General features: G+C 63.6%; 51 protein-coding genes, 4 tRNA genes and 2 pseudogenes. 20 read left to right on the top strand and 37 right to left on the bottom strand.

The window, feature by feature from the left end; translation table 11 throughout:
- Window positions 1–50 precede the first annotated feature (50 nt).
- Entirely contained in the window at window positions 51–899 is an 849-nt protein-coding gene (locus ACQ4N9_RS19840) for a LysR substrate-binding domain-containing protein (RefSeq protein ID WP_347150999.1), read from the bottom strand.
- 134 nt (window positions 900–1033) lie between these two features.
- On the opposite strand from ACQ4N9_RS19840, the gene ACQ4N9_RS19835 reads away from it, so the two are divergent.
- From ACQ4N9_RS19835 to ACQ4N9_RS19820, 4 genes are read left to right on the top strand one after another with little or no spacing between them, the layout of a single operon-like run.
- Window positions 1034–2089 carry an agmatine deiminase family protein gene (locus ACQ4N9_RS19835; RefSeq protein WP_390966928.1) on the top strand — a complete coding sequence of 352 codons (1056 nt, stop codon included), beginning with the start codon at window positions 1034–1036 and terminating at the stop codon, window positions 2087–2089.
- Complete coding sequence (aguB, locus tag ACQ4N9_RS19830) at window positions 2086–2982, top strand: N-carbamoylputrescine amidase (protein WP_258644834.1); 897 nt, start codon at window positions 2086–2088, stop codon at window positions 2980–2982. Before ACQ4N9_RS19835 ends, aguB begins: the two co-directional genes overlap by 4 nt.
- Before the next feature lie 2 nt (window positions 2983–2984).
- Window positions 2985–4079: an extracellular solute-binding protein gene (locus tag ACQ4N9_RS19825; RefSeq protein ID WP_390966926.1), complete on the top strand. Its 1095-nt coding sequence runs from the start codon at window positions 2985–2987 to the stop codon at window positions 4077–4079.
- 4 nt (window positions 4080–4083) lie between these two features.
- The gene (locus ACQ4N9_RS19820) at window positions 4084–5202 is read left to right on the top strand and encodes an agmatine deiminase family protein (RefSeq protein ID WP_390966924.1); all 1119 of its coding nucleotides are present in this window, start codon (window positions 4084–4086) and stop codon (window positions 5200–5202) included.
- A gap of 117 nt (window positions 5203–5319) precedes the next feature.
- On the opposite strand, the gene ACQ4N9_RS19815 is transcribed toward ACQ4N9_RS19820, so the two are convergent.
- Both ACQ4N9_RS19815 and ACQ4N9_RS19810 read right to left on the bottom strand, forming a co-directional pair.
- Window positions 5320–5853 (bottom strand): cytochrome b/b6 domain-containing protein, encoded by a 534-nt coding sequence (locus ACQ4N9_RS19815; protein WP_390966922.1) that lies wholly within the window; start codon window positions 5851–5853, stop codon window positions 5320–5322.
- Window positions 5850–6119, bottom strand: a complete 270-nt coding sequence (locus tag ACQ4N9_RS19810) for a PepSY domain-containing protein (RefSeq protein ID WP_125462616.1) — start codon at window positions 6117–6119, stop codon at window positions 5850–5852. Before ACQ4N9_RS19810 ends, ACQ4N9_RS19815 begins: the two co-directional genes overlap by 4 nt.
- Before the next feature lie 198 nt (window positions 6120–6317).
- On the opposite strand from ACQ4N9_RS19810, the gene ACQ4N9_RS19805 reads away from it, so the two are divergent.
- Window positions 6318–7496 carry an acetyl-CoA C-acetyltransferase gene (locus tag ACQ4N9_RS19805; protein WP_390966920.1) on the top strand — a complete coding sequence of 393 codons (1179 nt, stop codon included), beginning with the start codon at window positions 6318–6320 and terminating at the stop codon, window positions 7494–7496.
- 187 nt (window positions 7497–7683) lie between these two features.
- Here ACQ4N9_RS19805 and ACQ4N9_RS19800 read toward each other — a convergent pair whose 3' ends face one another.
- Window positions 7684–8391 (bottom strand): SDR family NAD(P)-dependent oxidoreductase, encoded by a 708-nt coding sequence (locus tag ACQ4N9_RS19800; RefSeq protein WP_390966918.1) that lies wholly within the window; start codon window positions 8389–8391, stop codon window positions 7684–7686.
- Between the two features lie 76 nt (window positions 8392–8467).
- On the opposite strand from ACQ4N9_RS19800, the gene ACQ4N9_RS19795 reads away from it, so the two are divergent.
- On the top strand, window positions 8468–9424 hold the full coding sequence (locus ACQ4N9_RS19795; RefSeq protein WP_390966916.1) for an arsenic resistance protein: 957 nt from the start codon (window positions 8468–8470) through the stop codon (window positions 9422–9424).
- Window positions 9425–9563: 139 nt separating this feature from the next.
- Here the strand turns inward: ACQ4N9_RS19795 and ACQ4N9_RS19790 are convergent, their stop codons facing one another.
- Together ACQ4N9_RS19790 and ACQ4N9_RS19785 are read right to left on the bottom strand one after the other, a co-directional pair.
- Entirely contained in the window at window positions 9564–10088 is a 525-nt protein-coding gene (locus ACQ4N9_RS19790; RefSeq protein ID WP_390966914.1) for a histidine phosphatase family protein, read from the bottom strand.
- Between the two features lie 61 nt (window positions 10089–10149).
- A pseudogene (locus ACQ4N9_RS19785) lies at window positions 10150–11214 on the bottom strand (5-methyltetrahydropteroyltriglutamate--homocysteine S-methyltransferase); the annotation flags it as partial.
- 319 nt (window positions 11215–11533) lie between these two features.
- On the opposite strand from ACQ4N9_RS19785, the gene ACQ4N9_RS19780 reads away from it, so the two are divergent.
- Complete coding sequence (locus tag ACQ4N9_RS19780; RefSeq protein ID WP_390966912.1) at window positions 11534–13021, top strand: methylenetetrahydrofolate reductase C-terminal domain-containing protein; 1488 nt, start codon at window positions 11534–11536, stop codon at window positions 13019–13021.
- Between the two features lie 221 nt (window positions 13022–13242).
- Here ACQ4N9_RS19780 and ACQ4N9_RS19775 read toward each other — a convergent pair whose 3' ends face one another.
- The 3 genes from ACQ4N9_RS19775 to ACQ4N9_RS19765 all read right to left on the bottom strand — a co-directional run bounded on the left by ACQ4N9_RS19775 (window position 13243) and on the right by ACQ4N9_RS19765 (window position 15626).
- Window positions 13243–14016, bottom strand: coding sequence for a carbon-nitrogen hydrolase family protein (locus ACQ4N9_RS19775; RefSeq protein WP_390966910.1), 774 nt, complete (start codon window positions 14014–14016; stop codon window positions 13243–13245).
- Between the two features lie 76 nt (window positions 14017–14092).
- Complete coding sequence (locus ACQ4N9_RS19770; protein WP_390966908.1) at window positions 14093–14578, bottom strand: PIN domain-containing protein; 486 nt, start codon at window positions 14576–14578, stop codon at window positions 14093–14095.
- Entirely contained in the window at window positions 14559–15626 is a 1068-nt protein-coding gene (locus ACQ4N9_RS19765) for a helix-turn-helix domain-containing protein (RefSeq protein ID WP_390966906.1), read from the bottom strand. Before ACQ4N9_RS19765 ends, ACQ4N9_RS19770 begins: the two co-directional genes overlap by 20 nt.
- A gap of 202 nt (window positions 15627–15828) precedes the next feature.
- Between ACQ4N9_RS19765 and ACQ4N9_RS19760 the strand changes: the two genes are divergently transcribed.
- On the top strand, window positions 15829–16422 hold the full coding sequence (locus tag ACQ4N9_RS19760) for a hypothetical protein (protein ID WP_125857460.1): 594 nt from the start codon (window positions 15829–15831) through the stop codon (window positions 16420–16422).
- A gap of 69 nt (window positions 16423–16491) precedes the next feature.
- On the opposite strand, the gene ACQ4N9_RS19755 is transcribed toward ACQ4N9_RS19760, so the two are convergent.
- From ACQ4N9_RS19755 to ACQ4N9_RS19730, 6 genes and pseudogenes are all read right to left on the bottom strand, one after another.
- A complete protein-coding gene (locus ACQ4N9_RS19755; protein ID WP_125462606.1) occupies window positions 16492–16713 on the bottom strand; it encodes a hypothetical protein in 222 nt (73 codons plus the stop codon).
- A 1039-nt stretch (window positions 16714–17752) separates the two neighbouring features.
- Entirely contained in the window at window positions 17753–18481 is a 729-nt protein-coding gene (locus tag ACQ4N9_RS19750) for a hypothetical protein (RefSeq protein ID WP_390966903.1), read from the bottom strand.
- Between the two features lie 350 nt (window positions 18482–18831).
- Window positions 18832–19134 (bottom strand): annotated as a pseudogene (locus tag ACQ4N9_RS19745) (transposase); the annotation flags it as partial.
- Window positions 19135–19385: 251 nt separating this feature from the next.
- Window positions 19386–20540, bottom strand: coding sequence for a Fic family protein (locus ACQ4N9_RS19740; RefSeq protein WP_390967177.1), 1155 nt, complete (start codon window positions 20538–20540; stop codon window positions 19386–19388).
- Window positions 20541–20814: 274 nt separating this feature from the next.
- Window positions 20815–20890 (bottom strand) — tRNA-Thr (locus ACQ4N9_RS19735).
- 58 nt (window positions 20891–20948) lie between these two features.
- Complete coding sequence (locus tag ACQ4N9_RS19730) at window positions 20949–21359, bottom strand: pilin (RefSeq protein WP_110991739.1); 411 nt, start codon at window positions 21357–21359, stop codon at window positions 20949–20951.
- 211 nt (window positions 21360–21570) lie between these two features.
- On the opposite strand from ACQ4N9_RS19730, the gene ACQ4N9_RS19725 reads away from it, so the two are divergent.
- From ACQ4N9_RS19725 to yacG, 4 genes are read left to right on the top strand one after another with little or no spacing between them, the layout of a single operon-like run.
- The gene (locus ACQ4N9_RS19725; RefSeq protein WP_390966901.1) at window positions 21571–22779 is read left to right on the top strand and encodes a type II secretion system F family protein; all 1209 of its coding nucleotides are present in this window, start codon (window positions 21571–21573) and stop codon (window positions 22777–22779) included.
- 2 nt (window positions 22780–22781) lie between these two features.
- Complete coding sequence (locus ACQ4N9_RS19720) at window positions 22782–23648, top strand: prepilin peptidase (protein ID WP_390966899.1); 867 nt, start codon at window positions 22782–22784, stop codon at window positions 23646–23648.
- Window positions 23648–24271 (top strand): dephospho-CoA kinase, encoded by a 624-nt coding sequence (coaE, locus tag ACQ4N9_RS19715; protein ID WP_125857444.1) that lies wholly within the window; start codon window positions 23648–23650, stop codon window positions 24269–24271. The genes ACQ4N9_RS19720 and coaE overlap by 1 nt, the downstream gene beginning before the upstream one ends.
- A complete protein-coding gene (yacG, locus tag ACQ4N9_RS19710; protein ID WP_110991743.1) occupies window positions 24268–24468 on the top strand; it encodes a DNA gyrase inhibitor YacG in 201 nt (66 codons plus the stop codon). The genes coaE and yacG overlap by 4 nt, the downstream gene beginning before the upstream one ends.
- Window positions 24469–24585: 117 nt before the next feature.
- Here the strand turns inward: yacG and ACQ4N9_RS19705 are convergent, their stop codons facing one another.
- Complete coding sequence (locus tag ACQ4N9_RS19705) at window positions 24586–25293, bottom strand: energy-coupling factor ABC transporter permease (protein WP_390966896.1); 708 nt, start codon at window positions 25291–25293, stop codon at window positions 24586–24588.
- A gap of 86 nt (window positions 25294–25379) precedes the next feature.
- On the opposite strand from ACQ4N9_RS19705, the gene ACQ4N9_RS19700 reads away from it, so the two are divergent.
- The 4 genes from ACQ4N9_RS19700 (at window position 25380) to ACQ4N9_RS19685 (ending at window position 28181) form a co-directional block, all read left to right on the top strand.
- Window positions 25380–25811, top strand: a complete 432-nt coding sequence (locus tag ACQ4N9_RS19700) for a hypothetical protein (protein WP_322359484.1) — start codon at window positions 25380–25382, stop codon at window positions 25809–25811.
- Between the two features lie 55 nt (window positions 25812–25866).
- A complete protein-coding gene (locus ACQ4N9_RS19695) occupies window positions 25867–26496 on the top strand; it encodes a DUF1780 domain-containing protein (protein ID WP_125462595.1) in 630 nt (209 codons plus the stop codon).
- 131 nt (window positions 26497–26627) lie between these two features.
- A complete protein-coding gene (locus ACQ4N9_RS19690; RefSeq protein ID WP_110991747.1) occupies window positions 26628–26801 on the top strand; it encodes a DUF3094 family protein in 174 nt (57 codons plus the stop codon).
- Window positions 26802–26885: 84 nt separating this feature from the next.
- Window positions 26886–28181 carry an NAD(P)/FAD-dependent oxidoreductase gene (locus ACQ4N9_RS19685; RefSeq protein WP_390966893.1) on the top strand — a complete coding sequence of 432 codons (1296 nt, stop codon included), beginning with the start codon at window positions 26886–26888 and terminating at the stop codon, window positions 28179–28181.
- 183 nt (window positions 28182–28364) lie between these two features.
- Here ACQ4N9_RS19685 and ACQ4N9_RS19680 read toward each other — a convergent pair whose 3' ends face one another.
- The 7 genes from ACQ4N9_RS19680 to rluD all read right to left on the bottom strand — a co-directional run bounded on the left by ACQ4N9_RS19680 (window position 28365) and on the right by rluD (window position 34232).
- A complete protein-coding gene (locus tag ACQ4N9_RS19680) occupies window positions 28365–28901 on the bottom strand; it encodes a dihydrofolate reductase family protein (RefSeq protein WP_125462594.1) in 537 nt (178 codons plus the stop codon).
- Between the two features lie 102 nt (window positions 28902–29003).
- Window positions 29004–29079: transfer RNA gene (locus tag ACQ4N9_RS19675), tRNA-Lys, on the bottom strand.
- 6 nt (window positions 29080–29085) lie between these two features.
- A tRNA-Pro gene (locus ACQ4N9_RS19670) sits at window positions 29086–29162 on the bottom strand.
- A 4-nt stretch (window positions 29163–29166) separates the two neighbouring features.
- Window positions 29167–29242: transfer RNA gene (locus ACQ4N9_RS19665), tRNA-Asn, on the bottom strand.
- A gap of 459 nt (window positions 29243–29701) precedes the next feature.
- Window positions 29702–32266, bottom strand: a complete 2565-nt coding sequence (gene clpB / locus ACQ4N9_RS19660) for an ATP-dependent chaperone ClpB (RefSeq protein WP_390966891.1) — start codon at window positions 32264–32266, stop codon at window positions 29702–29704.
- Between the two features lie 266 nt (window positions 32267–32532).
- Entirely contained in the window at window positions 32533–33273 is a 741-nt protein-coding gene (pgeF, locus tag ACQ4N9_RS19655) for a peptidoglycan editing factor PgeF (RefSeq protein ID WP_390966890.1), read from the bottom strand.
- On the bottom strand, window positions 33270–34232 hold the full coding sequence (gene rluD, locus ACQ4N9_RS19650) for a 23S rRNA pseudouridine(1911/1915/1917) synthase RluD (RefSeq protein WP_390966888.1): 963 nt from the start codon (window positions 34230–34232) through the stop codon (window positions 33270–33272). The genes pgeF and rluD overlap by 4 nt, the downstream gene beginning before the upstream one ends.
- A 149-nt stretch (window positions 34233–34381) precedes the next feature.
- Here rluD and ACQ4N9_RS19645 point away from each other — a divergent pair, with 149 nt between their 5' ends.
- Complete coding sequence (locus tag ACQ4N9_RS19645) at window positions 34382–35401, top strand: outer membrane protein assembly factor BamD (protein ID WP_390966886.1); 1020 nt, start codon at window positions 34382–34384, stop codon at window positions 35399–35401.
- A 94-nt stretch (window positions 35402–35495) separates the two neighbouring features.
- Window positions 35496–35726 (top strand): PP0621 family protein, encoded by a 231-nt coding sequence (locus ACQ4N9_RS19640; RefSeq protein WP_110991768.1) that lies wholly within the window; start codon window positions 35496–35498, stop codon window positions 35724–35726.
- A 134-nt stretch (window positions 35727–35860) separates the two neighbouring features.
- On the opposite strand, the gene thiO is transcribed toward ACQ4N9_RS19640, so the two are convergent.
- Genes thiO through ACQ4N9_RS19615 form a run of 5 tightly spaced genes read right to left on the bottom strand, consistent with a single transcriptional unit; the run spans window position 35861 to window position 38858 of the window.
- Window positions 35861–36958 (bottom strand): glycine oxidase ThiO, encoded by a 1098-nt coding sequence (gene thiO, locus ACQ4N9_RS19635; protein WP_390966883.1) that lies wholly within the window; start codon window positions 36956–36958, stop codon window positions 35861–35863.
- Between the two features lie 53 nt (window positions 36959–37011).
- Complete coding sequence (locus ACQ4N9_RS19630; RefSeq protein WP_390966881.1) at window positions 37012–37410, bottom strand: type IV pilin protein; 399 nt, start codon at window positions 37408–37410, stop codon at window positions 37012–37014.
- 1 nt (window position 37411) lies between these two features.
- Window positions 37412–37882: a hypothetical protein gene (locus ACQ4N9_RS19625; protein WP_390966879.1), complete on the bottom strand. Its 471-nt coding sequence runs from the start codon at window positions 37880–37882 to the stop codon at window positions 37412–37414.
- Entirely contained in the window at window positions 37882–38526 is a 645-nt protein-coding gene (locus tag ACQ4N9_RS19620) for a PilW family protein (protein ID WP_390966877.1), read from the bottom strand. The genes ACQ4N9_RS19625 and ACQ4N9_RS19620 overlap by 1 nt, the downstream gene beginning before the upstream one ends.
- Window positions 38523–38858: a type IV pilus modification PilV family protein gene (locus ACQ4N9_RS19615; protein WP_390966875.1), complete on the bottom strand. Its 336-nt coding sequence runs from the start codon at window positions 38856–38858 to the stop codon at window positions 38523–38525. The genes ACQ4N9_RS19620 and ACQ4N9_RS19615 overlap by 4 nt, the downstream gene beginning before the upstream one ends.
- A gap of 130 nt (window positions 38859–38988) precedes the next feature.
- Here ACQ4N9_RS19615 and ACQ4N9_RS19610 point away from each other — a divergent pair, with 130 nt between their 5' ends.
- A complete protein-coding gene (locus ACQ4N9_RS19610) occupies window positions 38989–39468 on the top strand; it encodes a GspH/FimT family pseudopilin (RefSeq protein ID WP_390967176.1) in 480 nt (159 codons plus the stop codon).
- On the opposite strand, the gene ispH is transcribed toward ACQ4N9_RS19610, so the two are convergent.
- The 6 genes from ispH to murJ all read right to left on the bottom strand — a co-directional run bounded on the left by ispH (window position 39469) and on the right by murJ (window position 46800).
- Window positions 39469–40416, bottom strand: a complete 948-nt coding sequence (gene ispH, locus ACQ4N9_RS19605) for a 4-hydroxy-3-methylbut-2-enyl diphosphate reductase (protein ID WP_153788172.1) — start codon at window positions 40414–40416, stop codon at window positions 39469–39471.
- 14 nt (window positions 40417–40430) lie between these two features.
- Window positions 40431–40868 (bottom strand): FKBP-type peptidyl-prolyl cis-trans isomerase, encoded by a 438-nt coding sequence (locus tag ACQ4N9_RS19600; protein ID WP_110991776.1) that lies wholly within the window; start codon window positions 40866–40868, stop codon window positions 40431–40433.
- Window positions 40861–41373, bottom strand: coding sequence for a signal peptidase II (gene lspA / locus ACQ4N9_RS19595; RefSeq protein WP_110991777.1), 513 nt, complete (start codon window positions 41371–41373; stop codon window positions 40861–40863). The genes ACQ4N9_RS19600 and lspA overlap by 8 nt, the downstream gene beginning before the upstream one ends.
- A complete protein-coding gene (gene ileS, locus ACQ4N9_RS19590) occupies window positions 41366–44197 on the bottom strand; it encodes an isoleucine--tRNA ligase (RefSeq protein ID WP_390966872.1) in 2832 nt (943 codons plus the stop codon). Before ileS ends, lspA begins: the two co-directional genes overlap by 8 nt.
- Window positions 44194–45144, bottom strand: coding sequence for a bifunctional riboflavin kinase/FAD synthetase (ribF, locus tag ACQ4N9_RS19585; RefSeq protein WP_323830666.1), 951 nt, complete (start codon window positions 45142–45144; stop codon window positions 44194–44196). The genes ileS and ribF overlap by 4 nt, the downstream gene beginning before the upstream one ends.
- Before the next feature lie 117 nt (window positions 45145–45261).
- Window positions 45262–46800, bottom strand: coding sequence for a murein biosynthesis integral membrane protein MurJ (gene murJ, locus ACQ4N9_RS19580; protein ID WP_390966870.1), 1539 nt, complete (start codon window positions 46798–46800; stop codon window positions 45262–45264).
- Window positions 46801–47051: 251 nt separating this feature from the next.
- Here murJ and rpsT point away from each other — a divergent pair, with 251 nt between their 5' ends.
- Window positions 47052–47330, top strand: a complete 279-nt coding sequence (gene rpsT, locus ACQ4N9_RS19575) for a 30S ribosomal protein S20 (protein WP_003247625.1) — start codon at window positions 47052–47054, stop codon at window positions 47328–47330.
- Between the two features lie 159 nt (window positions 47331–47489).
- Here the strand turns inward: rpsT and ACQ4N9_RS19570 are convergent, their stop codons facing one another.
- The 3 genes from ACQ4N9_RS19570 to ACQ4N9_RS19560 are packed head-to-tail and all read right to left on the bottom strand — an operon-like array spanning window position 47490 to window position 51052.
- Window positions 47490–49790 carry a PqiB family protein gene (locus ACQ4N9_RS19570; RefSeq protein WP_390966868.1) on the bottom strand — a complete coding sequence of 767 codons (2301 nt, stop codon included), beginning with the start codon at window positions 49788–49790 and terminating at the stop codon, window positions 47490–47492.
- The gene (locus tag ACQ4N9_RS19565; protein WP_125462576.1) at window positions 49783–50406 is read right to left on the bottom strand and encodes a paraquat-inducible protein A; all 624 of its coding nucleotides are present in this window, start codon (window positions 50404–50406) and stop codon (window positions 49783–49785) included. Before ACQ4N9_RS19565 ends, ACQ4N9_RS19570 begins: the two co-directional genes overlap by 8 nt.
- Window positions 50393–51052 (bottom strand): paraquat-inducible protein A, encoded by a 660-nt coding sequence (locus ACQ4N9_RS19560; RefSeq protein WP_125857431.1) that lies wholly within the window; start codon window positions 51050–51052, stop codon window positions 50393–50395. The genes ACQ4N9_RS19565 and ACQ4N9_RS19560 overlap by 14 nt, the downstream gene beginning before the upstream one ends.
- Window positions 51053–51251 lie beyond the last annotated feature (199 nt).

Here is a 51251-nt window from a genome sequence, read left to right as displayed (position 1 = left end):
AGTGGGGGGGGTGGGTGTACAAGAGGGAGGGCCGCAACAGGTAACCCCGATCAACCTGCCAACGCCACCTTCAACCACTCCAGAAACCGCCGTGCCTGCGGGTCATCCTGGCTGTCGCGATGCACCAGGCAACTCCACGCCGGCCCACGCACGCGCTGGGCAGACAACGCCTGCAACTGCCCCTGCGCCACCAACCGCTGCGCCAGCAGCTGGCTGACCAGGGCAATCCCCAACCCCTCGCCCGCCGCCTCCAGCAGCAACCCCGGGTCGGAAAAATTCAGCCCCTTGCCCTGCTGCCCGACATCCTCGCCGCCTTCGACCTGCCAGTGGCTCCAGTCCATTTCCCGCTCGCCATGCAAGGTGGTGCGCCCCTGCGCGGCCAGGTCCGGGTGGCAGGCCGGGTACAGCAGGTCCTGGTGCAGCACACTGAAGCTGCATTCAGCCTGGGCCCCGATGTCATCGCGGATCGCCAGGTCGATGGTCTCGCTGGCCATGTCCGGCACCTCGAAGCTGGTGAACAGCCACAGGTCCACTTCTGGATAGCGCTGGTGAAAGTCCGCCAGGCGCGGCAGCAGCCAGTGCCGGGCGAACGCCGGGGTGGTGTTGACCACCAGCTGGTTGGGCTTGCGGTACTGGTCCAGCCGGCGGATGCCCACCGCCAGTTGCTGCAGCAAGGTCTGGGTGGTGCTGAGCAGATCATGCCCGGCATCGGTAAGGCTGACGCTGCGCCCGGTGCGGTGGAACAGTGGTTGCTCCAGGTAGCTTTCCAGGCTGCGAATCTGCTGGCTGATCGCCGACTGGGTGAGGTTCAGGGCCTCGGCGGCCTTGTGGAAACTGCCCAGGCGGGCAGCGGCTTCGAAACCGCGCAGGGCATTGAGCGGGGGCCAGTGTTTGAGCATGCTGATAAGCCTGACTGATCAGAAATACGCTAAATCTATCGTTTGTCGCCCCAACTTCCCAGCCATAACATTGGCACCAACACCCGCGACGGCGGGCTTCGTTGATAACAATCCCTAATAGATCGGAGTTCACTATGACCCTGTCCCACGACAGCGGCTGGCGCATGCCTGCCGAATGGGCCCGCCACGCCGCCACCTGGATGATCTGGCCGCACAACCAACCGCTATGGGAATCGGGCTGGGGCGTGACCCTGGCCGACGTGCAGCGCGACTACGCCCGGGTGGCCGCCGCCATCGCCCGCTTCGAGCCGGTGAAAATGGTGGTGGACCCGTCCGCCATGGCCACCGCCCGCGAGCTGTGCGGCGCCGGCATCGAGCTGATCGAACTGGCCGTCGACGACAGCTGGTGCCGCGACAGCGGGCCAAGCTTCCTGCTGCACCCGCAGCAAGGCGTGGCCGGCCTGAGCTGGCGCTTCAACGCCTGGGGCAACAAGTCCGAACACGGCAAGGACCGCAGCCTGGCCCGGCGCATCCTCGACCAGCTCGGCCTGGAAGGCTTCAGCACCCCGCTGTGCAACGAAGGCGGCGCCATCCATGTGGACGGTGAAGGCACCCTGATCACCACCGAATCGGTGCTGCTCAACCCCAATCGCAACCCAGGCCTGAGCAAGGCCGAATTCGAGGATTGCTTCGCCCGCCTGCTGGGCATCCGCAAGACCATCTGGCTGCCGGGCGACCCGCAGTACGTGACCGGTGACATGACCGACGGCCATGTCGACGGCGTGTGCGCCTTCGCCCGCCCCGGCGTGCTGCTGGTGGATGCCACCCATGACAAGGATTCGGTGTACGCCGAGGTGGTCCGCGAGAACCGCCGTGCGCTGGAGCTGGCCAGCGACGCCCAGGGCCGTAAGTTCGAGCTGCTCGACCTGTACGAGGCCACCGCGGCCGTGGACACCGACGCCGAGGTGTTCTGCGCCTCCTACACCAACTTCTACCTGGCCAATGGCGCGGTGATCATGCCGGCCTACGGCATCGACGCCGACCAGGCCGCCGCCAATCAGCTCGCCCACGCCTTCCCCGGCCGCGAAGTGGTGCCGGTGCGCATCGACCATATCGCCCACGGCGGCGGCGGCATCCACTGCATCACCCAGCAGCAGCCGGCCTGGCCGCTGCAAGGAGCACGCCCATGAGCACCCTGCGCATCGCCACCACCCAGATGGCCTGCAGCTGGGATGTGCCCGGCAACCTCGACCGTGCCGAGCAACTGGTGCGCCAGGCCGCCGCCGATGGCGCCCAGGTGATCCTGTTGCAGGAGCTGTTCGCCACGCCGTACTTCTGCATCGAGCAGTGCCACAGCCACCAGGCCCTGGCCGAGGACTACCACGACAGCCCGCTGCTGCGCCGCTTCGCCGCCCTGGCCAAGGAGCTGGGCGTGGTGCTGCCGCTGAGCTGGTACGAGCGCGCCGGCAACGCCTTCTTCAACTCGCTGACCGTGGCCGACGCCGACGGCACGCTGCTGGGGGTGTACCGCAAGAGCCATATCCCCAACGCCATCGGTTACCAGGAGAAGGAGTACTTCAGCCCCGGCGACACCGGCTTCAAGGTCTGGGACACCGCCTTCGGCCGCCTGGGCATCGGCATCTGCTGGGACCAGTGGTTCCCCGAGACCGCCCGCTGCCTGGCGCTGATGGGCGCCGAAGTGCTGCTGTTCCCCACTGCCATCGGCTCCGAGCCAGGCGCCGCCGGGCTCGATTCGCGCGATCATTGGCAAATCGCCATGCGCGGCCACGCCGCCGCCAACCTGCTGCCGGTGGTGGCCGCCAACCGGGTCGGCGAGGAAGTGGCAAAAAGTGACAGCAGCCTGTCGATGCGCTTCTACGGCTCGTCGTTCATCTGCGACCACAAGGGCGCCCTGCTCGCCGAAGCCGACCGCGCCAGCAGTGGCGTGTGGCTACACGACCTGGACCTGGCGCAGATGCGCGAGGACCGCCTGAGCTGGGGCGTGTACCGCGACCGCCGCCCCGACCTGTACGCGCCGTTGATGACCCTCGACGGCCGCACACCACACACCGAGAGGGCCTGACCATGCCACGCCGTCCATCACAACTGCTGGCCATCGCCGCGCTGCTGGCCTGCGCCGGTATCGCCCAGGCCGAGCAGGACGCCTTGCGCCTGTACAACTGGGCCGACTATTTCGCCGAAGACACGCTCAAGCGCTTCACCGCCGAAACCGGTATCCCGGTGATCTACGACGTCATGGACGGCAGCGAGGTGCTGGAGGCCAAGCTGATGTCCGGGCGCAGCGGCTACGACCTGGTGTTCCCCGGCGACACCGTGGCCGAGCGGCTGATGCGCGCCGGCAGCCTGCAGAAGCTGGACCGCAGCCAGCTGACCGCGCTGGACGACATCGACCCCAGCCTGCGCAAGCTGCACGACCAGTACCCCAAGGCCAGCCAGGCCACCGTGCCCTACACCTGGGGCACCATCGGCCTGACCATGGATGCGAAGAAGATCCGCGAGCGCATGCCCGACGCCCCGCTGAACAGCCTCGACCTGCTGTTCAAGCCGGAGCTGGCGGCCAAGTTCGCCGACTGCGGCATCTCGATGATCGACTCGCCCGACGAAGTGCTGGCCGTGGTGCTGCACTACCTGGGCCGCGAACCGCGCAGCGCCAAACGCGAAGACCTGGCCGCCGCCAGCGAACTGCTCAAGGGCATCCGCCCCTATGTGAAGAAGCTGCAGTCGCAACCGGTGACCGAGCTGGTCAACCAGAACATCTGCCTGTCACTGGGCTACAGCGGCGACGTGATCCAGGCCCAGCGCACCGCCGAAGCCGCCGGCAAGGCCATCGACTTCCAGTACCGCGTGCCCCGCGAAGGCACCACGGTGTGGATGGACACCATGGCCATCCCTGCCGACGCCAAACACCCCGAGTACGCCTATCGTTTCATCAACTTCGTCATGCGCCCGGAAAACATGGCCGCGATCAGCAGCACCACCGGCTACCCCACCTCCAGCGCCAAGGCGCGCCCACTGGTGGACGCCCGGCTGCGCGACAACCCCGATATCTATCTGGACGAAGCCGCCTACGCCCGGCTGATCCCCGGCAAGGACATCCCCCAGGCCGACATGCGTGCGCGCATGCGTGTCTGGACCCGTTTCAAGACTGCACAGGACTGACCCCATGCCCACTCGCCGCACCTTCCTTCAACAGCTCAGCGTGGTCGCAGGCGTCAGCGCCGCCGCCAGCTTCGGCCTGCCCCTGGGCAGCGCCCGCGCCGCCGAGGCCGGCCGCTGGTTCATGCCCGACGAGGGTGAAAAACAGCAGTGCGCCTACATCGCCTTCGGCGCCCAGGACGCCATCTGGGAAGACTTCACCGAAGACGTGCAGGCCGCGCTGGGCCGTATCGCCCGGGCCATCGCCGCCTACCAGCCGGTGACGGTGTTCTGCCGCGCCAGCGAGCGCGATATCGCCGAGCAAGAGTGCGGCAGCCACAACATCACCTATGTCGAAACCGAGCTGGACGACATCTGGATGCGCGACATCGGCGCCAACCTGGTGCTGGACGACGATGGCGCGCTGGGCGCGGTGGACTTCAACTTCAACGGTTGGGGCGGCAAGCAGCAGCACCGCTACGACGCCAAGCTGGCGGCGCGCGTGGCCAAGCTGGCCGGCGCCCAGTACCAGCGCAGCGAGCTGGTGGGCGAAGGCGGCGGCATCGAGGTGGACGGCCACGGCACCGGGATCATGACCGAGAGCAGCTGGATCAACCGCAACCGCAACCCCGACTGGAGCAAAGCCGAGGTCGAAGAGGAGCTGAAGGCGCGCCTGGGGCTGCGCAAGATCATCTGGCTGCCGGGCATCAAGGGCAAGGACATCACCGATGCCCACGTGGACTTCTATGCGCGCTTCGCGGCGCCCGGCGTGGTGGTGGCGAACCTGGACAACGACCCGGATTCCTACGACAACGCGGTGACCCGCAAACACCTGGAGATTCTGCAGAACGCCACCGACGCCGATGGGCGCAAGTTGCAGGTGCACACGATGTCGCCGCCGTTGAAACCGCGCAGCAACAAGTTCAGCAAGGGCAACCCGGACTTTGCCGCGGGGTACATCAACTACTTCGTGATCAATGGCGCGGTGATTGCGCCGCAGTTTGGTGATCGCAGTGCCGATGAGAAGGCCCGGGCGTTGCTGGTGCAGTTGTATCCGGGGCGCACGGTGGTGCAGCTGGATATCGATGCGATTGCGGCGGGAGGGGGTGGGATTCACTGCGTGACCAACCAGTGCCCGGCGGTGTAGATGCAACCTTAGGGGCTGCTTTGCAGCCCAATCGCCGGCAAGCCGGCTCCCACATGCCCGAGTGATTCCCTGTGGGAGCCGGCTTGCCGGCGATTGGGCCGCAAAGCGGCCCCTCTTTCACGACTCGTCGGAAGACCGTCGCCGCCCGGTCACCATCGACAACGGCAGGTTCTCCCGCAAGCGCACACTCTCCACCAGCGCCGCCAGCAGGTGCACGCCCACCAGCGCCAGCACCGCGTCGGCCAGCCAACTGTGCAGCGTCTCCAGCCATTCGGCGCCCCACAGGGCATCCACCTCCAGCATCATCCAGCCGGTCACGCCCAGGCTGGCGATGCCGGTCATCATCAGCACCATCACCAGCGCGCCTATCGGCGTATGCCCCATGCGATGAAAGCGCTCGCCGCGCCAAAGCGCCAGCGCATGCGCCTTCAACCGCGCCCGCGTGGGCCAGAAGTCCTTCCAGCGCGCACTGCGCGGCCCGACAAACCCCCAGCCAATGCGCAACACCAGGCAGGCACCGGCGTAGTAGCCCAGCCACTGGTGCCAGTCGTCACCGGCCTCGTTGAAGAAGTAATCGGCAAAGAACACCAGCGCCAGGGACCAGTGGCACAACCTCAGCAACGGGTCCCACAGGCGCACGCTGGCGATCACTCATGCACCTCGCTCTTGACCGCCTTGCCGGTGACCGGGTCGTGGTAGATCTCGACCTTGCGCCCGTCCTTGTCGAAGCCGTAGATCTCGTAGCAGTTGCCCTTGGTGATCTGGAATTTGTTGATCTTGTAGCCCTGCTCCTTGAGCTGGGCCTGGAACTTGTCGGCATCCTGCCAGGTGCTGCGGTCGGCCGTGGTGCATTCGGTCTTGGCAAAGGTGTTGGCGCTGGCGAGCAGCAGGGTGATGGCAATCACTGAGTAGCGCATGGCAAAAGGCTCCGCTCTGGTGGTTGGTAAACGCTCCCCCCGAAGCTGACGCCAAGCTTAGTTGCGGCGCCGCGCAGGCGTGGCCCGCCGCCGTTTATTCATTTGAATTTCGGATCAATGGCAAAGAAAAACAAACTTCCCAAATCAGCACCCGGCAGGGATGCTGTGGCGATCATGAGCGTACCCCGGAGAACAACAATGAACGAAGTCGTCATCGTCGCCGCCACCCGCACTGCCATCGGCAGTTTCCAGGGGGCGCTGGCCAACCTGTCCGCCGTCGAACTGGGCGCTGCGGTGATCCGCCAGTTGTTGGCCCAGACCCAGCTGGACCCGGCCCAGGTCGACGAAGTGATCCTCGGCCAGGTGCTCACCGCCGGCGCCGGGCAGAACCCCGCCCGCCAGGCCGCGGTCAAGGCTGGCCTGCCCTATGAAGTGCCGGCACTGACCCTGAACAAAGTCTGCGGCTCGGGCCTCAAGGCCCTGCACCTGGCCGCCCAGGCCATCCGCTGCGGCGACGCTGAAGTCGTTATCGCCGGCGGCCAGGAGAACATGAGCCTGGCGCCCTACGTGCTGCCCTCGGCCCGCACCGGCCAACGCATGGGCCATGGCCAGTTGGTCGACAGCATGATCAGCGACGGCCTGTGGGATGCCTTCAACGACTACCACATGGGCATCACCGCCGAGAACCTGGTGGACAAGTACGGCCTCACCCGCGAGCAGCAGGACGCCTTCGCCGCCGAGTCGCAGCGCAAGGCCGTGGCCGCCATCGAGGCCGGGCGCTTCAAGGATGAGATCACCCCGATCCAGATCCCGCAGAAAAAAGGCGAGCCGCTGGTGTTCGACACCGACGAGCAACCCCGCGCCGGCACTACCGCCGAGTCCCTCGGCAAGCTGCGCGCCGCGTTCAAGAAAGACGGCAGTGTCACCGCCGGCAACGCCTCCAGCCTCAACGACGGCGCCGCCGCGGTGCTGCTGATGAGCGCCAGCAAAGCCAAGGCCCTGGGCCTGCCGGTGCTGGCCAAGATTGCCGCCTACGCCAGTGCCGGCGTGGACCCGGCGATCATGGGCATCGGCCCGGTGTCGGCCACCCAGCGTTGCCTGGCCAAGGCCGGCTGGCAGCTGGGCGAGCTGGACCTGATCGAGGCCAACGAAGCCTTTGCCGCCCAGGCGCTGGCGGTGGGCAAGCAGCTGGAGTGGGATGCGACCAAGGTCAACGTCAACGGCGGCGCCATTGCCCTGGGCCACCCGATTGGTGCGTCGGGCTGCCGGGTGCTGGTGACCTTGCTGCATGAAATGATCAAGCGCGATGCCAAGAAAGGCCTGGCCACCCTGTGTATCGGTGGTGGGCAGGGTGTGGCGTTGGCGATCGAGCGGTAAGCCCGAGGGCCTCATCGCCGGCAAGCCGGCTCCCACAGGTACCACGTTGACCGTGAAAGTCGCGCAATCACTGTGGGAGCTGGCTTGCCAGCGATGAGGCCGGCACAGGAGGAACCTTCCTCCAGACCGCATAATCTCAAGCTATGCGCCACCCCTGTGCCGCCGCAGTTCGCCGATGCAGGCCAGCTCAGAACCGCTCATCGCGCAGCGCCGGCAAGGTGATGTCACGCACATAGCTGGCAGCGGACAGGCTCAACATCATCCGGCACACCTGCACCACATCGTGCAGCGGGATCAGCGAACCTTCACCGCGCTGCTCGGCCTGGGCCAACGGCACATCCAGCCCGTCCTCGGTATTGAGGTAGCCCAGGTTCAGGCAACTCACCCCCAACCCCTGCTCGCGGAACCCTTCGCGCAAGGTTTCGGCAATGCCGCGCAAGCCGAACTTGCTGGCACCGAAGGTGACCTCTGGCCGCCCGCTCCCCGGCAGCGCCGAGGTCGACCCCGTGAGGATGATCCGTGGCCGCGCGCTGTTGAGCAGCACCGGCAACAAACGTTTGATCAACAGCAACGGCGCCGTGAGGTTGGTGGCGACCATGCGTTCGATCTGCCCATCGTCATCGTCGAGGAAGCTGTAGCCGTCCTCGAACGCCCGCGTTTCCCAGATCCCGACGTTGTACACCAATACGTCCAGCCCCTCCCCGGCGACCGCCTCGTGGATCGCCGCAGCAGCCTGGCGCGGCTGGCCGAGGTCGGCCTCGATCCAGCGTACCGCCGCCGGCAGCGCTTCAGGCCGGGTACGCGACACACCGATCAGCGTATCGCCCGCCTGGCCCAGGCCCTCGACCAGTGCCTTGCCCAATCCCTTGCTCGCACCCACCACTAGAATTCGCATCGAATCACTCCCTATGGTTTGCGCCAGATAGTACCCTGCCCCATCCCGTAATTCAGTCGCAAATGCCAGGACGCCCGTGGACAGAGAGCAACTCGAACGCCAGCAGATCCCCGTTTATTTCATCGCCGTGGTGCTGGCCGCCGCCGTCGGCCTGCTGGCGCCTGCGGCGGCTCGGCCCCTGGAGCTGCTGGTGACCCCGGCAATCGCCGTGCTGATGTATGCGATGTTCCTGCAGATTCCCTTTCTCGACCTACGCGCCGGGCTTGGCAACCGGCGCTTCATGGGCGCGCTGCTGCTGGCCAACTTCGTGCTGGTGCCGCTGCTGGTGTGGGCCGGTACCCGTGGCTTGGTTGACCACCCTGCCGTGCTGGTCGGCGCCCTGCTGGTGCTGCTGACACCCTGCATCGACTACGTGGTGGTGTTCACCCACCTGGGCAAGGGCGAGTCGCGCCTGACCCTGGCCGCCACGCCGGTGCTGTTGCTGGTGCAACTGGCACTGTTGCCGCTGTATCTGGCGCTGATGCTCGGTGGCGCCCAGCAGGTGGATATCTCGGTGGCGCCGTTCGTGGAGGCCTTCGTGCTGCTGATCGTGCTGCCGCTGTTGCTGGCCGTGGCCACCAGCAGCGGGGCCCGGCGCTCGCCGCTGATTGCGCGCTGGAACGACGCCTGGGCGTGGATGCCGGTGCCGGCCATGGCGTTGGTGCTGATCGCGGTGATCGGTTCGCAGATTGGCGTGGTGGTCGGGCGGTTGGATGAGTTGCTGCCGGTGCTGCCGGTGTATGTCGGCTTTGCATTGCTGGCACCGGTGCTGGGGTGGGCGGCGGCGCGGCTGCTGCGGTTATCCACAGGTGAGGCGCGGGCGGTGACCTTCAGTGCCGCCACGCGTAATTCGCTGGTGGTGTTGCCGTTGGCGTTGGCGCTGCCGGAGCCGATCCGTGCGCTGGCGGCGGCGGCGGTGATTACCCAGACGCTGGTGGAGTTGGTCAGTGAACTGATTTATATCCGCGTGGTGCCGGCGTTGGTGCGGCGGTAGGGTCTGTAACTTCGCTCAATTCGAGTTCGCTGGGGCCGCTTCGCAGCCCTTTCGCTGGCAAGCCAGCTCCCACAGGGATTGAATGTGGGAGCCGGCTTGCCGGCGAAAGGGGCGCGAAGCGGCCCCAGCGTTAATACCGTCAACTCAGCTGTAGCCGCCACTGGCCGTAGTGGCTGAAGCGCACACGGGCCAAAGGCGGTACATCAATGCGCTGAAAGGACTCCAGCGACGCCCCCAGCGCATGCAACATCGCGGCGCGGATGACAAAGGGATGGGTGATGGCGATCCACTCACCCTCGGCCAGGGCACTGTCCATCCACTGGGCGACGCGCTGGCACAGCGCAGCGATTGATTCGCCACCATGGGGTGCCGCCTGCGGGTCGCTGAGCCACAACTGCAGCGCCTGCTCGTCCAGTTGCTTGAGCGGCATGCCTTTCCAACTGCCCAGGTCGCAGTCGCGCAAGCCTTCATCAACCGTCACGGCCAGGCCCTCGGCAGTCTGCCGGGCGCGTAGCTCAGGGGCACTCAGGTAGCGGGCGGCTGTGGATAACTCACCCAGCGGCCCTGGTGTTTCAAGCAGGGGCTCGTCATCCAGGGCAAAGCGCCCTACCCGCTGCGCTTCGGTGCGGGCGTGGCAGATCAGGGTCAGGTGGGTGGGCTTCATGGCAGGCCGTTCTGGTCGCAATGGAACCTGCGATGTTGCCTGAATGATCGCGGGGCTGCTACGCAGCGCACAGCCGGGTGGCTTCGAGCTGGTCAAGGGCTTTGGCCAGCATGGCCACGTCCTGGCACTTCTGCACGGCGAAAGCCAGCCCACTGTTCAGTTCATCATCGTGTTCCACCGGGCTGTGCAGCAACGAACACGACGGCGCGACCCACAGCCGATCACCCAGACGCTCGTGGGCATGGCGCAGCACATCCAGCGCCTGCTCCAGCTCGCCTTGCCCAGCCTGATGGCCGTCGACCACGCCCAGCGACAGCACCTTGTAGGCCGGCAGGCGGTCGAGGAGAGCCGGGAGCTGCTCCGGGGCGCGCACCAGGTCGACGTGCAGGCCATCGACCGGCAGGTTGGCGGCCAGGCCGAGGTTGGCGTCCAGGCCACCGAAGTAGGTGGCGATCAGCTTTTTCAGCGGGGCGCGCTGGAGGATGTTGTAGGTTCGCTCGTAGGCGTTCTTCCAGTCCTGCGGCAACTCCAGGGCCAGGATTGGCTCGTCGATCTGCACCCATTCCGCACCCTGTGCCGCCAGGCGGTTCAAGACCTGGTCGTAGATCGGCAGCAGGCGGTCGAGCAGGTCCAGCTTGTCGAATTGCTCGCCCTTGGCCTTGCCCAGCCACAGGTAGGTCAGCGGGCCGATCAGCACCGGCTTGACCGCATGGCCCAGGGCCTTGGCTTCTTCGACCTCCTCGAACAACTGCTCCCAGTTCAGGGCGAATTGCTGGTCGGCGGTGAATTCGGGGGCCAGGTAGTGCTCGTTGGTGTCGAACCACTGGGTCGCATCCTGGGCTACGGCGAACAGGGTTTGCAGCGTCGGCTTGGCACCGTCCTTGGCGTTTATCACGCCGAAGGTCAGCGAGTGGGTCAGCACTTGGTCATGCCAGGCAAAGTCGCCGACCGGCAGCAGCTCGATGCCGGCGGCCTTCTGCGCCTGCCAATGCGCGGCGCGCAGGCCACGGGCCACGGCACGCAGACCGGCCTCGTCCAGCTCGCCCTTGCAGAACGCCGCCTGGGCTTGCTTGAGCTCAGGGTCGCGGCCGATGCAGGAAGAGCCCAGGTTGTGTGCCAGTGCCATGTTCGTGTCCCTAGATGCTTGAAATTGAATGAGGGCATTTTGCTGGGGCTGAAGAAGTGAGACAAACTCATAAAATTTGAGATGAAATCAAGATTTGCTCATGATCCTATGCCAGGTCATGCCTTGATGGCCCTATCGCTGGCAAGCCAGCTCCCACAAGGTCTGCGAGGCCCCTGTGGGAGCCGGCTTGCCGGCGATGAGGCCATTGGGATCAACCCCGAATGTCTCAAACAACACACTCCCCCGCGCAACCAGACATGCCCCGCGCACCAATCTGCTTCACACTGCCACCCTGCCCAAACCCGGTAGCCCGCACACCATGAGCCTGCTGAAAACGACCCTGGACGCCAACGCCTTCGCCTGCATCCTCGAGTTCGTCCCCAAGCCTTCCGCCGAGCGTTTCGCCACGCTGGACACCCTCATGGCCCGCACCCAGCTGTGCGGCTGGCCCCTGACCGTGGCCATCGGCGACCGCGTCGGCAGCGCCCTGGACATGTCGCCGCTGGACGCCTTCGCCAGCCTGGCCGAACCCGTCCCCGCCCTGCTGCACTTCTCGGGCAAGGACCGCGAACGCCGCGACCTGCTCGCCCAGCTGCAACGCATGGACGCCGCCGGCCTGGACCAGTTGCTGGTGCTCACCGGCGACCGCCTGCCCGGCCACACCCCAGGCCAGCGCCCGGTGCGCTACCTCGAATCCGTCGCCGCGCTGCAGATCGTGCGCCAGGCCCGCCCGCACTGGCTGTTGGCCGCCGCACTCAACCCGTTCAAGTACCAGGAAGCCGAAGGCGGCGCGCAGTATTTCAAGGCCGAGAAGAAACTGGCCGCGGGGGCCGACCTGTTCATCCTGCAGCTGGGTTTCGACATCGAAAAACACCAGGAAGCCTACGACTGGATGCAGCGTCAGCCCCGGCCGAAACCGCTGATGACCTGCATCATGGCGCTGACCGAAGGCCGCGCCGGCATGCTCGAGCACGTCGCCGGTGTGACCGTTACGCCGTCGATGCGCGCAGTGTTGGCGGCAGAAACCGCGGTGTCCAAGCAGTACGCCAAGGACCGCGCCAACCAGCGCCTGGCCTTGCAAGTGGTCGGCCTGAAGTTGATGGGCTATGCCGGCGTGCACCTGTCGGGCATTCATGATGTCGCCCAGTTCGAAGCGCTGGAGCAGGCAATCAACGAACTGCAACCGCTGTTCACGACGCTCCAGGATTGGAAGCCCGCCTGGCATGCGGCCTGGCAGGAGCCTGGCCTGCCCGCCGTCACCTTCCACCCGCCCGGGCACGCCTGGCGCCTCGGGCAACGGCAGATCACCGCGTCGAAAAAAGAGAAAGCCCGTTACCACCTGCTGACAGCGATGCACCATCAACTGTTCAGCCGCACCACGCCTCTGAGCAAAGCCTTTGGTTGGGCCGTGACCCGGCCGCTATGGCGCAACCCGACGGCAGCGCAATGGCTGCACCAGCTGGAACGGCGCATCAAACGGCCGATGGTGGGCTGCGATACCTGCGGCAGTTGCCGCCTGGAGGACACCCTGTACATCTGCCCCGAGACCTGCCCCAAAGGGCTGGCGAACGGGCCCTGCGGCGGGACGAACCTGGACCGCTGCGAGTTTGGCGACCGCGAGTGCGTGCACAGCGCCAAGTACCGGCTGGCGGTGAGTGTGGGGCGGGCCGAGGTGTTGCGCGAGCGGTTGATCCCCTGTGTGCAGGTGCAGGACCGACATCGCAGTTCGTGGCCGGTGTGGTTCGAGGCTGATGCTTTGCGAACGCACTCCTTGCGGCCAGATACGACCCCAGAGTTCAACGAGTAATGGGCCTCTGCCACGCCCGTCGTTAATCTAACCGGCCCCTTACCCGCAGGCAGCATTGGCTCGCGGTACAGACGCAGGGCGGCCGAGCGATTGAGGGAGTGGCTCAAGCCACTGAACCCGGATCGATATCAGCGCACGATATGTACCTGTAAACCTGTTTTTTAGCTGTAAACCATCGGCACTTACAGCTCAAAAAAACACTTAACAGGATCGCCCTGCCTTCAGGCCAATTCAGCGGCATCCATCGCCATAGAGATCTCGCGCCCCGTCCACTCCCCTCCCCGTCCTGAAACAACCAACAGCCGATTGCCAGCACCTGAAGCAGCCGCGACACACCGCCCCTGCTCATCCCAGAACACGCTACGCCCAGCCGCAGCCCAGCCTCCAGTAATGCCGCCATGGTTGGCCATTAGCACCGCCATGGCATGACGCTGTGCATAACTCTGCAACAAGGCGCTATCCGCTGGATAACCCGTTTCGCCAATGAGCACGCCGGTCGCATATACCTGCGCACCACGCTGCGCCGCATGAGCGGCATGTTCGGGATGGGTGAAATCGGCGCACACCGACAAGGCCACGGGCACGCCGGCGACAGACAGCAGCTCGCCCCCGCTCCCCGCGCCGAAGAACACGTCTTCGCCGGTATGCAGATGTTGCTTGGTATAGGCGGTAATCGAACCATCCGGATGGAGGATGCACGCCGCGATGCGGGGCTTGTCCTGGCCCGGCACCTTGAGCGGCATGCCGACCACTGTGGTCATGCCCGCCGCTTGGGCGAATTGGCGCAGCGGCGCCAGCAGTGGCGTGTCCAGGCCCTGGGCCAGGGCACTGGCCGTCTTGAGTGCGTAGCCGGTGAGGGACAGCTCGGGGAAGAGCAGCAGCGTTACGCCGTGCTCATGGGCCTGGCGCATGAACGCCAGGTGCAAGGGCAGGTTGGCGGTGATATCGCCATCGCGAATGGTGCACTGGGCGGCGGCGAAAATGGCTTGCGGCATGGGCGTCTCCTGGCAAGGTAGGCAGACTCTGCGCAACCGTTATCCAGAAGACAACCCCGGCCTCGTAAACCCGCCTCTAACGATAAAAGTCATCCAGCCGCTGATGGGCAATCGACCAAGGCAGCCGTCGTGCATTCGCCCGCATCCGACGATAAGCCTCATGGGCCTGATCGACAGTGATGACAGCGTTTCGAACAAGCTCCTCGACCACCCAGAGCGTGCCTTTCACCTCGACTGCTTCCTGCACGGCCGCTTTGCGCAGCGCTTCGTCCCCGGATAACAGCGGACACTTTTCCTGCCTTGCCAGCGCCAACGCGAAGCAGTCGTTGCGGCCAGGCCCGCTGACTCGGCCTATCAGTTCCATGGCATACAGCAGGGTGGATGGGCTCAGCTCAGCCAGCTCAAGCCCCATGTGCAACAGATGGGCATGCTGCGCTTCGAGCTCATCGAAATAGAGGATGTCCGGCACTGTGAACTGGTAAGGCAGCGTGAAGAGTTGAGCCAGTAGCTCGCCCTCTTCAAGGTCGATCAGGATGTTGGCATCACTGATGAGTAGCTGCATCCAGTAACTCCAGTTTGCGCGCCTGGTGGAACTGGTAGACCGTCATGCCCAGCAGCTCCGCCGCCTTGGACTCGCCGACAATCCCCTCCCCCAGCGCGCGGTAGACCAGTTGCTGGAACAGCCGCGTGGTTTCTGGCCGGTACGCCGCACCAGGCTCCTGTTTGCGCCAGCCCTGTTTGGCGAAAACCAGGAACAACCGCTCACGCACGGCGTGCGGGATGATCTCCAGGTCCCCAGCGCGATACAGGCAACCCTGCATGCTGAGGCCATATTCGGCCTTGAGCAGGTACAACTCGCGAACCTCCAGCATGTGGCGGGTATCGCCCAGATGCTGCCGCATGGCGCTGGCGGGCACCAGCAATGCCGAGGCAAAACGGTTACAGGCCTTTTCCTCATCCAGCGCTTCGGCCAACCGACCTTGCATCAACAGGTGGCCAAGCTCGTGGGCCAGGGTGAAGCGCTGACGATCGCCCGGCCAGTCCGCCGACACCACAATGACCGGCTGCCCCGCCACGCTGGCCTGCAAACCGTCGAATTTCGCCTGGGCATCGACCTGGGTGATGATCACCAGAATCCCGTGTGTCTCCAGCACGTCGATCAAGTCTGGGATGGGGCTCGAACCGAGACCCCACAGCTGCCGCACCTGGTCGGCCAGGCTATCGACCGCCTGCAGCGAGGCAACCTCATCAGGCAGGCCTACTGGCACGCTGAACGACTGCACGGGATAGGCCGGCCACAGGTTGATCAGCTCTTGCCAGCGCTCCGCCTGATCCAGTACATCGGCCTCGATGCGTTTCAGGATTGCCTTGGGGGTGCTGCAACGCTTGCGGTACTCGACCCCCGCCAACTCGACCTTGGCCGGGCGGAAGAAATACTCGGCGCGCACCGACAGCGCCTTGCACAAACGCACGAGCACGCCGGAGCTGGGCATGCTCTGGTCATGTTCGTACTTTTTGATCATGTTGGCGCTCACGCCCACCAGATCGCCTAGCGCCTGCATCGACAGGCCAGCAGCAGCGCGGGCACGTTTGAGCCGCTCGCCGATCATTGGCTGACTCCCTCGGTTTACGAAAAATAAAAATATTTTGGAAATATAAACCCGATAAGCCTGACCGTCGAGGCATGGGCGACGGCCGCACTGGCCGCAGCCTGGGATCGCGCGACCGGCCGCTGATTCATATGCGCCTGCAAAGCCTGTATAAAGCGCCCGCGACCTGCGATCCCGACGTCTGCAAAAAGGAACCCCCTCCATGCTTCGGCTCTCGATGCCAGCCCTGCTCCTGGCGCTTGCCGGCTGTGCCACCAAGCCCCCCGCCAACCCCGACAATCTCTGCGAGATCTTCCGCGAGAAGCCGAAATGGCACGAGGCGGCGCTGAAGATGCAGGCACGCTGGGGTGCGCCGGTGCAGGTGCCGATGGCGATGATGTACCAGGAGTCCTCGTTCAAGCACGACGCCCTGCCGCCGCGCTATTACTTCCTCGGCATCATCCCCTGGGGCCGGGTCAGCACCGCCTACGGCTACGCCCAGGCCAAGGACGAGACCTGGGCCGACTACAAGCGCGAAGCCGGCGGCTGGGGCGCCAGCCGCGACGACTTCGCCGACGCCGTCGACTTCATGGGCTGGTACATGCAGAAGAGCCAGCGGGTGAATGGCGTGTCCAAGTGGGACGCCTACGGCCAGTACCTGAATTACCACGAAGGCTGGGGCGGCTACCGCAACCGCAGCTATGACGCCAAGCCGTGGTTGCTGAACGTCTCGCAGAAGGTTCAGGCACGGGCGGAGGTGTTTGGGGCACAGTATCGCAGCTGTGAGCAGGAGCTTTCGCGGGGTGGGTGGTTTTGACAGGCCCAGCCGATAGAGGCCACGCGAGAGGGCCGCAAAGCGGCCCCTGTGATGCGTAGCATCAGCCGTTTATGTCCCCTCTTCTCTCATCGCCTCCAGCTTGCCGACCTGCTCGCTAGCCAACCGGCTGATGATCCGGATTGCCTGATGGATCCCCGCCGTGTTGCGGAAGCTCAGTTGCGGGTTGTGTTCGCATTCCAGCATTTCGTCGTGCTGGACCAGGGCTTCGCCTAGCAGTTCGAGGGTCCAGGCGTAGCTTTGGATGGTGGACAGGCGCTCGTGGTCAGTCATGGGGCACCTCACGGGTGGCGAGGGACTGGCTGTCGATTGGGTAGAAGGTTGGGGATGGGGTGGCCGCGGGGATGAGCGGCGGAGAGCGGATGCGAGGATCCTGTACAGACGTGTGAAAGTCATGCATGAGACTCCAAGTTAGGTTGGAACCACCACGCACTGTCGCCAAACAATGGGTGGCAGCTGTACGCAGGTTGGCGAACCGGGAACTTGGAACCCGGCAGACCCGAAAGTCTCCCGCGCACAGCCACCATGGCACGAGGCTGCAGGCACAAAAAAAGCGCCTGCAATCGTGTGGGGCGCTGCTGCGCCAAGTTTACCCGGGTCGCCAAACCCGGTCGCGGAATTTGCCGCGACTGGAGGGGAATTTATTCTCTGGGGCTTTCTGGGGCAAGCTTCTTGGGGCTAGGAAATGGCTTGAAAGAGCGTAGGAAATGGCTTGCGCAAAGGTGTTAGGAGGCGACGGTACGTGGGTTGACCGACCGGGGCGAAAGGAACCGGCACACCGGAAGTGTCCCACGTACTGTCGCCATGATGGTGGCGTGCTCGCTATGGATAGTGTTCTGAGTGGTGAGGGTGGCAGCTGTACGCAGATTGGCGAACCGAGGAAAAGATAACCCGGCAGACCAGATGGTCTCCTGCATACAGCAGCCATGTCACGGCAAGGTGTGTGCAGGTTAGCTCCATCTAGCTAGCTACGAGGCCAGGCGAGATAGCTAGAAACAAATGCACGCACTTAGAGGAAGTCTGGGACTTCGCAAACAGACAACATGATCATTGGTAACTGTGCGGACGTGCGGAGACAGGAAATGAATACCAACCCCTACAGTTCAATAGAACAAGGAGTAACCCAATGCACTGCCATCTGACGTACCCCTAAATAAAAAACCACCTGAACGCCCGGCCGCTTGATCGGTACTCCTCGCCCATCGTGAACAGTTAGAGCGGCTCGCTAGTAGCGCGCCACTCGAAATCTCATACATTAGTGCGAGGCATACGTGAGTTAGCGGCCAGCGTCAATACCATCCTCAGAACGTAGTCATTTCTTATTTTTGCTGTTTCCGGAGAATGAGATATCCCCTGATTTCACCATGGCAGTCAAGAACGGCTGCAGTACGTGAGGATTAGAGAATAGGGCTTGCATCAGCGCGCCTTCATCAACCTCTTCTCCGTTTTGCTGCTGCAATATCATTGACATGAGATCTGGTGCTTGGATTAATCCCATCATCGCACTGACCTCAGGAGGCATGTCGTCTGACTTTTTGTAATCGGGAAATTCATAATTAGTCAGCTTCGCAAGCTCCAGCAGGTGGTTGTCAGGCCGCCCTGGATCTCTATCGAAATGCTCGAAAAGGTTGGCCAGCTGCACTGATAGGGTTTTTAGGCCTGTCGGTGTGTTTTCATATTCGACGTAACGAAGATGCGCGATGTCGAACGGCACACGAGGGCCGGCGGAGTCCTTGATGATAATCGTCCCTGGCTTGCAAGCGTGTCTCAGCCCCAGCTCATAGAATACGTTCGGATTGGGGTAAGTCACGTCCGCTACCACGTAGTCAGAATGCATAATCCTAGTGACGATATCAGTCGTCATGGTTCCAGGCAGCGCAACATCATCGGCCCTGACGACTTCAAGGCTTGGCCTAGCCCTCAGCAATGCCTCCTTGATCAAATCATCATACTTATTTTTCAGCTCGGACTGACTTAGTGTCGTTCCGTCGATGACCTGGTCACCGATTGGCATGATTACAAAGCAAGTTTTGTTCGCCATACATCCCTCTTACGTGATAATAGCAGCCATCCATTGCACCGCTTGGCGCCTGGCGTGCGGAGCCCGCAGATTCACGGATCTGCGATCCGGTTGCAAAGACTTTCTAACGAAAGTCTTTGATAGTTTGGAGAGTACAAGGAGTGATCGATGAGCACGGCTTCGGAAAATCCGTGCCCTCGGATTAGCCGGTTAGCCATCAGGTTACAGGGATTTCAGGCATTGACATCTACTGGAGCGCAGCGGACAGAGCGGCTGGCCATGCATTAGGAAAGGGGCTGGATGTTCAGGAAGCTGCACAATTCACCCCGGTTCACCTGATCTTGCAGTTCACTAAGCTGGGTGCCCAGCTGCTAGGCACGGTACAAAAAGTAATGTCTTAGATACCGCTGCCAGCAAGCCAGTATGACCATCGCAGCGACACTTTTCGCCAACATGCAGTACTCCTTGAGCCAACCAAATAGCCGTTCGATAGCGTTCCGCTGTCGATACTTAAGCTTGTCAAACAGCCGCGGTAAGCCCAGCTTCGGTTTGCGCTTCATGTCACGCGACGGAATCACAGGCTGCATCCGATAGCGGCCGCAGTGTTGCTGCAAGGATTCCGCGTCATAGCCCTAGTCGGCCAGCAGCCAGCGACAGCGCTTGCGAGCACTGCCAACTGCGCAACTACATAGATCAAAGGAGGTTTTAGTTCTCGTGGTAGACATGACTTGGCAGTGTTCTTCGGGAGTAGGGTTTCCGGCTAGGCCGGCGCCATACGCCGCGTCGTATTCTTCGCAGTTCAAGCCCGCGCCCACAATGGTGTGCGATGACTCCGTGAAAATTGATCCTCACATGAACGTTGGACCAAAAGTCTGGGAATCGCCCCCAGCCTGATGCAGTGTTCAATTCGTTGGCTCGCTACCCATCACGGCTTATCAAGCGGCTCAGGAATGAACCCCTGCTCCCTCAGCGCCTTGATAACTCCACGCACCAGGTAATTGTTGGAAAACCCCAGCGTGTACTGCCTCGAACCTGCGCTAACCGGAACAAGCATGCCCTGCTCCACCAGCTTCTTGATCTGGTAAGTACGCTGACCCGATGAGAGCTTGGGCAACGCCTGCGCAATATCAGCCGACTTCACGACCTTCACTCTTATCGCACAGTGCAGGATCAGCTCTTCTACCTCGGTGATCCACTCCCGATCCCGCGCAAAGCTCACCGCAGGTGCCAGGATGCTTTTCGTGAGATAGCCATAATCCGTGAGCCAATCCACCTTCTCCAGTTCGTCGCGAATGCCCTCCAGAACGCAGATGCACCAGGCCTCCAACCCCGCCGTCGTGCCGGTATCGGCCATCCCGAGCATGGTGTAGTAATTCTCTCGATCATTGCAGAACACCGCCGTGGGGTTCAGCACCCTGCCGCCCACATTCACATTGAAGCCGTACTTCATCAGCAGCGCATAGGTGAGCAGCCTCACCACCCGGCCATTGCCATTGCCGAACGGGTGAATCCAGCCGAAGCGATGGTGCGCCAGCGCGACCTTCATCAAGGCGTATTTGGGTGAGTCTTCACGATTGATGAAGTTGACCAGTTCCTGCATGTACTGAGGCACCAGCACAGGGTCCGGTGGGAGATGGTCCGACTGAGCAATCCTCACCAGCCCTTCACGATAGGCTCCAGGCGTCTTGTCCCCTTCACGGCGCAATCCGACCACGGTCATGGCATGCAGCTCGCGGATTGCATGCTCGGTCAGATCTACACCGGGCTTCATTACCTCTTCGATGTAGTCCATGGCCTTTTCGATGTTGGCAATCTCCAGCAACTGATCGGTGCTCTCGGCTTTGCCTTCGACCTTGCTCTCGATGTAGTCCGCCAGGGTGGTGTGGTTCCCCTCGATTCGGGCAGACCCCAAGCTCTCCAGGGTATGGAACAGGGCCTTGAGCTGGAAGAAAACCTGCGGTGGAGTGTCCCCCTCAAGCCGCAGCCTGCGCAGGAATTCAAGCTCGCTCAGCACGTCTACCAAAGGCGAGTCGAAGGACGGGTTCAGCAACTGGAGATCGTGATGAGTAAATCTGGCCATCTGAAAATTATCTCTGAGCGGCAAAAGCATTATCTTGAAAAATTTTGCAAAACCGCCCGTAAATACTGGGCAAAAGCCAAGCATCAGATAAGCACTATCTCAAAAGCTATGCAACCGTAAGTGGAATATGGCTAACCACTAACTCGAACCCAGCCATAGGATGGAGCTGGCCTGATCAGCTGGAAACGATAGGGACGGAGACAAAAAAGCCCGCAAAGTGCGGGCTTTTTTGGAGAAGGCCAACAGCGTGGGGCGCTGTATCAGACCTACTGAATGGTGCCGGAGACAGGAATCGAACCTGCGACCTTCGCGTTACGAGTGCGCTGCTCTACCGACTGAGCTACACCGGCGTGTTGCGCAACGTACCACTGCCGTGTGCGTTACGCAAACCTCTGTTCCACCTCACTTTCACTGCACCTTGCAGCCATTCGGGGCGAGGTCTTCCTCGACCGTGGTGGTGCAGCTCCAGCCGGCCTGGGTGCGGCTGAGCGTGAGGGTTTTGCCGAGCACGTTGGCGGGTGCTTCGGCCAGGGTGCAGACGATGCTGCCGGTGCCGTCGGCAGCGGTGCCGGTGGCGGTGATGGCGCAGTGGGCGGTGGCGGCCTGGCCGCCGAGGCTGGCGACGTCGGGGACGTTCTTGCCGTCGTTCAGGCGGATGTCCATCGGGGTCTTGAGGGCGGAGATTTCCAGCAGGGCGGCCGCGGTTTTGGCGCGGGCCTGGTGGTTGGTGTACATCGGGATGGCGATGGTCGCCAGGATGCCGATGATCGCGACGACGATCATCAGTTCGATCAGGGTGATGCCGCGTTGCCCTTTCATAGGCGGTATTCCTTCGTAATGCGTGGAGGCGCGGGGGCACTGGGGCCCTGCCGGCAGGCGCGCAGTAGGCCTGAACCGACACCTTTTGTCACCCCTGGCTGGCGGGGCGGGCTTGGTGCTGGACTACTCTAGTGACCGTCATGGGATCGCGCCCGCTGTCGGGCCCGGCAAGCTGTTACGGGGCTTGTCGCTTCACTGCAAAGGACTTTGCATGCCTCCGTCTACCCGCCTCTACGCCTGGGAGGGCATCGATGCCGCCGGGGTTCGTCAACAGGGCCAGCAGCCTGGGCGCAGCCCGGCGTTCGTGCGGGCGTGGCTGCAGCGCCAGGGCATTCGCGCTACGCGGGTGCAGCCGGCGGGGGGCTGGCGATGGCGCTGGCCGCAGCGCGAAGGCAAAACGGATGCGCCGGGGTTCAGCCGGCAGCTGGCGACCTTGCTGACGGCGGGGGTGCCGCTGTTGCAGGCGTTCGAGGTGATGGTGCGCAGCAACACGGGCAGCGGGATGAGTGGGCTGCTGGCGCGGTTGAAACAGGATGTGGCGGCGGGGCTGGGGCTGGCGGATGCCTTGCAGCGCCACCCGGCGTGGTTCGATGCGCTGTATTGCAACCTGGTGCGGGTGGGTGAGCACTCCGGCACGCTGGACCGGCAACTGGAACAGATGGCGACGATGCTGGAGAAACGCCAGGCGCTGCGGCATAAGGTGCGCAAGGCGATGTTGTATCCGGCGCTGCTGCTATTGACCGGGCTGGGGGTGGCGGCGTTGTTGCTGCTGGAGGTGGTGCCGCGGTTCCAGAGCCTATTCGCCAGTTTCGACAAGGCATTGCCGGCCTTCACCCAGTGGGTGATCGACTTATCCACAGCGCTGGGCAATCACGTGGTGTGGTGGGTGGTGCTGATGGCGGCATTGGGGCTGGGCACGCGCGAACTGTATCGACGGCATGTGCCTGCGCGCTTGTGCCTGTTGCGGCTGGTCTTGCGGGTGCCGGTGGTCGGGCGCTTGCTGGGCCATGCGGCGTTGGCGCGGTTCGCCCGTTGCCTGGCGACCTCCTATGCGGCGGGGGTGGCGTTGCTGGATGCGTTGCAGACGGTGGCGCCGGTGAGTGGTGACAGCCTGCACGAGCGGGCAATCCTGGCCCTGCGCCAGGGCGTGGCGAACGGGCTGGGCCTGCACCAGGCGATGGAGGCGGACGCGCTGTTCCCGCCGTTGTTGCGCCAGCTGGTGGCAGTCGGCGAGGCCAGCGGCACGCTGGACCTGATGCTGGACAAAGCCGCGCTACATTATGAGGAGCAGGTGAGCCAGGGGCTGGAGCAGTTGACCACGCTGCTGGAGCCGGCCATCGTGCTGATTCTCGGGCTGCTGGTGGGGGGCCTGGTGGTGGCGATGTATCTACCCATATTCCAGTTGGGCAGCCTGATCTGAACATGAATGCCTGGACCTTGGTCGTCGAACATCCTGCGTTTTTCTACAGCCTGGCCGTGGTGCTGGGGTTGCTGGTGGGCAGTTTTCTCAATGTGCTGGCCTACCGGTTGCCGATCATGCTCGAGCGCCAGTGGCAGCGGGAGGCGCAGGCAGTGCTGGGGTTGCCGGGGGCCGCGCACGAGCGCTTCGACCTGTGCTTGCCGGCTTCTCGCTGCCCCCATTGCCAACACCGGATTCGTGCGTGGGAGAACATTCCGCTGGTGAGTTACCTGGTGTTGCGCGGGCGCTGCTCGGCGTGCAAGGGGCGGATCAGTGCGCGCTATCCCTTGGTCGAGCTTGGGTGTGCCCTGCTATCGCTGCTGGTGGCCTGGCATTTCGGGCCGGGCATCGAAGCGTTGCTGGTGATGGTGCTGACCTGGGGCCTGATCGCTTTGAGCCTGATCGATGCCGAGCACCAGTTGCTGCCGGATGTGCTGGTGCTGCCGCTGCTCTGGCTGGGGCTGGTGGTCAATGCCTTCGGGCTGCTGGTGCCGCTGGCCGATGCGGTATGGGGCGCGGTGGCGGGTTACTTGAGCCTGTGGTCGGTGTTCTGGGTGTTCAAGCTTTTGACCGGCAAGGACGGCATTGGCCAGGGCGACTTCAAGCTGCTGGCGATGCTCGGCGCCTGGGGCGGCTGGCAGATCCTGCCGCTGACGCTGATGCTCGGGTCGCTGGCCGGGGCGCTGATCGGGCTGATTCTGGTGCGCCTGCGCCGGGCGCAGATGGGCGTTGCGCTGCCCTTCGGGCCTTATCTGGCCATTGCGGGCTGGATCGCAGTGCTCTGGGGTGATGAAATAGTCGCCTCTTACCTGCAACTGCTTGGAACCTGATGAGCACAGCGCCCTTCACCCCCTGGATTCTCGGTTTGACCGGCGGCATCGGCAGCGGCAAGAGCGCCGCCGCCGAGCGCTTCGTCGCGCTGGGCGTGCACCTGGTCGATGCCGACCAGGCCGCGCGCTGGGTCGTCGAACCCGGCCGCCCTGCCCTGGCCCGTATCGTCGAGCGCTTCGGCCCTGGTGTATTGCAGGCAGACGGCCAGCTCGACCGCACCGCCCTGCGCCAGCTGATCTTCGCCGACCCTGCGCAGCGGCAGTGGCTGGAGCAATTGCTGCACCCGCTGATCGGGCAGGAGATTTTCAGCTACCTGGCCAAGGCCGAGTCGCCCTATGCGGTGTATGTTTCGCCGCTGCTGATCGAGTCGGGGCAGTTCAACAAGGTGCAGCGCATCCTGGTGGTCGATGCCCCTACCGAGTTGCAGGTGCAGCGCACCCTGCAGCGCGACAACACCAGCCCCGAACAGGTGCAGGCGATTCTCAAGGCCCAGTTGGCCCGGGAAGAGCGCCTGCGCCATGCACATGATGTGGTGGTCAACGATCGTGACCTGCAAACGCTGCACGACGAGATTGACCGCCTGCACCACTTTTACCTGACTTTGCGAGGAGGCCAGCCATGAGCCAGCCGATGACCGTTGATTGCCCGACCTGTGGCGCGCCCGTGGAATGGGGGGAGCAGAGCCCGTTTCGGCCGTTCTGTTCCGACCGTTGCAAGTTGATCGACCTGGGGGCTTGGGCGGCCGAGGAGCACAAGATTGCCGGCTCTGATGAGTCCGAGGATGAGTTGTATTCGGGGGATCTGGAGCCTCGGCACTGAGCCTGGATTTTGGGTTGCCTGTGCCGGCCTCATCGCTGGCAAGCCAGCTCCCACAGGTACCAGGTCAGCCTTGGATCTGTGGGAGCCGGCTTGCCGGCGATGAGGCCGGTCCTGTTTTCAGCGCTCGTCATCCTTCCACGGCGCCTGCAGGTAGCGGGTGCGGTTGAACGTTTCCAGCCACTCCGGGCTGAACACCACCAGCGCACTGATCACCATGCCGTTGATGAACGCCTCGGGGAACATCATCAGCCACAGGTAGCCGACGAAGTCGCTCAGCCACTCCGGCATGGCGAAGCGTTCGTCCATCCACAGCAGCCCCAGCCCGGCCATCAGGCACACCAGCACCGTCAGGGCGGCGGGGAAAAAACCGCAGCAGAAGATATAAACGAACAGGTTACGCGGCTGCGCGCGTTCGACCAGGATCGCGCACACCTCGGTGACCAGCACCGGCAGGCCTATGATCAACAGGCCGTTGACGCCGATCGCGGCCAGGTCCTGGCGGCCAAGCAGCAGCAAACCGAGTTGGGCAAGAAAGCCGCCAAGCACCGCCAGTGGCCAGTCCAGCAGCAGGGTCACGGCGGTCATGCCGATGAAGTGATAGGACACGCCAGTGTCGAAGTCGCGGCGCACCAGCCACAGGGCAAACAACCCAAACACGGTGCCGAAAAGCAGGTGCTGGCGGCGGGTATCGGTGAACAGCTCGACCCAGCGGGTGCGGCTGATGGCCCAGACCAGCAGGGGCACGTAACCGAGCCAGCCAAGGGTGAGGCTGGTGCTGGACAAGACCTGAGCGCTGATCACCTGAGCAATATCCCTGTCGGCCATGTGGACAAGCCTGAGTCTACACCCATTCTCCCTTTCGCCTGGTTGCTATAGGCTGGCAGCTCCATTCGATGCAGGAAGCGTCCGCCATGCCTGAAGGGCTCAATCTGCCACTGCTGTTGGGCGCGGCATTCAGCGCGGTCGCGGGCCTGCTGCACCTGGCGATCATCCTGGTCGGGCCGCGCTGGTACCGCTTGTTCGGCGCGGGCGAGCGCATGGCCAGGGCCGCCGAGCAGGGGCGTAGCTACCCGGCACTGGTCACCGCGGCCATTGCGCTGGTGTTGCTGGCCTGGTCGGCCTATGCGCTGTCTGCTGCCGGGCTGATCAAACCGCTGCCCTTCCTGCTGCCGGTGCTCTGCCTGATCACCCTGGTGTACCTGGCTCGCGGCCTGCTGGGCCCGGTACTGCTGGCCGGCACGGGGCGGACTCGGCGGTTTATCGCGGTCAGTTCAGTGATCTGCCTGGGGGGCGGGCTGCTGCATTTGCTCGGGGTGGTTCAGCAATGGTTGATGCTGGGCTGATTCCCACGCACAAACAGCATCTTACCGTCATCGTTTAGCGACTAAGCTTGTCCCCATGGATGACTCCGACTACTTGCGCCTGCTTACCATCCAGGCCGAACAAGCCAATGCCTTTCTCTCCAATGCGCGCAAATGGGAGCGCGAGCGTTGGGTGTGCCAGCGCCTGCTGCAAGGGTTGAACATTGCCTACCGCAGCGAGGACTTCACCCCGGCCGGGCAGGAGCCGCCGGATGTGCTGTTCCGCGATGCGGCGTTCGAGGTGTTCTTCGTGCTCGACGAGGGTCGGCGGCTCAACGATGAATGGCGCGAGGAGCTGCAGCGCCGGCGCAGCGCGTTTTCCCTGAGCCAGCTGGTGCGCCGCGAAGCACGGCCGCGGCGCATCCCGGCCCAGGAGCTGCTGGCGCGCCTGGCCCCGACCTTGCGCAAGAAGGCGCATAACTACCGGGAGCGCGGGCTGGACTTGAGCGAGCTGGACATCATCGCCTTCGCCAGCCTCAAGCGCGAGGTGCTCGACCTCAACAGCCATTTCCCGCCACCCACCGAATACCTGCGCCAGGGCTGGCGTTCGCTGTCGCTGGTGGGGCCGACCTTTGCCCGGGTGCTGTTCGCCCACCCGGATGCGCCGGATTTCTTGCGTGCCAACCTGGGGCGCAGCATCGTGTTCGATGTGGGGATCAGTCTTTGATCCAGTGCCGAGAGTCTTTGCGATCACGTACACTCGGCGCCAGAGATAGAACGCATTATCATTCGTTCCACGCGTTTGCGTGAACGCTGTGGCGTACACGCAGTCACAAACGTCTATCTACGAGGCCCACCATGACCAGCCGCCTGAATCCTGAAGATCAGCGTCGCGTCGATGAGTACTTGAGTGCCCCCCAGCATCGTGTCGAGCGCAGGCCTTTCCGGCCGTTGCTGCTCCTGTTGCTGGTGGTGGCCGTGACCATCGGTCTGGGCCTGTTGAGCCGCCTGTTGAGTGGACTGGTGCTATGAGCTGCCTTGCGCTCGCCCTCCCCTCTGCTGCGTTGCGGCCGGGCCTTGTGCCCACGAATTCCGTAAAACTTGTGAGATATCCCTATGACTCATCGCATCGTGATTGTCGGCGGCGGCGCCGGCGGCCTGGAACTGGCGACCCGCCTGGGTAAAAGCCTGGGCAAGCGCAAACAGGCCGAGATCACCCTGGTTGATGCCAACCTGACGCACATCTGGAAACCGCTGCTGCACGAAGTGGCGGCCGGTTCGCTGAACTCCTCGGAAGATGAACTGAACTACGTGGCCCAAGCCAAGTGGAACCACTTCAACTTCCAGATGGGCCGCATGAGCGGCCTGGACCGCGAAAGCAAACAGATCCAGCTGGCCGCCACCCTCGACGACGAAGGCCGCGAGCTGCTGCCTGCGCGCACCCTGGGTTACGACACCCTGGTGATTGCCGTGGGCAGCAACACCAACGACTTCGGCACCCTGGGCGCGGCGCAGCACTGCCTGTTCCTCGACAGCCGCAAGCAGGCCGAGCGCTTCCACCAGCAACTGCTCAACCACTACCTGCGCGCCCATGCCGGCGATGTGGCCAGTGAAAAGATCAGCGTGGCCATTGTCGGCGCCGGCGCCACCGGTGTGGAACTGGCGGCCGAACTGCACAACGCCGCCCATGAGCTGGCGGCCTACGGCCTGGACAAGATCCAGCCCAAGGACATGCACATCACCCTGATCGAGGCTGGCCCGCGCGTATTGCCGGCGCTGCCCGAGCGCATCAGCGTGCCGGTGCACAAGACCTTGGAAAAACTCGGGGTGACGGTGATGACCAACGCCTCGGTCAGTGAAGTGACTGAAGATGGCCTGAAGACGGCGTCCGGCGAAGTGATCCAGGCCAGCCTGAAGGTGTGGGCGGCGGGTATTCGTGCGCCGGGCTTCCTCAAGGACATCGACGGCCTGGAAACCAACCGCATCAACCAGCTGGTGGTGCGTCCGACCCTGCAAACCACCCGCGACGACAATATCTTCGCTTTCGGCGATTGCGCCGCCTGCCCACAGCCGGGCAGCGACCGCAACGTGCCGCCACGGGCCCAGGCCGCGCACCAACAGGCGTCGCTGCTGGCCAAGAGCCTGAAGGCGCGCCTGGAGAACAAGGCGCTGCCGAGCTACGAGTACAAGGATTACGGCTCGCTGGTGTCGCTGTCGCGCTTCTCGGCGGTGGGCAACCTGATGGGTAACCTGATGGGCAGCGTGAAGCTGGAAGGCTGGCTGGCGCGGATGTTCTATGTGTCGCTGTACCGCATGCACCAGATGGCGCTTTATGGGTTCTTCCGCACGGCGATGCTGATGCTGGGTAGCAAGATTGGGCGCGGGACCGAGCCTCGCCTGAAGCTGCACTGAGGCATCGAGATCCTGGGGCTGCTGTGCAGCCCTTTCGCTGGCAAGCCAGCTCCCACATGGATTGCGCCATCCTCCAGGCCAGCGCTGTACCTGTGGGAGCCAGCTCCCACATGGATCGCGCCATCCTCTAGGCCAGCGCTGTACCTGTGGGAGCCGGCTTGCCGGCGATGGCCTTAACGCGATTTATCTGACCACGCGATACGTGCTCTGCACGAACCCACTCTCGTAACTGGTCGTCTTCATGTGCTGCAACAGCACATCCTTCGCCAACTCGCCAAACAGTGGTATCCCCTGCCCCAGCAGCACGGGAATGCGGGTAATGGTCAGCTCGTTCACCAGCCCCTCGCGCAAGAACCCCTGAATCAACTTGCCGCCATCCAGGTACAGGCTTTTAGCGCCCGTGGCCTGCAGGTGCTCCAGCAACTCCGGGATCGGCCCTGGATGCAGCTCGATTTGCTCCGGCGCGCCCGCCGGTAACTTCCCAAGGCTGGCGCTGACCACCACCACGCGGGTGTCCGGGTAAGGCCACTGGCCGAAGGTCATCACCTTGTCGAAGGTGCCGCGCCCCATCACCAAGGTATCGACGCCGGCCATGAACCCCGCATAGCCATGGTCATCGGCCGACTCGGTCGCCCCCATCAACCAATCAAGGCTGCCGTCTTCACGGGCGATGAAGCCATCCAGGCTGGTGGCGATGAACACACTGGCTTTCAAAGGCATGGCGCGGCGCTCCTGCGGGCAAGGCGCACAGGGTAGCAAGGGCGGGAATATAAATCGCGGGCAAAAGAAAAAGGGCATCTCTTTCGAGATGCCCTCTTTACATGGTGGGTCGTGTAGGATTCGAACCTACGACCAATTGGTTAAAAGCCAACTGCTCTACCAACTGAGCTAACGACCCTGAAAATGGTCGGGGTGAGGGGATTCGAACTCCTGACATCCTGCTCCCAAAGCAGGCGCGCTACCGGACTGCGCTACACCCCGAGATTGGCTCCGCGACCTGGACTCGAACCAGGGACCCAATGATTAACAGTCATTTGCTCTACCGACTGAGCTATCGCGGAACTGAACTTCGGTACAACTCCGAAGACTGTGTTCGCTTCGGACTCTTTAGCTTCGCTGCTTTCGCTTTGTCGCTGCTGAGGCCGGCTATTCTACATTCTTCGTTTTGCTTGTCAACCCCTTTTTTTCATTCAACTTACTGATTTGTAAGTTGTTTTGCGGTCACCGGTGTTGCTGGTGATTCGCTTAGTGGCTGACAACGCGGCGTATATTAGGGGCACTCCCTTTTCCTGGCAAGCGTTTTTTTCAAAAATTTCAGCAAGTTATGAAAAAAACTCGGAAAGACTCGATTTTGCTGGGCCGGCGACCACTCCATCGCGGGGCAAGCCCGCTCCCACAAGCCCCTAACAGTATCTGAGAGCCACGCAATACCTGTAGGAGCGGGCTTGCCCCGCGAAGAGGCCCGCACAGAAATACACAAAAAAGCCCCGCTTTCGCGGGGCTCTGCATTTCAACAGTGATCAGGCAAAGACGATTTCGTCGCCTTCCACCTTGGCAGTGATCGCTGCGCCTGGCAGGAACTGCCCACTGAGGATCAACTGCGCCAACGGGTTTTCGATCCAGCGCTGGATCGCACGCTTGAGCGGCCGTGCACCATACACCGGGTCGTAACCCACCGCGATCAGCTTGTCCAAGGCCTCTGGGCTGAGGCTCAGGCTCAGCTCGCGCTCCAGCAGGCGGCTGCGCAGGCGGCCCAGCTGGATCTCGGTGATACCGGCGATCTGCTCGCGGCCCAGTGGTTCGAACACCACCACTTCGTCGATACGGTTGATGAACTCGGGCCTGAAGTGCGCGCCCACCGCATCCATCACCGCCGCACGCTGCGCCTCGCGGTCACCCACCAGTTCCTGGATCTGCGCCGAGCCCAGGTTGGAGGTCATCACGATCACCGTGTTGCGGAAGTCCACGGTACGGCCGTGGCTGTCGGTCAGACGGCCGTCTTCAAGCACCTGCAGCAGCACGTTGAACACATCCGGGTGAGCTTTCTCCACCTCGTCCAGCAGCACCACCGAGTACGGCTTGCGGCGCACGGCCTCGGTCAGGTAACCGCCCTCTTCATAACCTACATACCCTGGTGGGGCACCGATCAGACGCGCCACGGAGTGTTTCTCCATGAACTCGGACATGTCGATGCGCACCATGGCCTCTTCGGTGTCGAACAGGAACTCGGCCAGGGCCTTGCACAGCTCGGTCTTGCCCACGCCGGTCGGGCCGAGGAACAGGAACGAGCCGCTGGGGCGGTTCGGGTCGGACAGCCCGGCGCGGGAACGGCGCACGGCGTTGGCCACGGCGGTGACCGCTTCGTGCTGGCCGATCACCCGCTGGTGCAGCAGCTCTTCCATCTTCAGCAGCTTCTCGCGCTCGCCTTCGAGCATCTTGGCCACCGGGATGCCGGTCCACTTGGAGACCACTTCGGCAATCTCTTCCTCGGTCACCTTGTTGCGCAGCAGCTGGTTCTCGCTCTTGCCGTGCTGGTCGACCATCTGCAGGCTGCGCTCCAGGTCCGGGATGACCCCGTACTGCAGCTCGGCCATGCGGCTGAGATCGCCTTTGCGACGGGCGGCTTCGAGCTCCTGGCGGGATTGCTCGATTTTCTGCTGGATCTGCGCCGAACCCTGCACCTCGGCTTTCTCGGAGGCCCAGATTTCTTCGAGGTCGGAGTACTCGCGCTCCAGCCGCTCGATTTCTTCGGTCAGTTTCTCCAGGCGTTTCTTCGCCGCTTCGTCCTCTTCTTTCTTCAGCGCCTGGGATTCCACCTTCAGCTGGATCAGACGGCGGTCGAGGCGGTCAAGCACCTCCGGCTTGGAGTCGATCTCCATGCGGATGCGGCTGGCGGCTTCGTCGATCAGGTCGATGGCCTTGTCCGGCAGCTGACGGTCGGTGATGTAGCGGTGGCTGAGCTTGGCCGCGGCGATGATCGCGCCATCGGTGATGGCCACCTTGTGGTGCACTTCATAGCGTTCTTTAAGGCCGCGCAGGATGGCGATGGTGTCTTCCTCGCTCGGCTCTTCGACCAGCACCTTCTGGAAGCGGCGCTCGAGGGCGGCGTCCTTCTCGATGAACTGGCGGTACTCGTTGAGCGTGGTGGCACCTACGCAGTGCAGCTCGCCACGGGCCAGGGCCGGCTTGAGCATGTTGCCGGCGTCCATGGCTCCCTCGCCCTTGCCGGCGCCGACCATGGTGTGCAGTTCGTCGATGAACAGGATGATCTGGCCTTCCTGCTTGGACAGCTCGTTGAGCAGGCCTTTGAGGCGCTCTTCGAATTCGCCGCGGTACTTGGCGCCAGCGATCAGCGCGCCCATGTCCAGCGCCAGCAGGCGCTTGCCTTTGAGGCCATCGGGCACTTCACCGTTGATGATGCGCTGAGCCAGGCCTTCGGCGATGGCGGTCTTGCCCACGCCGGGCTCGCCGATCAGCACCGGGTTGTTCTTGGTGCGGCGCTGCAGCACCTGCACGGTGCGGCGGATTTCATCGTCACGGCCGATCACCGGGTCGAGCTTGCCTTCCTCGGCACGCTTGGTGAGGTCGACGGTGTACTTGTCCAGGGCCTGGCGCGACTCTTCGGCATTGGCGTCATTCACCGCCGCGCCGCCGCGCAGGTTGTTGATGGCGTTTTCCAGGGCCTTCTTGGTCACGCCCTGGCCGAGCAGCAACTTGCCGACCTTGCTGTTCTCGTCCATGGCGGCGAGCACCACCAGTTCGCTGGAGATGAACTGGTCACCCTTCTGCTGGGCCAGGCGGTCGGCCTGGTTGAGCAGGCGCGCCAGGTCCTGGGACATGTTCACGTCGCCGGTGGGGTTCTGGATTTTCGGCAGTTGGTCGAGCTCTTTGGTCAACGCCTTTTTCAGGCTGTTGATGTCGAAGCCCACCTGCATCAGCAACGGCTTGATCGAGCCGCCCTGCTGGTCGACAAGCGCCTGCAGCAGGTGCAGGGGCTCGATGGCCGGATGGTCCATGCCCACGGCCAGGGATTGGGAATCGGATAACGCGAGTTGCAGCTTGCTGGTCAGTCGGTCTATTCGCATGGGGATACCTTCCTATAAAGGGCAGGCGGAGCGATGGACAGCACCTGTATGAAGAACCTGCCTGAGATGACCAATAGATAGGGGTGATTCTGGAAGATTCAAGCGTAGCGGGATTGATCGAGGTCAGCAGGGAGGGTGGTGGGATTGAGATTGCCGGGGCTGCTGCGCAGCCCTATCGCCGGCAAGCCGGCTCCCACAGGGGCAGTACAAACCTTGGCATGTGGGAGCTGGCACGCCAGCGATTGGGCCGCGAAGCAGCCCCAGGCTTAGCTAGGGCTGAGCCAAACCAGCGATGCAAAGCGCCCACCCTGCGGGGTGCGGCGATAAGAGAAGAAGCGTTGATCGCTGACCGTGCAGAACCCACCGCCGTAAACAGCCGTCACACCGCGAGCAGCAAGGCGGATCCGCGCCAGCGCATAGATGTCGGCCATCAACTTGCCCGGCCGTTCGCCGTCGACAAAGGCAGCAGCAGCCTCGGGATGCACGGCCGTGAACGCATCACGCACTTCCAGGCCCACTTCAAATGCCTGCGGGCCAATGGCAGGCCCCAGCCACACCAGCACGTCTTCAGGCGGCACGGCCAGGCGGTCCAAGGTAGCTTCCAGCACGCCACCGGCCAGCCCGCGCCAGCCGGCATGGGCGGCGGCCACACGGGTGCCGGAGCGGTCGCAGAACAGCGCGGGCAGGCAGTCGGCGGTCATCACGGTGCAGGCAATGCCGGGCTGGTCGGTCCAGCTGGCATCGGCCTCGGCGACCAGCGCCGGGTTGGCGTCAGCCACCACCAGCCCATGCACTTGCTTGAGCCAGGCGGGCTGGATGGCGAATTCATCACTGAGGCGACGGCGGTTCTCGGCAACGGCCAGCGGGTCATCGCCCACATGGTCGCCAAGATTGAAGGTGGCATAGGGCGGCAGGCTGACGCCGCCCTCGCGGGTGGTGACACAGGCGCGTACCGAGGCCGGGGCCGGCCAGTCGGGGAAGATCAGCGACTGCGTCAGGCCACTCATCCGATGAAGCTCTCGCGGTCCTGTTCGAGCAGCGACAGCAGCCACTTGAAGTCGTCCGGCAGCTCCGACTTCCACTCCATGCGCTCACCGGTGGTGGGGTGATCCAGGGCCAGGAAGCGTGCGTGCAGAGCCTGGCGCGGGAAGTTCTTCACCGCCTCGACCATGGTCAAGCTGGCGGCTGGCGGAATGCGGAAACGCACGCCGTAAGTCTGGTCGCCGACCAACGGATAGCCGACATGCGCCATGTGCACACGGATCTGGTGGGTACGGCCGGTTTCCAGCTTGACCCGCACATGGGTGTGCGAACGGAAGCGCTTGAGTACCCGGTAGTGGCTGACCGCCGGCTTGCCACCGTCGGTGACTGCCATGCGCTGGCGCAGGCCGCCGTGACGGCCGATCGGCGCGTCGATCTTGCCGCCGGCAATCACCACGCCCACCACGATGCATTCATAGATGCGGCTGACGCTGCGGCTCTGCAGCTGCTCGACCAGCTTGGTCTGCGCCTGCAGGGTCTTGGCCACCACCATCAGGCCGGTGGTGTCCTTGTCCAGGCGATGCACGATACCTGCGCGCGGCACATTGATGATGTCCGGCACATGGTGCAGCAGGGCATTGAGCAAGGTGCCATCGGCATGGCCGGCCGCCGGGTGGACCACCAGCCCGGCAGGCTTGTTGATCACCAGGATCTGGTCGTCTTCATAGACGATGTCCAGCTCGATATCCTGGGCCACCCATTCACCCTGGGCTTCCTGTTCGGCCTCGAGGGCCAGGATGTCGCCACTGTGAACGGTGTCGCGCGGCCGCAGTACCGCGTCATTGACGGTCAGGCGGCCATCCTTGATCCACGAAGTAAGGCGCGAACGCGAGTACTCGGCGAACAGTTGGGCGGCGACCTGGTCGAGGCGTTGGCCGCCCAGTTCGGACGGGACCTCTGCGCTAAGTTGAATGATCTCGGACATGCTCAATTCGGCGGGCGTACAGCCTTTGGTTTCGGCTGCGTGCTTGTGGTTAAATACGGCTTCTTTTGCCCCGGGGTTTGGCCGGGGGCGCTCATCATAACAGGACGGCTCCGCCCAAGACAGCGGCCGTCAAAGGGACGCAAGCCGCCATGCAAGTGAAACACCTGCTGCTGATCGCCATCCTCGGGCTCACCGCTGCCTGTTCCTCGAACAAGGAAGTCATTGACGAGAACCTCAGCGAGGCCGAGCTGTACCAGCAGGCTCAGGCTGATCTGGACAACTCCAGCTACACCAGCGCCGTGAACAAGCTCAAGGCCCTGGAGTCGCGCTACCCGTTCGGCCGCTACGCCGACCAGGCCCAGCTCGAGCTGATCTACGCCAACTACAAGAACTCCGAGCCCGAGGCCGCCAAGTCCGCCGCCGAGCGCTTCATCCGCCTGCACCCGCAGCACCCGAACGTCGACTACGCCTATTACCTGAAAGGCCTGACCTCCTTCGACCAGGACCGTGGCCTGCTGGCGCGCTTCCTGCCGCTGGACATGACCAAGCGTGACCCTGGCGCCGCCCGTGACTCGTACAACGAGTTCGCCCAGCTGACCAGCCGCTTCCCCAACAGCCGTTACTCGCCAGACGCCAAGCAGCGCATGATCTACCTGCGCAACCTGCTGGCCAGCTACGAAATCCACGTGGCCAACTACTACCTGAGCCGCGAGGCCTACGTGGCCGCCGCCAACCGTGGCCGCTACGTGGTCGAGAACTTCCAGGAAACCCCATCGGTCGGCGACGGCCTGGCGGTGATGGTCGAGTCGTACCAGCACATGCACCTGGACGAACTGGCCGCTACCAGCCTGGAAACCCTCAAGCTCAACTACCCGAACCACCCGAGCCTGGTCGATGGCCAGTTCGCCGCCACCCAGGATGAAAACGGCAACCGCTCCTGGCTGTCCAAGGCCACTCTGGGCCTGATCGAGACCGAGACGCCGCTGCCACCGGGCGAGACCCGCGCCAACCAGGACGTGGTCCGCCAGTTCCAGGACGCCCGCTCCGAGATGCCGGCAGACCTGCTGCCCAAGGACGAGAACGGCGACCCGATCCTGCCGGAAGGCCCGAAAGAAGCCGAGAAAGACCGCTCGTGGTTCAGCTACATGACCTTCGGTCTGTTCGACTGACCCTACGCGTGACAAAGAAGGGAGGCCCAAGGCCTCCCTTTTTTATTGGCCGCATCCTAGACTGTCGCCTTCTTCTCTCGACAAGCTGGACACCATGGTTCGCCTACTTTTCTGGATCGCCCTGATCGCCGCCGCGTTCTGGCTGTGGCGCAAGTTCAAGACCAGCCAGCAATCCCCCGCTGAGCCGCGCCTCGACGACCCGCTGAGGATGGTGCGCTGCGCCCACTGCGGCGTGCACCTGCCCAATGACCGGGCGTTGCAGCAGGGCAAGGAGTGGTATTGCAGCCAACAGCATTTGCAGCAAGGGCCAGGCCGGCAGGGCTGACCCCATGAATCCCGTCCAGGTATGTCCCTGTGGGAGCGGGTTTACCCGCGATCACCAGCAAAGCTGGTGCCAGGCACCGCGGTGCCTGCTTCGCGGCTAAAGCCGCTCCCACAGAGCGCGTTCCTCGGGCGACTTTAGGCCAGACGGCCTTCAGGCGCATAGGGTGCCGGGTCGATGATCGGCTCACGCCCCAGCAACAGGTCACTGAACAGCTGGCATGACGCCGGCGCCAGCACCAGGCCGTTGCGGTAATGGCCGCAGTTCAGCCATAGCCCTTCATGCCCCGGCACCGCACCGATGTACGGGATGCCTTCCGGCGACCCCGGCCGCAAACCCGCCCAGTGCCCAACGACTTCGGCATCGGCCAATGCCGGCAACAGCTCGATGGCCGAAGCCTTGAGGCTGGCCAGCGCTTCGGCTGTGGGGGTCTTGTCGTAGCCTTCGTGCTCCAGGGTGCTGCCCACCAGGATGTGCCCGTCGCGGCGCGGGATCGCGTAGCGCCCCTTGGCCAGGACCATGCTCGGCAAGAAATCTTCGGCGCACTTGAACAGGATCATCTGGCCTTTGACCGGCTCAACCGGCAATGCCAGGCCCAGGGTCTGCAACAGGTCGCCGCTCCAGGCACCGGCGCTGAGCACCACATCATCGGCGGCCAGCAGGCCGTCGTTGGTCTGTACACCGACGATGCGCCCGCCTTCCTCGGCGAAGCCGGTGACCTGGCAGTGCTCGCGCAGGGTGACGTTGGGCAGCGCCAGCAGCGCGGCCTTGAGCGACTTGACCAGGCGCGGGTTGCGCACGTTGGCCACACCGGCCATGTAGATCGCGTGGCGGTAGCCCGCGCCCAGAACCGGCACGGCGTCGTAGGCCGCCGAGATATCCACCGCACTCAGCGGGCGCTGTTCCCGCGCAGCCCAGGCCAGGGCCTCGGCTTCATCGTCCAGGTCCAGCCAGTACAGGCCGGTGGTGTGCACCTCGGGGTCGACGCCGGTGCTGGCGAACAGGCGCTCGCCCAGCTGTGGATAAAAATCCTGCGACCAGTGCGCCAGCGCCGTCACCGCGGTGCTGTAGCGCCACGGGTACAGCGGCGAGACGATACCGCCCCCCGCCCACGACGACTCGCGGCCGACCTCGCCCTGGTCGCACAGCACCACCCGGTCGACCTCGGCCGCCAGGTTGAACGCCGTCAGCAGGCCGATGACACCACCGCCGACAATCACTACTTGCTTGCTCATCGTTCGATCCAACACCTGAGGTAATTCCACGGTGCCGTGGCACCTTATGATCTTCAGCTTCCCCAGCACAGCTCGGCATTGTCGCCAGCACCTGGGTTGCTGCGCACACCTGCCTGGTCGAGCTGGAAGTCGCCACAGCGGTCTTGCGCCATGATCCCGTCGGGCAGGCGCACGGCCAACAGCGTGAAACTGTCAGTCTCGCGGCGAGCCTGTAGGCGGTAGTAGCGGTTACCCATGGGCAATGGCGTCACCAGCTGTTCGTTGTCGGCGTAGCCGCCGACGCGGGTGTGGTGGCGCGCAAGGCGCAGCGCCGCATCCTGCAGCAGGCCGACCACTTCGCTGCGTGCGGCACGCCGTAGTTGTTCGCTGTAACTGGGGTAGGCAATGGCTGCCAGCATGCCGATCAGTGCCACGACAATCAACATCTCGATAAGGCTCAGGCCACGCTGCATGTCAGTCGTCCTCCAGGCGTTGGCGCCAGCTGATGCGCCGAACCACGGCCGCGTCATCCAGCGCATGCACCGCCTCAAGCAGCCGACGCCCGTGCACCTGGCGGCTGATGGCCGTCACCCGGACCAGCGTCACTTCCTCGCCTGCCGGCATGCCAGCAGCCCGGCTGCTCTGGCCAAGGTTCTGCAAAAACACATAGCCGCTGTCGGTGGCTTGCCATGGCGGGGCCGGTTCGTCGCCGGGAAGACCCGGCGGCAGGCATGCCGAACACAGCTCGGGCAAGTGCATCGACAGCAACGCCGCCCCCTCGATCAGGCTGGCCTCTGCCTGCTCGAAAGCCCGTACTCCCGCCAGTTGCTCACTCAGCAGCCGCTGCTGCACCAATGCCTCACGCAGCCCTTGGGCCGCCAGCAGGCCGAGCAGCAGGCTCAGGCTCAGGGCCAGCAACAGCACCACACCCTGTTGCCGCTTCATCAACCCTGCCTCGGATTGCGCAACGCCACGCTCAACTGGTGACGGTGCTCGAGCTGGTGCTGGCGGTCGAACAGCGTCAGGCGAATATCCAGCAGCTCCCCCTCCGCCACTTCGACCAGGTTCACTTCGAACGCCCGCACATTGTCGATCAGATTGGCATTCTGGGAATTGGTGAGGAGCTGGAGGCTACCTTTGTGCAAGCGGTAGGTCAGCCGGCGAATGGGCAAGGCCTGCACCGTAGTGCCGGGGACATGCCGGTGGTCCACCACCTCGGCCCAGCTGCGGCAGTCACTGAGCACCGTCCAGTCGGCCCGGCCTGCCAGCCCGGGTAACTCCGCGCCCACCAAGGTCAGGCTGCCGGGTGTGATAGTGATCGGCGTGGCGAACGCCTCGGCGGCGCCGGCAATCCTGAAGTCAGCCGCATCCAGGCGCAGGCAACCGAACATGCCGGCCATGCGGATATCCTCGGCCAAGCGTTGCAATACCAGCCGGGCGTCATCCTGAAGGCGGGCGGTCGCCCCTTGCAGGCGCCAAGCCTGGTAGGCCGAGCCGAACAGTTGACTCGCCGCCGCCAGCAACATCAAGCCAAGAGCCAGCGCCAGCAGTGCCTCGATCAGGCCGAAACCTGCAGGCCGCCGCCTCATGGCTGTACCCGGCCTTGCAGTTCAAGCACCTGCCGCTGGCCGCCGATGGGCCAAGACACCTCAAGCATCAGCCAATCAGCCGCTAAGCTGGCTCGCGCCTCGGCCTGCCCACCAAACACGGTCGCCACCTGCCCCCGCCACGCCGCCGTGTCGACCGCCGACAGCGCCCCTCTCGCCCTGGCGCGCTCCAGCATGGCTTGCAGCAGTTGCAACGCCTGCCCTTCACGCCAGGCGCTGTCGCTGGCGTGCAGGCCGCGAACCTGTATTGCTGCTGCCATGAACACGCCCAGCGCCAGCACAGTCATGGCCACCAGCACTTCCAACAATGTCATGCCGCCTTCCCTGCCCCACATCGACACCCCTCCTGGGATCTTTCCTCGTCTGCTACCTGAAGCCGCCGACTGGTACTCACATGAGCCGTTGGCGAAGCTTCAGCGAAGCACGTCCAGGGAGAAATGCACGGTGAGGCAACAGGGTGTAACACTGCTGCAAATGATGTCAGCACTGGCCGTGGCAGGCCTTCTGACACAGCTTGGGGTTTCGGCCTACGGCAAGCTCAGCGAAGAGCTGGATCAGGCCGCTACAGCCCGTGAGCTGGCACAGGCGCTGCGTGATGCGCGCAACCAGGCGCTGCTACGTCAGCGGGCGGTAGTGGTGCAGCCAATGGAGGAAGACTGGGGCAAGGGCTGGCGCGTTTTGCTGGAGCACAACGGCCTGTTGCTGCTTGAACATCGCCTGGCAAAGCCAGCCAGGATCGTCGCGAGCTCAGGTAGGGCGGTCAGGTTCAGCGGGCGGGGAGCGCCGCTGGGGGATGGCTTCGGGGGGATAACCTTGACCCTTTGCCGACGGGGTGGCGCGGGAAGCGAGCAGAGGGTGGTGCTGAGCCCCAGTGGAAGAGTGCGCCTGCTCAGCGACGAAAAACGTCGCTGCGCAGGCGACTGATCAGATCAGCGAGCGAACCCGCAGCTCTTTGGGCATGGAGAAGGTGATGTTCTCCTCGCGGCCATCGAGTTCTTCGGCGCCGGTCGCGCCCCAGGCCTTGAGCTGTTCGATCACGCCACGCACCAATACTTCGGGGGCAGAAGCACCGGCGGTGATGCCGATCCGCCCAACACCATCGAACCAGCTGCGCTGCAGGTCCTCGGCACCGTCGATCAGGTAGGCCGGGGTGCTCATGCGCTCTGCCAGCTCACGCAGGCGGTTGGAGTTGGAGCTGTTGGGGCTGCCGACCACCAGCACCACGTCGCACTCGTCGGCCAGTTGCTTGACGGCGTCCTGACGGTTCTGGGTGGCGTAGCAGATATCGTCCTTGCGCGGCCCACCGATGCTCGGGAAGCGTGCACGCAGGGCGTCGATGACCCGGCTGGTGTCATCCATCGACAGGGTGGTCTGGGTGACGAAGGCCAGGTGCTCGGGGTTGCGCACCTGCAGCGCGGCGACGTCCTTCTCGTCCTCGACGAGGTAGATGGCGCCGCCATTGCTGGCATCGTACTGCCCCATGGTGCCTTCGACTTCCGGGTGCCCGGCGTGGCCGATCAGGATGCACTCACGGCCGTCGCGGCTGTACTTGGCAACCTCGATATGCACCTTGGTCACCAGTGGGCAGGTGGCGTCGAAGACTTTCAGGCCACGGCCGGCGGCCTCCTGGCGCACCGCTTGCGACACACCATGGGCGCTGAAGATGACGATGACGTCGTCCGGTACCTGGTCCAGCTCTTCAACGAAAACCGCGCCACGGCTGCGCAGGTCTTCGACGACGAACTTGTTGTGTACCACTTCGTGGCGCACGTAGATCGGCGGGCCGAAGACTTCCAGGGCGCGGTTGACGATCTCGATCGCCCGGTCGACCCCCGCGCAGAAGCCGCGCGGGTTGGCGAGTTTGATTTGCATGCTCGGCTCCAGGCTCACAGGGCCTTCACGTCGAGGATCTGCACCTCGAAGTTGAGGGTCTTGCCAGCCAGTGGATGGTTGAAGTCGATGGTCACCTGGTTGTCGTCGAACGCTTTGACCACACCCGGCAGCTCGGTGTTGGCGGCATCGTTGAAGATCACCAGCAGCCCGTCGGACAGCTCCATGCCTTCGAACTGCGAGCGCGGCATCACCTGCACGTTCTGCGGGTTGTGCTGGCCGAAGGCGTTCTCTGGGGCGATGCTCAGCTTGCGCTGGTCACCGGCCTTGAAACCGAACAGCGCGCTTTCGAAGCCTGGCAGCAGGTTGCCGTCGCCGACCTTGAAGGTGGCCGGGGCCTTGTCGAAGGTGCTGTCGACGGTATCGCCGTTTTCCAGGTGCAGGGCGAAGTGCAGGGTCACTTCGGTGTTCTGGCCAATACGTGTCTCAGTCATGGACAGGCTCCTCGGACTTCTTGCTCTTGAACATATCCAGCGCCAGCATCACCGCACCCACGGTGATGGCGCTGTCGGCCACGTTGAAGGCCGGGAAGTAATGGGTGTTGCGCCAGTGCACCAGGATGAAGTCGACCACATGGCCAAGCACCACGCGGTCGTACAGGTTGCCCAGCGCGCCACCCAGCACCAGGGCCAGGGCCACGGCAAGCCAGGTCTCGTTGCGCCCCAGGCGCTTGAGCCAGACCACCAGCACGGCACTGACCACCACGGCGATCAGGGCGAACAACCAGCGCTGCCAGCCGGAGCTGTCGGCGAGGAAGCTGAAGGCCGCGCCGGTGTTGTAGGCCAGGGTCCAGCTGAAGTAGTCGGGGATGACCACGATCTGCTGGTACAGGCTCAACGCCCCTTCGAAGTAGACCTTGGTGGCCTGGTCGACGACCAGTACCACCAGGCTCAGCCAGAGCCAGGCAAGGCGCCCGAAGCGCCCAGCTGCATTAGGCATAGTGGCGCACCTCACCTTCACCGCTCAGGTTGTCGACGCAACGGGCGCAGATTTCCGGGTGCTCCGGGTGGCTGCCGACGTCGGCGCGGAAGTGCCAGCAACGGCCGCACTTGGCATGGCCGGACTTGACGATCTTCAGCTTGAGGCCTTCGACTTCGGTTGTCACGGCATCGGCCGGGGCCTGGACGAACGGCACCACGCTGGCGGCGGAGGTGATCAGCACGAAGCGCAGCTCGTCGCCGAGCTTGTTCAGGTCGGCAGTCAGGCCCTCTTCGGCGAACAGAGTAACTTCGGCCTGCAGGTTGCCGCCGATGACCTTGGCGCTGCGCTGGTTCTCCAGTTCCTTGTTGACGGCTGCCTTGACGGCCATCACGCGGTCCCAGTAGGCGCGGTCCAGCTCGGCGTCGGCCGGCAGTTCGCTCAGGCCCTGGTACCAGCCGTTGAGCATCACCGACTCGTTACGCTCACCTGGCAGGTACTGCCAGATTTCGTCGGCGGTGAAGGCCAGGATCGGTGCGATCCAGCGCACCAGCGCTTCGCTGATGTGGTACAGCGCGGTCTGGCAGGAACGACGGGCGACACTGTTGGCGCCGGTGGTGTACTGGCGGTCCTTGATGATGTCGAGGTAGAAGCCGCCCAGCTCCTGCACGCAGAAGTTGTGGATCTTCGAGTAGACGTTCCAGAAGCGGTATTCGCCGTAGTGCTCTTCCAGCTCGCGTTGCAGCAGCAGGGTACGGTCCACCGCCCAACGGTCCAGCGCCAGCATGTCTTCGGCTGGCAGCAGGTCGCGGGCCGGGTCGAAGCCGGACAGGTTGGAAAGCAGGAAGCGCGCGGTGTTGCGGATACGACGATAGGCATCGGCGCTGCGCTGCAGGATCTGCTCGGAAACCGCCATCTCGCCGGAGTAGTCGGTGGCCGAGACCCACAGGCGCAGGATGTCGGCACCCAGGGTGTTGTTGACCTTTTCCGGCTCGATGGTGTTGCCCAGCGACTTGGACATCTTGCGGCCGCTCTCGTCCACGGTGAAGCCGTGGGTCAGCAGCTCGCGATACGGCGCGTGGTTGTCGATGGCGCAGCCGGTCAGCAACGAGGAGTGGAACCAGCCGCGGTGCTGGTCGGAACCTTCCAGGTACAGGTCGGCGCGCGGGCCGGTGGCATGGCCGATGTCGTGCGAGCCACGCAGCACATGCCAGTGGGTGGTGCCGGAGTCGAACCAGACGTCGAGGGTGTCGGCGATCTTGTCGTACTGGCCGGCTTCGTCACCGAGCAGTTCGGCGGCGTCCATCTTGAACCAGGCTTCGATGCCTTCTTGCTCGACGCGCTTGGCCACTTCTTCCATCAGTTCGACGGTGCGCGGGTGCAGCTCGCCGGTTTGTTTGTCGAGGAAGAACGGGATCGGTACGCCCCAGTTGCGCTGACGCGAGATGCACCAGTCCGGGCGGTTGGCGATCATCGAGTGCAGGCGCGCCTGGCCCCAGGCCGGGACGAACTTGGTGTCTTCGATGGCCTTGAGCGCGCGCTCACGCAGCGGCTCGCCAGTGGATGGCTGCTTGTCCATGCCGACGAACCACTGCGCGGTGGCGCGGTAGATCAGCGGGGTCTTGTGGCGCCAGCAGTGCATGTAGCTGTGGCTGATGGTTTCGGTGTGCATCAGCGCACCGACTTCGCTCAGCTTGTCGACGATGGCCGGGTTGGCCTTCCAGATGAACTGGCCGCCGAAGAACGGCAGCGACTCGACGTACACGCCGTTGCTTTGCACCGGGGTGAGGATGTCGTCGTTGACCATGCCGTAGCGCTTGCAGGTGACGAAGTCGTCTTCACCGTAGGCAGGCGACGAGTGCACCACGCCGGTACCGGCGCCCAGCTCGACGTAGTCGGCCAGGTAGATCGGCGACAGGCGGTCGTAGAACGGGTGACGGAAGTTGATCAGCTCCAGCGCCGAACCTTGCGCGGTGGCGATGACCGAACCTTCGAGGTTGTAACGCTTGAGGCACGACGCTACCAGCTCTTCGGCCAGCACCAGCAGACGCTCGCCGGTATCGACCAGGGCGTACTTGAACTCGGGGTGGATGTTCAACGCCTGGTTGGCCGGGATGGTCCACGGGGTGGTGGTCCAGATCACGATGGCCGCAGGCTTGGCCAGCGAGGCCAGGCCGAAGGCGGCGGCCAGCTTGGCGTCGTCTGCGACCGGGAAGGCCACGTCGATGGTCTGGGATTTCTTGTCGGCGTATTCGACTTCGGCTTCGGCCAGGGCCGAACCGCAATCGAAGCACCAGTTCACGGGCTTGAGCCCCTTGAACACGAAGCCTTGCTTGACCATTTCGGCCAGGGCGCGGATTTCACCGGCCTCGTTGGCGAAGTTCATGGTCTTGTAGGGGTTGTCCCAGTCGCCCAGCACGCCCAGGCGGATGAACTCGGTCTTCTGCCCTTCGATCTGCTCGGCGGCGTACTCGCGGCACAGCTCACGGGTGCGGTCGGCGGTCAGGTGCTTGCCGTGGGTGACTTCGACCTTGTGCTCGATCGGCAGGCCGTGGCAGTCCCAGCCCGGCACGTAGGGCGCATCGAAGCCCGACAGGGTTTTCGAGCGGACGATCATGTCCTTGAGAATCTTGTTCAGCGCATGACCGATATGGATCTTGCCGTTGGCATAGGGCGGGCCGTCGTGCAGGACGAACTTCGGACGATCCTTGCCAATTTCGCGCAGCTTCTGGTACAGGCCAATGCTGTCCCAGCGCTGCAGAATCTGCGGTTCGCGCTGAGGCAGGCCGGCCTTCATCGGGAAGGCGGTGTCCGGAAGGTTTAGCGTGGCTTTGTAGTCGGTCATTTCAGGCTCTTCGTTAGCGGTTGAGCGTGCCAGTGGGCACGTGCGGCGGCGATGTCCGCGTCGATCGCCGACTTCAGCGCCTCCAGGGAGGCGAAACGCTGCTCTTCACGCAGCTTGTGGTGGAACTCCACCGTCAGACGCCGGCCGTAGAGGTCACCGGCGTAGTCCAGAAGATGAATCTCCAGGTGGGGACGCCCATCACCGGCGACGGTGGGGCGTACTCCGATATTGCCGACACCCGGCCACTGCTGGCCGTCGATCTCGATGCTGGCCAGGTAGACCCCGGACAGCGGTACGCGGCGGCGCTTGAGCTGGATGTTGGCGGTGGGCGTGCCGAGCTGGCGGGCCAGTTTCTGGCCGTGCAGCACACGCCCGGTAATGCGGTAAGGGCGGCCCAGCAGGTGCGCGGCCAGTTCGAAGTTGCCTTCGCTGAGGGCCTTGCGCACTTCGGTGCTGCTGACCCGCAGGCCGTCCTGGATCACGGTGTTGGCGGCTTCGACGGTAAAGCCGTAGCGCACGCCTGCATCGACCAGGAAATCGAAGTCGCCGGCGCGGTCGCAGCCGAAGCGGAAGTCGTCACCCACTTCGAGGTGGCGCACACCCAGGCCATCGACCAGGATCGCCTTGACGAATTCATCGGCGCTGAGCTTGCTCAGGCGCTGGTTGAAGGCCAGGCACAACACCCGGTCGATACCTTCGCCAGCCAGCAGCTCGACCTTGTCGCGCAGGCGCGCCAGGCGGGCCGGGGCGGTGTCGGGGGCGAAGTATTCGCGCGGCTGCGGCTCGAAGATCACCACGCAGGTGGGCATGCCGAGTGCCTGGCCGCGCTCGCGCAGACGCGCGAGAATCGCCTGGTGACCCCGGTGGACCCCGTCGAAGTTGCCAATGGTGGCGACACAGCCCCGGTGCTCGGGGCGCAGGTTGTGAAGACCTCGAACCAGCTGCATAACGCGCTTCTTGCTCATAAAGTGGCCGATTATAACCACACCCGGGCGCTGACGACAGGCAGCAGCGCCACCCGGGTGTGTGGAATGTGAAAAACCGACGCCTGACCCTTTTGCGCCTCAGTGCAGCGCTTTGCGGGCGAAATGCCGTGGGCGGAAACCGCACAGGTACAGGCAACCGAAGTAAGTAACCACACCGGCCGCGATCAGGCCGCCCAGGCGCAGGAAACGCGCCAGCATATCGCCCTGCGCCCAGGCCGGCAGGTAGTGCATGCCCAACAGCAGCACGCCCGACATCAGCCCCACCGCCAACAACAGCTTGAGCAGGAACAGCAGCCAGCCGGGTTGCGGCGTATACAGTTGTTGGCTGCGCAGCTTCCAGTACAGCAGGCCGGCATTCAGGCAGGCCCCCAGGCTGATCGCCAGGGCCAACCCGGCATGGGCCAGCGGGCCGACCAGCGCCAGGTTGAGCAACTGGGTGCAGACCAGGGTGAACACCGCGATCTTTACCGGCGTGCGGATATTCTGCTGGGCATAGAAACCTGGAGCCAGCACCTTGACCAGGATGATCGCCAGCAGGCCCACCGAATAGGCGATCAGGGCGCGCTGGGTCATGGCCGCGTCGAAGGCGGTGAACTTGCCGTACTGGAACAACGCCACGGTCAGCGGTTCGGCAAGAATCGCCAGGGCCAGGGTGCATGGCAACACCAGCAGGAAGCACAGGCGCAGGCCCCAGTCGAGAATCCGCGAGTACTCTTCACGGTCCTTGTTGGCGTAGGTCTTGGCCAGGGTCGGCAACAGGATGGTGCCCAGGGCCACGCCCAGCACCCCCGAAGGCAGCTCCATCAGCCGGTCGGCGTAATACATCCACGACACCGAGCCGGCCACCAGGAAGGAGGCGAAAATGGTGTTGATGATGAGCGAGATCTGGCTCACCGATACCCCGAGGATGGCCGGCAGCATCTGCTTGAGCACCCGCCACACGCCGGCGTCGCGCAGGTTCAGGCGCGGCAGCACGAGCATGCCGATCTTCTTCAGCGCGGGCAGCTGGTATAGCAGTTGCGCCAGGCCACCGGCCAGCACGCCCCAGCCCAGGGCCATGATTGGCGGGTCGAAGTACGGTGTGAGCAGGACGGCGAAGGCGATCATCGCCACGTTGAGCAGGGTCGGGGTGAAGGCCGGAACGCTGAAGCGGTTCCAGGTATTGAGGATGGCGCCTGCCAACGAGGACAGCGAGATCAGCAATATATAAGGAAAGGTCACCCGCAGCAGCGAAGTGGTCAGCTCGTATTTCTCGGCATTATCGACAAAACCCGGCGCCGTGGCCCAGACCACCCAGGGCGCGGCAAGAATGCCGATGACTGTCACCAGCGCCAGAACCAGGGTCAGCAGGCCGCTGACATAGGCAATGAAGGTTCGGGTGGCCTCCTCGCCCTGCTGGGTCTTGTACTCGGCCAGGATCGGCACGAAGGCTTGCGAAAACGCGCCTTCGGCAAAGATCCGCCGCAGCAGGTTAGGCAGTTTGAAGGCGATGAAAAAGGCGTCGGTGGCCACGCCAGCGCCGAAAATCCGCGCCAGGATGGTGTCGCGCACGAAGCCGAGCACCCGGGAAATCATGGTGATGGAGCTGACCGCAGCCAGGGATTTGAGCAGGTTCATCGAAAAGATTCACGCCAGAGGACGGAGGACGCTGCCAGTTGGCATCCGAATGTGCGATACTCCCGCGCCTTCGCAGGGGAGCCAAAAATTCCCGAGTTTACAGGTCGCGTAGCAGAAAGGAATCTTTCCTGCCTGTTGACCCACCACTCGGCGGAACCTTGCAGGTGGCCTTGACATCCGTTCGACTCGTCGGCATGATTCGCGGCCTATTTTGTTTGCTATTTACCTAAAGTCTTTCGAGGAGCTCGACGGTGGCCAACACACCTTCCGCCAAGAAACGTGCAAAACAGGCTGAGAAGCGTCGCAGCCACAACGCCAGCCTGCGTTCCATGGTTCGCACCTACATCAAGAATGTAGTCAAAGCCATTGACGCAAAAGACGCTGAAAAAGCGCAAGCCGCTTACGTTCTGGCTGTGCCTGTAATCGACCGTATGGCCGACAAGGGCATCATCCACAAGAACAAGGCTGCTCGCCACAAAGGCCGTCTGAATGGCCACATCAAGGCACTGAAAGAAGCTGCAGCTGCCTAAGCGACGTTCTTGTCGAAAAAACCGACCCTAGGGTCGGTTTTTTTATGCCTGCGATTTGCTGGGCCAGCAAGCAACTCAATGGATGGCACCTGCTGCGCGGGTGTTCGCGGCTAAAGCCGCTCCTGCAGGGGCAGGGCCGCATTGCGGCCCTGCCCTTCATCACTTGCCGATCTGCAGCTTCGGCGCCCACTGCAGCCAGGCATCTTCCGGCTTGTCGAACAGGGCGAAGGTCTGCTGCGGCCGTGCCGGGTTGCCCATCTGCTCGCCATCCGGCGTGGCAAAGGCAATACCACCTTCAATCAGGGTCTCCACCGACTCGGTGCGCACCGTGGCGCCCTTGAACAGCCCCCAGTCGAAACCGAACCCACTGCTGTTCCAGAAGCGGCTGCCACCGCGCACCAGGCCTGCATAACGCGGCTCGATGAGGATGTGGATAAGTACCCGGTCGGCAGTCTGGCCCAGCTCGAAGCCGACCACCTTGCCCACCGCGACTTCACGGTAGGTGACCGGCACCCCGGGCTTGATCGAGCCACGCCGCGGCGCACTCAGGGTCAGCGGCAGGCCGACTTCCTCGCCCTTCACCTCCGGTGCGTCGGCCAAGGCGATGAAATCTCGCTGCGGCCCCTTGTCCTTGAGCGCCGGCAACACTTCCAGGTACTGCCCTCCCACCAAGGTATCGAGGTTCTCGGTGCGCACCAGGCCCAAGGCCGGCTTGACCACCCAGAACTGCGTCCCTACCCGCGCAATGCGATCTGCGGCCAGGGTAATACGCGCCCTGAGCAGTACGCCCTGCAGGTCGCTGGTCAGGTCCACGCTTTCGACACTGCCCACGTCCAGCCCGCGGAAGCGGATCGAGGTCCCCGGCTTCAGCCCATCGGCACGCTCCACGCGAATGGTCACCAGGGTGCCGGCACGGTTGGCGGCCTCCTGGCTCTCATGCAGACGGAAACGCGGGATACGCCGTTTGAGCGGTACATCGGGTTTGGGTGTGTCGAAGGAGATACCGCCGGCCATGAGGGTCTGCAGCGACTCACTCTTGACCTGAATCCCCGAGAGGCCGCCGGTCAGGGTGATACCGCTGGCATTCCAGAAGCGCGTGGAGCCGTTGACCAGGTTGGCATACTCCTTCTCGATGTGGACACCGATCAGGATGCGCTTGCTGTTGCGGGCAAACTGATAGCTCTGCACGCTGCCCACGCGCACCTGGCGGTACATCACCGGGCTGCCCACTTCCAGCGAGCCGAGGGTTTCGGCGAACAGCACCATGTGCAAGCCTGGTGCCTTGAGATCAAGCGGCGGCGCCTTGGGCCGTGCCTCGAACTCACGCAAGGGCTTGGCGCCGGGCTCACCCGGGCGAACAGCAATGTAGTTACCCTTTACCAGCGCCTCCAGCCCAGTGATACCGGCGAGCGAGATGGACGGCTTGACCACCCAGAACTGGGTCCCTTCGACCAGGTAATCCTCTGCCAGCGGGTCCAGGGTCAATTCCGCCATTGCGCTGGACAGGTCACCCTCGATCTTCAGGTCCTTGAGCGAGCCTACCTGGATCCCCTTGTACAGCACCGGGGTACGGCCCTTCTGCAGCCCCTCGAAATCACTCAGCTTGACCTTCACCCGGATACCCGCCTGAGCGGCGTCGAAATCCTCATACAGCCGGAACGGCAGGCTTGGATCAGTGGGCGGGCTGTCCTGGCGATTTTCTGGCGTGGCGAAGGCGATACCGCCGGCGACGATGCTGGAAAGCGATTCGGTGCGCACCTTCACGCCGGACAGGTCGGCATCGATGCTGACGCCACTGGCGTTCCAGAAACGCGTGTGCTTGCGCACCAGGCTGGCGTAGACGGGCGCGATGAAGACCTTGATCTCCACAGTGCCCTGATCATCGGACAGGCGATAGCTTTTCACCCGGCCCACCTGGATCTGCTTGTAGAACACCGGGCTGTCACGATTGAGCGAACCCAGGCGCTCGGCCTTGAGGGTCAGGTGCAAACCGGGCTCGGCATCGGACAACGGCGGGGCTGCCTTGAGCGCGGTGAAGCGCTTGGTCGGTGCGCCCTCTCCTGGCTCCACGGCGATGTAATTGCCTGAGACAAGCGTTTCAAGCCCGGTAATACCTGCCAGGCTGACGCTGGGCTTTACCAGCCAGAAGCGCGTGCCTTTGGTCAAATGTGGCCCGGCCGCCTTGTTCATTTCAATGGTAGCGATCACACCCCGATTTTCGCCCTTGTTATCCAGCACCAGGCCCGTCACCTTGCCGATCGACATGCCCTTGAAAATGACCTCGGTCTTGTTGGCGACGATGCCCTCGCCGGTTTCGAAGCGCACCTGGATTTCGATACCGGCGTCACGGTAGGCCTGCCAGGCCAGCCAGCCACCGATGGCCAGCGCGATCAGCGGCAGGATCCAGATGGCCGACCAGTTCGAAGCAGGGCGGGTTTTAGCCGTAGGCAAGTCACTCATGGTCGTCATCCGACTCCGTGTTGTCCCAGATCAGTCGGGGATCGAAAGTTAAGGCGGCGAGCATCGTCAGGATCACCACACTGGCGAAGGCGACAGCGCCCAGGTTGGCTTCGACACTGGCAATGCGACCAAAATTCACCACCGCCACCAGGATGGCAATGACAAAGATATCCAGCATGGACCAGCGCCCGATGAACTCGATGAAGCGGTACATCAGAATGCGCTGGCGCGCCGACAGCGGCTGGTGGCGCTGCACCGAGTACAGCAGCAGGGCAATGCCCACCAGCTTGAAAGTGGGCACCAGGATGCTGGCGATGAACACCACGGCGGCGATCGGCAACATGCCGTGCTTGAGCAGGGTGATAACCCCGGACATGATGGTGTCGGGGCTGCCCTGCCCCAGCGCGCTGACCGTCATGATCGGCAACACGTTGGCAGGGATGTAGAGCACCATCGCAGTGATCAGCAGCGCCCAGGTGCGCACGATGCTGTTAGGGCGTCGCTCATGGACAATGGCCCCGCAACGGGTGCACGTCTGCGACGTGGTATCTGCTTCGCGGCGGTTGAGCTCATGGCATTCACCGCAGACCAGAATGCCTGCATCAATCGCCCGCATGGACATCCTCCCCGGACAAGGCCACCCAGATCTGGTGCGGCGACATCACCACTTCCAGCCACACCTGCACCAGCAACAGGCTGATGAAGCAGAACAGGCCGAGGCCGATACTCAGTTCAGCCAGGTCGACCAGCTTGACGATGGCAACCAGCACACCCATGAAGTACACCTCGAGCATGCCCCACTCGCGCAAGTGGTGATAAATACGATAGATCAGCAAACCGTAACTGCGACCGACGTCAAAACGGATGCTCAGCAGTACCAGCAATTGGCACAACAATTTGAGCAGCGGGACGGCCATGCTGCACAGGAACACCACCACGGCGACGCCGCGCATTTCGGAGTTGTACAAGCCGAGCACGCCGCTCCAGACGGTGTCGTCCGAGGTTTGGCCAAGCAGATGCAGCTGCATGATCGGCAGGAAGTTGGCGGGCACATAGAGCAGCAAGGCGGTAAGGACCAGTGCCAGGCTGCGAGGAACGACGTTATGCCGGTGGGCATAAAGCTCGTAGCCACAGCGCGGGCAATGGGCCTTCTCGTCGTTTTGCAGCGTCGTCTTGCGCATCAGCAGGTCGCACTCGTGGCAGGCTACGAGTTCGTCCAGGGGTAACTGTGCGAGCGCTTGCGTATCGACAGGGTTGGGCATAAGAGGGTTCTGAATGGATGCGTCGGCTCTATTCTAGTGTTCTGACTCGAATTGTGGGAGACGACTATTGTGAGGGACTGTATGCCAGCACCTGCGGATGGCGCTGCTCACTGTCCAGGAGCGCTGATTTCGTCCTGGCAGAAAAGACAAAACCCCTACCTGCATGCGCAGATAGGGGTTTTGCGAAATGAATCTTGAC

It is taken from the genome of Pseudomonas sp. ES1 (assembly GCF_050586605.1).
Lineage (GTDB): Bacteria > Pseudomonadota > Gammaproteobacteria > Pseudomonadales > Pseudomonadaceae > Aquipseudomonas > Aquipseudomonas sichuanensis.
Note: the sequence above shows the minus strand (reverse complement) of the source record. Positions and strands in the feature narration are given on the sequence as shown.

Excerpts from the sequence above, each read along its gene's own strand:
- ACQ4N9_RS19620 (WP_390966877.1), bottom strand. The coding sequence starts at position 38,526 with ATGAGGCGGCGGCCTGCAGGTTTCGGCCTGATCGAGGCACTGCTGGCG.
- ACQ4N9_RS19770 (WP_390966908.1), bottom strand. The coding sequence starts at position 14,578 with ATGCAGCTACTCATCAGTGATGCCAACATCCTGATCGACCTTGAAGAG.
- ACQ4N9_RS19780 (WP_390966912.1), top strand. The coding sequence starts at position 11,534 with ATGAGCCTGCTGAAAACGACCCTGGACGCCAACGCCTTCGCCTGCATC.
- ACQ4N9_RS19750 (WP_390966903.1), bottom strand. The coding sequence starts at position 18,481 with ATGGCGAACAAAACTTGCTTTGTAATCATGCCAATCGGTGACCAGGTC.
- ACQ4N9_RS19810 (WP_125462616.1), bottom strand. The coding sequence starts at position 6,119 with ATGCGCTACTCAGTGATTGCCATCACCCTGCTGCTCGCCAGCGCCAAC.
- ACQ4N9_RS19705 (WP_390966896.1), bottom strand. The coding sequence starts at position 25,293 with ATGGCCGACAGGGATATTGCTCAGGTGATCAGCGCTCAGGTCTTGTCC.
- ACQ4N9_RS19835 (WP_390966928.1), top strand. The coding sequence starts at position 1,034 with ATGACCCTGTCCCACGACAGCGGCTGGCGCATGCCTGCCGAATGGGCC.
- ACQ4N9_RS19765 (WP_390966906.1), bottom strand. The coding sequence starts at position 15,626 with ATGATCGGCGAGCGGCTCAAACGTGCCCGCGCTGCTGCTGGCCTGTCG.
- ACQ4N9_RS19805 (WP_390966920.1), top strand. The coding sequence starts at position 6,318 with ATGAACGAAGTCGTCATCGTCGCCGCCACCCGCACTGCCATCGGCAGT.
- ACQ4N9_RS19615 (WP_390966875.1), bottom strand. The coding sequence starts at position 38,858 with ATGACATTGTTGGAAGTGCTGGTGGCCATGACTGTGCTGGCGCTGGGC.
- ACQ4N9_RS19560 (WP_125857431.1), bottom strand. The coding sequence starts at position 51,052 with ATGCCCAACCCTGTCGATACGCAAGCGCTCGCACAGTTACCCCTGGAC.
- ACQ4N9_RS19700 (WP_322359484.1), top strand. The coding sequence starts at position 25,380 with ATGCCTGAAGGGCTCAATCTGCCACTGCTGTTGGGCGCGGCATTCAGC.
- ACQ4N9_RS19640 (WP_110991768.1), top strand. The coding sequence starts at position 35,496 with ATGGTTCGCCTACTTTTCTGGATCGCCCTGATCGCCGCCGCGTTCTGG.
- ACQ4N9_RS19565 (WP_125462576.1), bottom strand. The coding sequence starts at position 50,406 with ATGCGGGCGATTGATGCAGGCATTCTGGTCTGCGGTGAATGCCATGAG.
- coaE (WP_125857444.1), top strand. The coding sequence starts at position 23,648 with ATGAGCACAGCGCCCTTCACCCCCTGGATTCTCGGTTTGACCGGCGGC.
- ACQ4N9_RS19695 (WP_125462595.1), top strand. The coding sequence starts at position 25,867 with ATGGATGACTCCGACTACTTGCGCCTGCTTACCATCCAGGCCGAACAA.
- ribF (WP_323830666.1), bottom strand. The coding sequence starts at position 45,144 with ATGCAGCTGGTTCGAGGTCTTCACAACCTGCGCCCCGAGCACCGGGGC.
- murJ (WP_390966870.1), bottom strand. The coding sequence starts at position 46,800 with ATGAACCTGCTCAAATCCCTGGCTGCGGTCAGCTCCATCACCATGATT.
- ACQ4N9_RS19690 (WP_110991747.1), top strand. The coding sequence starts at position 26,628 with ATGACCAGCCGCCTGAATCCTGAAGATCAGCGTCGCGTCGATGAGTAC.
- ACQ4N9_RS19840 (WP_347150999.1), bottom strand. The coding sequence starts at position 899 with ATGCTCAAACACTGGCCCCCGCTCAATGCCCTGCGCGGTTTCGAAGCC.
- yacG (WP_110991743.1), top strand. The coding sequence starts at position 24,268 with ATGAGCCAGCCGATGACCGTTGATTGCCCGACCTGTGGCGCGCCCGTG.
- ACQ4N9_RS19685 (WP_390966893.1), top strand. The coding sequence starts at position 26,886 with ATGACTCATCGCATCGTGATTGTCGGCGGCGGCGCCGGCGGCCTGGAA.
- ACQ4N9_RS19755 (WP_125462606.1), bottom strand. The coding sequence starts at position 16,713 with ATGACTGACCACGAGCGCCTGTCCACCATCCAAAGCTACGCCTGGACC.
- ACQ4N9_RS19600 (WP_110991776.1), bottom strand. The coding sequence starts at position 40,868 with ATGACTGAGACACGTATTGGCCAGAACACCGAAGTGACCCTGCACTTC.
- rluD (WP_390966888.1), bottom strand. The coding sequence starts at position 34,232 with ATGTCCGAGATCATTCAACTTAGCGCAGAGGTCCCGTCCGAACTGGGC.
- ACQ4N9_RS19760 (WP_125857460.1), top strand. The coding sequence starts at position 15,829 with ATGCTTCGGCTCTCGATGCCAGCCCTGCTCCTGGCGCTTGCCGGCTGT.
- ACQ4N9_RS19740 (WP_390967177.1), bottom strand. The coding sequence starts at position 20,540 with ATGGCCAGATTTACTCATCACGATCTCCAGTTGCTGAACCCGTCCTTC.
- ACQ4N9_RS19775 (WP_390966910.1), bottom strand. The coding sequence starts at position 14,016 with ATGCCGCAAGCCATTTTCGCCGCCGCCCAGTGCACCATTCGCGATGGC.
- pgeF (WP_390966890.1), bottom strand. The coding sequence starts at position 33,273 with ATGAGTGGCCTGACGCAGTCGCTGATCTTCCCCGACTGGCCGGCCCCG.
- clpB (WP_390966891.1), bottom strand. The coding sequence starts at position 32,266 with ATGCGAATAGACCGACTGACCAGCAAGCTGCAACTCGCGTTATCCGAT.
- aguB (WP_258644834.1), top strand. The coding sequence starts at position 2,086 with ATGAGCACCCTGCGCATCGCCACCACCCAGATGGCCTGCAGCTGGGAT.
- ACQ4N9_RS19625 (WP_390966879.1), bottom strand. The coding sequence starts at position 37,882 with ATGAAGCGGCAACAGGGTGTGGTGCTGTTGCTGGCCCTGAGCCTGAGC.
- thiO (WP_390966883.1), bottom strand. The coding sequence starts at position 36,958 with ATGAGCAAGCAAGTAGTGATTGTCGGCGGTGGTGTCATCGGCCTGCTG.
- ACQ4N9_RS19730 (WP_110991739.1), bottom strand. The coding sequence starts at position 21,359 with ATGAAAGGGCAACGCGGCATCACCCTGATCGAACTGATGATCGTCGTC.
- ileS (WP_390966872.1), bottom strand. The coding sequence starts at position 44,197 with ATGACCGACTACAAAGCCACGCTAAACCTTCCGGACACCGCCTTCCCG.
- ACQ4N9_RS19800 (WP_390966918.1), bottom strand. The coding sequence starts at position 8,391 with ATGCGAATTCTAGTGGTGGGTGCGAGCAAGGGATTGGGCAAGGCACTG.
- ACQ4N9_RS19820 (WP_390966924.1), top strand. The coding sequence starts at position 4,084 with ATGCCCACTCGCCGCACCTTCCTTCAACAGCTCAGCGTGGTCGCAGGC.
- ACQ4N9_RS19630 (WP_390966881.1), bottom strand. The coding sequence starts at position 37,410 with ATGCAGCGTGGCCTGAGCCTTATCGAGATGTTGATTGTCGTGGCACTG.
- lspA (WP_110991777.1), bottom strand. The coding sequence starts at position 41,373 with ATGCCTAATGCAGCTGGGCGCTTCGGGCGCCTTGCCTGGCTCTGGCTG.
- ACQ4N9_RS19725 (WP_390966901.1), top strand. The coding sequence starts at position 21,571 with ATGCCTCCGTCTACCCGCCTCTACGCCTGGGAGGGCATCGATGCCGCC.
- ACQ4N9_RS19790 (WP_390966914.1), bottom strand. The coding sequence starts at position 10,088 with ATGAAGCCCACCCACCTGACCCTGATCTGCCACGCCCGCACCGAAGCG.
- ACQ4N9_RS19825 (WP_390966926.1), top strand. The coding sequence starts at position 2,985 with ATGCCACGCCGTCCATCACAACTGCTGGCCATCGCCGCGCTGCTGGCC.
- ACQ4N9_RS19680 (WP_125462594.1), bottom strand. The coding sequence starts at position 28,901 with ATGCCTTTGAAAGCCAGTGTGTTCATCGCCACCAGCCTGGATGGCTTC.
- ACQ4N9_RS19720 (WP_390966899.1), top strand. The coding sequence starts at position 22,782 with ATGAATGCCTGGACCTTGGTCGTCGAACATCCTGCGTTTTTCTACAGC.
- ispH (WP_153788172.1), bottom strand. The coding sequence starts at position 40,416 with ATGCAAATCAAACTCGCCAACCCGCGCGGCTTCTGCGCGGGGGTCGAC.
- ACQ4N9_RS19570 (WP_390966868.1), bottom strand. The coding sequence starts at position 49,790 with ATGAGTGACTTGCCTACGGCTAAAACCCGCCCTGCTTCGAACTGGTCG.
- ACQ4N9_RS19645 (WP_390966886.1), top strand. The coding sequence starts at position 34,382 with ATGCAAGTGAAACACCTGCTGCTGATCGCCATCCTCGGGCTCACCGCT.